This window comes from Rhodopirellula bahusiensis, assembly GCF_002727185.1.
In the GTDB taxonomy this organism is placed as follows: domain Bacteria; phylum Planctomycetota; class Planctomycetia; order Pirellulales; family Pirellulaceae; genus Rhodopirellula; species Rhodopirellula bahusiensis.
In genome coordinates this window covers 1-57,671 of record NZ_NIZW01000015.1, presented here as the reverse complement: position 1 = coordinate 57,671, position 57,671 = coordinate 1, and the positions used below count along the sequence as shown (strand labels likewise).

The following is a 57,671-nucleotide window of genomic DNA, read 5'->3' as shown; positions in this document are numbered from 1 at the left end:
CGACCGGACCGGCATGGAACACCTGGATCGAACAGATCGTTCCCGTCGCGGGACGCGCTCGATTTTTTTCAAAGCGATCTCGGCTGCAACAGATTTGTACGTTCTCCGGATTGATGGTCGCCGGCTTGGTGTTGCAATGGACGTCCCACCAAGACATGGCGTTGACCGGGTTCGCCGGGGTGTTCTTGGTCGCCGCGATGTTGCGTTTGGTCTCCGCGAGTTTTCTGCACCGGACTCGAAACGGATCGCAGGTTGCAAACCACATCGAGCCTCCTCAGAAAGATGCGGCGGAGAAGCCAGCTGAAGAACGAGTGGACGATCGATCGGCCATTCGGTTGCTGGCTTATTTGGTCGCCATGCAAGTTTTTATTCAACTCAGCGGCCCGTACTTTGTGCCGTACATGCTGGGGCAGTTGGAGTTTGACTATGTCGTCTACGTCGGTCTGATCGCACTCGCCTTCCTCAGCAAAGTCATCTCATTCGCGTTTTGGGGGCGCATCGCGGAAGAGTCTGGTGCGGCCAAGGTGCTGTGGTTCGGCGGCATTGGATTGGTGCCGCTGGCATCGCTGTGGATCGTTTCGACCAACCTGATTTGGTTGGCGATCATTCAGATCCTCAGTGGCATCGCTTGGGCCGCGTACGAGCTGGGGTTCTTCCTGATGTTCTTCGAGACCTTGCCCGCGAAACATCGGACCCGGTTGCTGACCTATCACAACTTTGCCAACACGCTCGCTATTTGTGCAGGGGCCTTGGCCGGAGCCGCGATCTTGGCGTACTGGGGAACGACGTCACAGACTTACTATTACTTGTTCGGTCTCTCGTCGGCCGGCCGGTTGCTTTGCTTGGGATTGTTGGTGGGAGCCGTTCTTCCCAAGCATTCGTTGAAATCGATCGGCATGCGAGTGCTCTCGATTCGTCCCGGGGCGGGCAGTGTGACCGCCCCGATCATTGCCAGTGCCGAAGAGTGAGTTCCGGTGTCCGCCAGTCATGGGCCTCACACTCGGCTGCGAAATGTTTGCTATTCGCGTTCTGATAGCGGATGCAACGTTCCTTCTGGCTTCTGTCTTTCTTCATCCCGGTAGGGATTTTAGATGGTAGCCGCGGGTTGCTGCGTCGCAGCGTACCCCCGGAAAACGAGCGCCCATAAAACTCTCCATCCCGCCGTGGCCAAAGGCCACGGCGGGATGGAGAGTGGCGGCGTCGGGGGCGTGTCCATCGGTGGCGCTATCGCTTACCGAAGGCTACCATCTGATATCCCTACCGGGATGAAAACTTGCGCCAACGGATCGCCACCACAACCCCAACGATTCAGCAGTCCGGCCCAGCGCATTCAAACAGTTACCGGAATGATTGGGTTTCATCCCGTGAGCCAATTCGTTGCTTGGTGGGAGCCGGGTGGATTCGCTCAATGAGCGACTGGCGCGAACGTGCCCTTGGGAGTGAAGACGGTGGCTGAAGAACCGAGTTCGAACTCTTCCACACGAAGGTCACGATCGAGATAGAGTTCCCCGGTTTCGAATCCGTAGAACGAGGGGACGAATGGATCGACGAACGAAACATCGGCCGATTTTGGGACGTCCATTCCGGTGAGGAAGTAGCTGGCGTTGACGATCAAGCGACGAAGGTCTTCGCTGCGGAAATCAACAGCGGCACCGGCGGTGGTGGCCACGCACTGTCCGGTTTCGCCTGACGGGGCCTCGTAAGATTTCAACCAAGCCAGTGGCATCATTGGATCATTCTTTTCATCCACCGGAGGAGCGGCGGCGTCGAGGTGTTTGACAACCATTCCTCGCAGCAAAACCGTAGCGGCGGATTGATCGAGATTGGCAATGCCATAGATGTCCGATGGCGTGTAGATGTCGGCGACGTCGTTGAGTATTGGATGGTTGGCGTTGTCTTCCACGATGACCGCCCGGCCGCCTTCGACTTTGTGTTTGCCGTGGTGCGAATGCCAGTTCTCGCCAACCACGTTGATTCCAAAGTTCGCCCAGTCGTAGTCGCCGTAGTGACCGCTCTTGAAAGCGTGAGTCGCGGTGCGATAGGCGATGATTGGTTTGCCCGCGTTGATGAATTTCAGAATGGGATCGAGTTGATCATCGGGCAGAACTCGCCAACGAGTTGCCAGGATCATCAGGTCGGCATCGTTGAGGGCTTCCGTGCCGGGGATGTTGTCGATTTGGTAAGGGTTGATGCTACCGGATTCTTTGTCGATGGCGAACAAGACCGTGCACTTGAAGCCGTGTGTTTGGCTGAGGATTTTCCCGAGCATCGGGCACGATTCTTCCGAGCGATATTCCTCGTCGCCTGAGATCAGCACAATGTGTTTGCCATTCGCGGTGCCCTCGGCGGGCTCGAACACCAGGTGATCAGCCGCGTGAAGGGACGTCAGAGCTGGAAGAAGGCAAACGGCGAATACGAATGCGGTCGCGGCAAAACAACGCTTTTTCATGGCGGCTCAAGCTTGATTCAGAGAACAGGATGTGGAGGCAATCGGAGCCACATCATATCTCAAGCAAGCCAGTCCCGGGCGGTGAACGCCGCGGCGAATTTTGATCGATCAGTGATCGTCGCGTCCGCGAATGATCGTCTAACGCAACGCGTGTCGCGGGTCGCTGCGTCGTGCTTGATGGCGGAATTCTTCCGCGGCGGCTTCGGGGAAGACCGTATTGATCATTCCACCCGAGCTCAGTTCATAACCGGCCAACCGCCCAATTCGCGGTGCCAATTCAAGACTCCAGTGATGCGTTTCGCCGTCGTTCTGCTCACCAACTGGCGCCGTGTGCAACATCATATTGTAGGCGACACCCGGAATGATCGCTTCTAACCAACGAACGCACCGTAGAACCAACCGAGCAACTTCTTCGTTCATCGAAACCGAAAGGTCTTCGAAGCATCCCAGGTGTGATTTCGTTGTGATTCGAATCAGGAACGGGAATCGGCTGGCGTGAGGGCAATATGCGACCAGCGAATCCGACTGGTGAATGATTCTTTCTTTGCGTTCCAGCTCAGCTTGCAAAACGTCGCACTGCAAACAACGCCCGTGCCGCGCGAAGTGCAATCGCATGCGTCGGTTCACCTCGCGAACGGAATGCGGCAGGTGATTGGACGCGATCAGTTGACTGTGGCTGTGTTGCAAAGACGCACCCGCGTCGCGGCCAACGTTTTTGAACAAGCTGATGAACTGGATGCCAGGTTGTTTTCGCCAGTGACGCATCCGGGACGCGTAGGCGGAGAATGCGAGGGCGATTTCAGCCAGGTTCAATTCGCTGAGTGATCGAGTGTGGCGAGCGGCTTCGATGATGACCTCGTGCCCACCCGATGCGACCTCTTCGACGAACAAAGATTGAGCCAGCCGTGACAGGCGAGATTCTTTTTCGCCTTCTTCGTTGGCGGGTTCTTGTTTGACTTTGCTCTCGGGTTTGATGGCCGGGAACAGATTCGGGACCACGCGAACGGTCCAATCGGCTGATTGCGGAACGACTTCTTCGTCCTCAGACAATTTGGCGGACCAAACCGATGCGGGGGTCAAATGTTCGTTGCCGTGACAAAATGGGCAATCCATCGAAACGTCAGGCTTCGGTCGATGGGATTTGAATTGATCGGGGCGGCGAGCGCGACCGGGAGCAAAGATCGTCCAACTGCCCGAAATCGGATCTTGCCGCGAGCGGCCCGTTTGAACGTGTGACTCATCGGGAAAGTCGACGTGACTGCCTTCCCGATGCGGTTGTTCCAGGATCTCAGCGTCGACCAAGCGATCGACTAAAACCTCGGCGCGTTGGTAGGTCGATTCAGAACTTTGTTTGGTTTTTGCCGCGGGCGAGTTGCTGCGAGAGGGGGCGGCTTTGTCACGTTCGGTTTGCAGATCCGTAACGCTTTGCGTGTCCAATCCACTTTGCTCGGCCGGACGCGAATGCTCAGCAGTCCGGGAGGTTTCGTTCAAAGACGTCTGCCGCGAATCGATGTGGACTCCTGACTGTTGTGTCTTCATCGATTCGACTCGGGATTGTGGGGCCGACGGCAGAGTGGTTACACCTCCCCGCTCAGTATTCGTCCCTGCAATGTAGCAGTCTAGAATCGAGATGCATCCCCATTCTAGCGCATCCGCCACGAAAACGGCGGTCTCTGATTAGTTTCCCGATCGCCTTCGACGATTTAGGGAAATTGTGCGGGCATAAAGCTGAATGTATTGGTCTGCACTTTTCCTCCACGTCCAATCCTGCGACATCCCAAATTCGACAAGATTTTTCCATTTTTCGGGAGAGTGATATCGAAGCTGCAGAGCCCGGTTGATCGCGTGGTCAAGTGCGCCCGTGCTGCTGTCATTCAAGTGAAAGCCAGTGGCGAGATTTGCCGCAACGTTCTCCGGAGTTGCATCCACGATTGTGTCCGCTAAGCCTCCGGTCTTGGTCACAACGCATGGCGTTCCATAGCGAAGGCTATAGAGTTGGTTCAGCCCGCAGGGTTCGTAGTGGCTGGGCATGATGAACATGTCGCTGGACGCTTCGATGCGATGAGCCAGTGCATCGCTGAAGCCGATGTACGCTGCCAATTGATCCGGGTGCAGCTCGGTCAGTTCACGCAATTGTTCTTCGATCTTGGGATCACCGCTGCCGAGCACCACCCACTGCGTCGGACGCGATTCAGCAAGGTGTTGACGCAGCACCGGAAGAATCAGGTCCCAGCCCTTTTGATCAGCCAAGCGACCGATCAAACCCAGCAATGGAACGTCAGGGTCTTGGGGCAATCCCACTTCGGCCTGCAGGGAGAGTTTGTTGTCGATTTTGGCGTCGGCCCAATCGGTGACGCTGTAGTTCCGTTTGAGGTGCGGATCGGTTTCGGGATTCCAAATGCTGGTGTCGATCCCGTTGATGATCCCTGCGACTGGTTGCGAAATGCCTTGCAGGATCGAGTCCAGACCGCATCCATATTGTGGCGTTTGAATCTCGAGAGCGTACGTGGGGCTGACCGTCGAAACGACATCGGTGGTCACCACGCCGGTTTTGAGAAAGTTCAGCTGGTTGTAGTACTCGAACGATTCTGGTCGGAAGTGATCCCAGCTCAGGCCTGTCCATGGAAACGCATCGAATCCGAAGTTGCCTTGGTACGCCATGTTGTGGATCGACAGCATCGTCGCGACGGGCTGAGTCTTGGACGCCTTGTCCGACTCCGCTTTCATCAATGCTGGTACCAGTGCGGATTGCCAGTCGTTGCAGTGCACCAAATCGACTGGATAACCGAGTCGCGTCATCGCGATGATCGCGGCGCGGCAGTAAAAGATGAATCGTTCGGCGTTATCGTGGTAGTCGCCGTTTGCGTCGCCATACAACGACGGTCGCCGGAAGTATTGCGGTTGGTCGATGAAGTAAACCGGGACGTCGGCCGAATCCTCTGGATCGTTGGGATCTTTCGGTAGCTGGCTTTTTAGCAGGCGACATCCAATCAGCTTTTGATCGGACATTGGGACCGCGAAGCTGATGTCGGTCGTTTCGATCGGTTGCAACGAACGTTCGATCGACGAAAAAGCGGGCATGATGACCGCACAGCGGTGGCCTTGGGCGGCAACCACTTTGGGCAGCGTGCCGCAGACGTCGGCTAATCCACCGGTTTTCGCGAATGGGACAGCTTCGGTCGTCAGGTAGACGATATTCAAGGCAACGGTGGGGTTCTACAAGGTTGCGAATCTGGAAAAACATCGGGACGAAGAACATTCGTCGAAAAGGCATCCGGTGTCGACGTGACAGACAGAATAAACTAGGTCAAAGTTCTATGTGATGCCGGTTGAACCGGTCTGCCGTACCTTCTTCTCGTCGCCATGCCGCTGCAACTTGTTGATTTTTGGAAACGGATGGTCCAAAGCGGACTCGCCGACGCCTCCGTCCCACCAATCTGGGCCGCCGATTTCGCGAACGATCACGGGGGACAACCGCCTTCGGATCCCGCGTCACTGGCGTCTTGGCTGGTCAAAACCGGGCGTGTCGCGAAATATCCGGTCTCACGGTTGTTGCGTCATACCACGTGGGAATCTGATTTCCCTGACACGCCGATCCTGCGGATTCCGCCGCTGACGCTGGTCGCAGCCGATAAAACGGCTCCTTTTCCGTTCTCTGATTGGCAAACGGTGGTTTGCGACTCTCCGCAACCTGGTGGAAAGCCGAATTCCGGTTGGTTGCGACAAATCGATCCGGCTGGGTTGCCGGCCGAAGCCGCTGAGAATTTGCGTTCGCATGCCGAGCTGACGCATCCGTCGTTGCAACCCATCGAGATTTTGCCGTTGCGAAACGGTCCGCTGGGAGAACCCATCGGCGGCCGTCGCGATTTCGCAGGTGTGTTCAGTTCGTTGCCGGCTGGGAAATGCTTGGATCCGCCGAAGCAACCCAAATCGGTCCAACAGATAGTTGCCGGGATGAACCCGCTTTGCGACGCGCTGACCGCGATGCACTCGGGCAAAATGGTGCATGGGGAAGTTCATCGCGATCGCGTCTGGATCAGTGAAACGGGTCAATGGAGTTTGCTCCGAGATCCGTTCGCGTCGCTGGCAAATGCGGCTGGCCAAGGTGGCAAACTCAATCGAGATGCTTGGCTCGAGTCATCGCCAGATTACCAATCGAATTGGTCTCCAGAACGGCTCGCTGATTCCGCCGGTCACACGCTGACGGTTTCCGATGATGTCTTTTCGCTGGGGTGCTTGGGATATGAATTGCGATTCGGTCGACCGGCATTTGAAGGTCCGTCACGAACGGCGCTGCCTTCCGAGTTGACTACCGCGGTTGGGCAAGGTGCGACGGGCGATCCATTGTGCCGAGTCTTGGCGGCAGCTTTGGCGAAGGATCCAAACGCCAGGTTCGCAAGTGTCGACCAGTTCGCTCAAGCGTTGAAGGTGGCCGCGTCGGCGACTCCAGAAGAGGCAACCGTCCAGCAGCCAGTTTCAGAGAAACAACCACCAGCCAAAAAGCAGGCACCGGTAGAGAAGCAGGTACCAGTTGAGAAACAGGTAGCAATCAAGAAGCAGACACCAGTTAAAAGCTCGACCGACGCGGACAAGCCTGTGGTAGTTGAGGCAGCGGTTGCTAAGGCAGTGAATGTTGAGGCAGGCAAGCAAGCGACTGCGCCGACCAAGCCCAAAGCGGATCTCAAAAACGAGTCCAAGCAAACCACTCAAACGGCAGACGCATCCAAGCCAGTGCCTGCACAAAAACCGCCCACTGAACCAAAGCGTTCAGTGGAACCAACGCCGAGCACTCCATCCGAGAACGAGGAGCAACCGGCGTCCGTGAAGACTGGAGTCGCGGAACCAGAAGTAGCAAAGACGGAAGTGGTGGAGGCAGCTGCCGCTGCGACGTCAACGACTGATGCTAGCGAACCGGCCACAACGCCAATCAAACCTGAAGCTGAAGAGACAGTTGCTGGCTCAGTTGCTCCCACACGCCGCCGACGAAAGCGACGCAATCAAAAAGCTTGGTACGGGATCTATGCGTTGTGCATTCCTGTGTTGGTGCTGGTCGTCGTGTTGGCAACGCGAGACAAGACTCCGCGAGAGATTGCCAAACGAGTCCGTCCGCCGGTCCCCAAGTTCATTCCTCGCGTTTCGAGCGACACCGACCGACCAACGACGCCTGTTCGCTCGCCCGCTCGTCGGCCTGAGCCATCCACCACCGGCATTCAAGTCGTCGACAACGAACAAATGCTGTGGGCGCCGCCGGACTTGCAAGCCGATGGCGAGCAGGTCAGTCGAGCCACCGGCTTGTTGCCTCCCGGTCCAGCGGCGGTGGTGACGATGGATTGGCAGCGACTTCATCAGCTCCAACTCTTGGAGTTGTTCGGTCCCGAAACGCAGGGATGGTTGGAGACGTTGAACCAATGGACTGGCGTGTCGTCCGACACAATCTCTCATGTCGCATTGGCTTGGTTCCCCGGACAAGAAGGCGTGCCCGAAGTCGCCGCCGCGATTCGATTGAGCGAGCCGAAGTCGTTGGAAACGTTGCTCGACGCCTGGGACGCTTCCGCCGCGCGTGGTCCCGGCGGCGAGACGATTTACGCCGGCGACACTCGCGACGCCTTGGCGTACTATCCAATGTCCAAAGGGCGTCCCGCCGAAGCCGCTGAAGATCTGGTCGACGCATTCGCCGTCGGTTCCATTGCTCGCATCGGTGAAGTCGCCGAGATGGGCGGTGCGCCGGTTGTGTTGCCTCGACTACTGGAAGAGCTGTGGCAGTCCGCGCGACCCGATGATGCGATTGCATTTCTGACCCAGCCCAATTTTCTGGTGAGTGATGCGAGGCGTTGGATGGACGCGACATCGCCGGCTTTGATTCCCTGGATTCGACAAAACCTGCTGGCTGATTGCGGAGGTATGTTGGTTCGGGTGGCATCGACGTCTGAGAATTCTTCCGATGATGCGTCGGCTGATCCAGCGGGATCGTACGTTGAGGTTCGCTTGGCATCGGCACCCGGCGTCAACCCAACCGATTTGGCAACGCCGCTTCGCGAACAACTCGACAACGCACCGCGATGGGCAGAAGACTTCCTGGTGACGCGGGACATCGATCCGTCGTGGCGTTTGCTTGCCGCGAGACTTCCATCGATGTGGGCGTTCGCAGAAGAAAACGTGCGTGCCGGTCGCGTGGACCGAAATGTGGTTTGGAACGCGTACCTCCCGCCACTCGCGTTGCCGCAATTGACGTTGGCAACGTTGCTGGCAACCAACACGACGACCCAACCAGTGTCCGTGTCGATGGCGAACAACCAAACCAAACTGTCGATCGATGAGATGCTTGACCGGAAGATGTCGGTCAGCTTCGACCAAGAGTCGTTGCAGTTCGCGGTCGACACGATCGCCGAAGAGTTCAATCGCGATTTGTCGTCGGACAATCAACTGCCACCGATCGAGATCATCGGCGGCGACTTGCAGAAGATGGGCATCACCCAGAACCAACAGATTCGCGACTTTGCAAAGAGCGACGTTCCATTGCGAACCGTGCTGACGGATTTGGTTCTGGGAGCCAACCCGGACCGAACCGCAACCGGACCGGACGATCCCAAGCAGGCTTTGGTGTGGGTGGTGAAACCGGACAAATCGGCGATCTTGATCACGACACGTTTGGCGTCCGACGGCCAGTACGAATTGCCATCCGAGTTTGTCCGCCAAGCGAGTCCATGACCGCTTTCGTTGCATCCACTCGCGCTGGGTGAAGCTCACGTCACTCAAGGCCGGCAGGTGTTTTTCGCCGGGGCACGCAGGTTTTTCAACTTTATCCGTGAACTTCAAACTTTTTGTGTAATGGGATCGCTGCCAGCGGTACCAACACAAATAGAGAGACTTCTTACGGATCCCCTGAGCGAGAGCTACTGGTGCAAGAAGAGGATGCCAAATCGCTATTCATTGATTGGCTGGAGAGGCACAAAGCTTCGGTCGTTCAGGTAGCGCGTGCTTACACGCTTGGCAGTGAAGAAAGCCAGGATCTCGCTCAAGAAATCTTGCTTCAGGCATGGCATTCGTTGCCTCGTTTTCAGGGGCAAGCCAGTCCGGCAACATGGTTTTATCGCGTCGCACTGCATACTGCGATGAATTGGCGACGCAAGGATCAACGTCGAAGGACGTGTCAGCAACCATTGCTCGAAGTGCAAACCATTCCATCCGAATCAATCGATTCCAGCCAACACGCTGAGCAGCGTGAAACGCTGGAGCAACTGTACAAGGCCATTCATCAGTTGCCGAAATCCGATGTCGCGTTGGTGCTGCTGTACTTGGACGAATTGTCCTACCGCGAAATGGCCGGCGTGCTGGGGATATCTGAGAGCAATGTCGGAGTGAGACTCGGTCGTGCAAAGAAAGCACTCGCCGAATTGCTGAACGTCGAAGTCGCGGAGGCCCAGCACCATGAATCTTGATAAGTTTCAAAGAGCTTGGAAGGCCGATGCATCGGAGTTGAAAGTGACATTCGATGCCGAGTTGCTGTCGCAACAGGTCCAGCAGTCGCATGACCAATTTCGCAACATCATCTTCTGGCGAGATGTGCGTGAAGTCGGCGTGTCACTGCTGATGATTCCGATCTGGTTGGCCATGGGCATCGGCATGTCGTTGCCTTGGTCGTGGTGGTTGACTGTTCCGGTGTTGCTTTGGATCGCTGGCTTCATGCTGATTGATCGCAAGCTGCATCCCAAGGCGCCAAGCGATCCTGGTCAGCCACTTTTGTTTTACGCAAAAGAATCGCTGACGCAGGTCGAACATCAAATTTGGTTGTTACGGAACATCTTCTGGTGGTACCTGCTTCCGTTCACCATTTCGCTGATGGCGTTCTTCATCCATGTCGCATGGAACACCACGGGGACTTGGTGGGGATGCATCCTTGTGACGACACCGTTCGGGGTGTTTCTTTTTTATCTCTACCGCAAGATTTATCGACTCAATCAAAAAGCGGTCGATGAGCAGCTTCAGCCGCGGCAAGAACACTTGCAGAGGATCGTGGCAAACCTGGAAAGTGATGATGCAAGCGACGGCGGCGAGGTCGATGACCTGGTCGAGCTGGTCTCGTCGCTTGTTGTGGACGAACAAACGTCAGGGGACATTCCTGGCGGGCAAGATTGGGGCTCATGGTCTGAGAATTGGAACCGGATCGTGCCCTCGTGGTGGATGGCAGCGATGATTTTGGTGCCAACTTTGGTGGGAGGGTACTGCGGATATCGGTTTAGTTTTTCGCAAGCCGGTCCGGTGTTCTTTCAGTCGGTCGTCGCCGCTGTCATTCCGTTTGAAATCATGTTCTTCGGACGTTGGTACCTCATCTCCAAACGCTCCAAGGAGAAACCACCGACGGATTCGGTTGCAAAGCAGATTGGTGCTCCGGCGATCTTGGTGCTGATCCTGATCTTCGTGATTTCCACCCTGGCTGTCGCAGCTGTCTTCTCTTTTGTCGGGCACGCGCGATCGGGAGGATCGTCTGATACGGAAGCCGTCGTTGTGGCTGATTCTCCCGTGAACGCAGGCACGTACGCCAAGGTGGCTCCGTTCTCAGACGTGCGTTGGGAAGGCGATCTGCCAACGATTCGTCTGACGGACGGTTGGGCTCAGCTCAATTCAATCGATGGGATCCCAATCCAAGACATCATGTCATTTGCTAACGAGCAATATGGATCGACGGCACGCAAACGCTTCACCGAAGACTTCGTGGAGGTGGTTTCAAAGATGGGGCACGATCTGGATTGGGAAGTGGAGCTGGAACTTCAATTCCCAGACGGCGAGGTCAAAACGGTGCGAGAACAAATGACCTTGGTCTATCAACGATTGGCCGCCTTCAATCTTCAAATCCGGACTCAATACAACCTTTCACAAGAAGAGCCCGACGCCACGGAATAGCGTCATGACAGTCGGGCTCCAGCGATGAGTCTGCTAGATGGGCATTCGAATCGGATGGAGCTGAATTCCAACCATTCGCATAACGATTTAGAAACCGTCGGAGTCGATGACTTCGCCACCATTGCGGCTGCCGAGGGCGTTGTAGATTTCCGCATCGATTTCTTGCGTGATCGCACGCACGCTGCCGTCGCACAACGCGAATTGAGCGAGTCCGACGTGGGGAGCAGAGAGCCCTTTGTCATCGCCATCGAGTTGGTTTGGACGAAACTGAGTTTCGAACAGCACCATGTGACCATACTCACCACGCTTTCGAACGCCAATTGGGAGACGCCGAACGAACCGTTTTTCGTGCGTTTCAAACTCGATGATCATCAAACGCTCACACCGGATGGAATCACTCCGGTTGCCATGCTTCATCGAAGAAGCCCGCCGCGATGACCTTGCCTGGGTCGCGGAAGGTCGAGCCTTCGCTGACATTCAAGATCGCCCAGTCGGGTAGCTTGGGGGTCTGGCGTGCGTTGTTCAAATAGTCGTATTCGCGAAACGTGAATCCGCTGTTGATCACGACGTAGTGATTCGGGCTTTCTGGGTTGGGGTAGATCATCACTGGCACGTGCCCTGCCCCGTCGACCTCATTGTTTCCAATGCGGATTTGTTCCTGGGTCCAGTTCAGTGGCAGTTTGGATAGCAGCTTTGCAATCACTTGATTGCTGGTGGCATCGCCAAACAAAATCACGTTTTGATTCGCCATCATGGCCGCATCGACTTCCGTGTCTTGGATCACACGAATGTCACCTCGGAAGTGCAATCGCCAATGATCCATGGCGTGTTTCGATTCCTCTTGAATCCACTTTTCGACGATCGGATCGGTGGAGGTTCCCGATGGCATCACGAAGACAAATCGGTCCATGAAGGCATCGTCGATCGGCCCTTGAAGCCCAGGCCGCTTGCGAAGCGAAGTGGAGTCTTCGGTGGCGATTTTCCATTCTCCGTCGTACATGAATTCGGCGGCGAAAGAACGATCGGATCCCACCATGGGGTCGTTGCTAGCGTCGGTGACGTGGTTGCCGTTGATCATCACGCCCACGCGTCCGTTGGGTTTTCCAGGCCACTGGCCTGCGTCGAAGTTCAGTCGCAGTCGAGTCGCGTTTTCGCACTCGATCTCAATCTGTTCGCTTGAGTCAGCGGGATGTCGTATCACCGCTGCATCAACGGTGGCCGGTGACCAGTGTTGTTGCATGCCAGTGACTTCGATCCAGTGCATCTTCGAATACCGCAACGTCATGGTTGTCAGGTGGACGTTGCGGGGAACGCCGGGCTGAATCTGTTGTTCGATCAAATTCAACCGACGTGCGATTTCTTGCTTAGCATCGGGATGGATCTTGTGAGCGGTTTGAGGACCGATCAAGTGCACCAAGTCGATGCCGTGTTTCTCCAGTTCTGATTCCATGACATCAGCGGCCTGCTTTTGTCGATCGATTTCGCCGCTGTAGGCGATCGTCGGCAGGTTTCGCAGATTGGCCGCCCACGGTGGGCAATCGTAAAGTTGCCACAATGTTTTTTGGTGGGAGGGAGCGGTCCCGGCGGCGTCTTCGCCTTGGAACACTTTCAAGAACAGCTGCGTTTCGGAGAATCCTGCGCCGGGCGTGGCAGCAAAGAATCGATCGGCATAGTGCGTCGCGAATTGCCAGCATCCCGCGCCACCCATCGAAAACCCGCGAATGGCAATGCGTTGATCATCGATGGCAACGCGGCGCTGAAGGTAGTCGATCAATTCCAGAACATCGACTTCTCCGGCGAACTTAAACGCGTTGCTATAGCGGCCGTATGGATGGGCGACGATGGCGGATTGGGGCATCGGTTCGTTGCCCGTTCGGTATCGGTCTGGCCGGTTGCTGTGTTTGTTCAGAAACGCCAACTCAGAAACCTTTTCGCCTCGGCCGTGCAGCCAGACATCCATTCGGATCGGCAACGTGTTCACGACGTTCACGTTTGCTGGAACGACCACACCGTAGGGTTGAAACGAATCGTCGATCTTGGATCGATAGCCACCTGCAATCAGTTGCTTTTCGTTGCTCGTTTCCAGTCCCACCACCTCGGCCCAGGAGGCACCGGCGGCGATCCGGTCGATTCGTTCGTTGGCAATTTCCAACAATCGATCGGCGTCCGACAATGCTTTGGGCGAGTAAAAAATGGATTGCTCGATCGTCATCTCCACCGCACGAGGGAACACCAGGACTTCGGGTTCGAGATCGATCAATCGAGCCAGTGCCGTTGATCCTTGTTTGTCCGTTTTCGCGGCGTCGACCAATTGCTGCCAGCGTTTCCGAACCACGGCGGCTTTAGCTTGCAGAGCATCCACGGCTTCCGCGTCGACTTCGATTCCTGCCGGCGGAATCGGACGAACGTTTTCGGCTTGGTTGTCAGCCGGTCCATCAGCCAGCACCGGGGCCGCCGATGCGATTGCGAGACATCCGAAGGCAACCAGTCCACGAGTCAACACCAGAGCCATTTCAGTCAAATCCGCCAAGAGTCAAAATTCAAAAGGGACCATCGGTCTACGAAGGCCACAGCATACATGGGAGGCCAATGCGAAACCTGACGATCGCGAGAGTGCATTCGTGGCGTCGGCTGAGTCAGGTTTGGGGTGTTGTGATCGCGTTTCCGCTCTCAGTCCGAACCGTACTGATCGAGCCACTTCTGGATTTCGTCGGTGTCCAGCATCGCGTCCAGGGTTGGACCGCTCGAGGCCGCTTCGTCGGATGATTCACCAGATGGGCTGTCGGACTGCTTGGGACGTTTTCGTTTGGAATTCGCTTTCGGAAGCTTGGCCATTTGGATTTGCCCATCCAATAACGCGTCCAACCAAACATCGGAATCAATTGGCAACGCTTTCTTGCGTTTGGCGGCGGCATGCAGACGATGATCGGAGGACACCACCGTCAATGACTTTGGATTTGGATGTTGGAAGATCAGTTCTTCGATCAAGTCGTCCGCTTCTGGGTAGCCGACCGCGAAACGAACATCCATGTCGGCGAACGACATTCGATCGCTCACGCCATGTGGCGGATTGCGAGCGTCAAAGACCACGCACGTGCGAGTGCGAATGATGTCGGTCAGATGTTCCGACAATCGGTTGAGTAGCAACTGACGTTCGTCGTGCAACCAATTCGTGGATGCACCACGCGAAGGTGGAGCCACCGGCCCGATCACGTTGTATCCATCGATGAGCAGCAGTGGGAACATGTGACATCGATGCCGGGAGTTGAGTCAGTACGCTTCGGGTTGTTTCCAAACGACGAGCAGTGTTCGGAACAAAATTCGAATGTCGAGCGAGAGGGACCAAGAACGAATGTATTGGTGATCGAAATGGATTCGCTGTTCCATTTTGTCGACCGTTTCCGTCTCGCCGCGACAGCCGTTGACCTGGGCCAGTCCGGTGATTCCCGGTTTGACCTTGTGCCGCATCATATATCCACGGATCAAACCGCGATATTGTTCGTTGTGGGCGGAGGCGTGAGGTCGCGGTCCGACTAACGACATCGACCCCTCAATCACGTTGAAAAGTTGTGGCAGTTCGTCCAGGCTGGTTTTCCGAAGGATCGCTCCCAGAGGGGTGATTCGAGCGTCGTTGGCGGTGGCTTGTTTGACAACGGCACCATCGTCGCAAGTCGTCATGGACCGAAACTTCCAAACCCGAATCTCTTGTCCGTCCAACCCGTAACGACGTTGTCGGAAGAAGACTGGACCGGGTGAGGTCAGCTTGACTGCCGAGGCGATGGCCAGCATCGGAACAGAGATCGCGAGCAATCCTGCGGTCGCGATGATCAGATCCGCCGCTCGTTTCGCGACGCCATCGATGCCAAACATGGGTGATTCAGTGACACTGACGGCAGGCAATCCGCCGACTTGTGTCCAGCGAGCGTGAAGCAACTCAAACACAAAGAAATCGGGGACGATGTACACCGACGCCGTCGAGTCGCTCAGTTCGTCCAGCAAATATCGGATTCGTTTTTCGGCTCGCATCGGAAGCGTCACCAGCACCGTTTCGACTTCGCCCGAACGTGCCGCCGCGATCAGGTCATTCAAGTCGCCTTGAAGATTAGTCGCGGGCTCTGTTGTGGTTGAATTCAGTTCGCCCGAGTCACCTTCGTCGGATGCATCATCGTTTGCCTGTGCATCGCGGGTCAGATTGCGATCGTCGTAGAAACCCGCGAATTGCAAACCGAGTGATGAGTCTGACTCGATGTTGGAATGCGTTTGGTGACCCAGCGTGTTGCAGCCCGCGATCGCGACGCGGCGAACACCGACGCCGCGACGAAGCAATCCGAATTGCACGATTCGCAAACACATTCGTGAAAGTCCGATCATGGCGGGACAAAGCACGCACCAAGAAAGAATCACGGATCGGGCAAAGTATTGGCCGTAGCGAGTGGCGAACGCGATGACTCCTAGAACCAGGATCGTCATCGTCCATGTTGCCAGCACTCGAATGATTTCGCTGTCGGTGCAGGCGCGGCGGTCGCCCCGCTGCAGTCCCGTCAGTTGGCTGCTGAGAAAGAACACGATGACCGCGATCAAACCCATTGCGAACGATGCATCATCGACATGACCTCTCGCAGCGAATTTGACCATCACCAAAGATGCCAAAATCGATGCCGAATCCAGGCACGGTTGGACAAAGTCATACCAGTGCCGGCTGCCCAGGATGGACACCGATTGAGGTGAATCGGCGGACTTCGACGATGCAGGCGGAGCGTCCGAGTGAGTTGACGGCATGGTCGGTGTACAAAGAGGAAGTGAATGACCGCTACCAACGGCCTGATTTCCCCAACACTAGGTTGCGAACCCGTCGAGCCAGTCCATCCCCAGGTCCAACCACGTCGCTTGATGCGTCAAAGCTCCACTGCTGATTCGGTCCACGCCAGTCGCAGCGACATTGCCGATCGTATCAATCGTGACGTTGCCGGATGCTTCCAAGTCCAGCGTCACACCCAGCTCATCTCGTCGAGCGACCGCGGTGCGAAGGTCGTCCAGTGTGAAGTTATCCAGCAGGACGATGTCGATGCCAGTCATCGCGACTTGTTCAAACTGTTCCAGCGTGTCGACTTCGATTTCTACCATTGGTGGAGCGACCAAATGATTGACGCTGGCTCCCCGCATCGCCACGGCTCGCGTTGCTGCTTCGCCGGCGGTCAGTTTGGACGACGGATCATTCTCACTGCGACCAAGGGCGAGGTGGTTGTCTTTGATCAGAAACCCATCGTACAGACCGGTTCGATGGTTGTGCCCGCCACCACACCGGACCGCGTACTTTTCAAGACGGCGCCAACCAGGTGTCGTTTTGCGAGTGTCATAAAGTCTGGCGGAGTGTTCTCCGATTGCTTCGACGTAACGTCCCGTGAGCGTCGCGACCCCGCACAAACGCGAAAGGATGTTGAGCAACACGCGTTCGCTGGTCAGCAGGTCTCTGGCGGAACCCGTCAGACGCACGATCGGTTCACCGGGAACCAACGGAGCACCTTCTTCGATCAAGACCTCCACCTCCAGATCCGCGTCAAACTCATCGACGATCCACGGTGCCAACGCGATTCCCGCGGCGATGCCAGTGCAGCGTGGAACGATTTGGCATGCGCCTCGACGCTCGGGGACGATCATCGCGACGGTGGTCCAGTCGACTGCGATATCCAAATCCTCGGCGATCGAAAGGCGAACCAATTGACGCAAGTCATTTTCGAGGGCGTCGTCGAGTTGGACGGGGCGATAATCCATGGCGTTGATTCGATCGAAGTGGAGCAGTTTCACGGTCAATGTTTCCCGCATTGTTTCGGTTGTCGACGATGCCAGCAATGCACCACAACGCGGAAAGCAGGTGAAAACGGTGTTCATCCATTGATTGTCACCAAATCGCGGTTGCCAATGGGTGGCAGGATTTTCTACAAGCCGAACTTGTCCTTTTTTTTCCGTCGCGAATTGGGGTCACCATGCCTTCGCTCTGCCATCACATCGTCCCTCGTTGTTCCGTTTGGATTGCGTTGGCGATTGGAGTGATCTCCATGGCATCGCCGACGGTGCATGCGCAGGTACCGACGCGAGCCGAAGTGGACGCTGCGAAAGCGGTGCCTTTGCCATCGGATCCGGCAACGGTGATGGCGGTTGTCGGCCAAGGCCGCATCCTGCTCGGGGAACTCAGTCCCAAGGTCGATTCGCGAATTTCGCAAGTCCTCGCTCAAACCAACGAAAAAGTCCCGGACGACCAATTGCACTTTGTGCGTTTGAAGATGACTCGTGGACTGTTGGCTCAAACCATTCAAACACGCATGCTTCGCGAAGCATTTTTGCTGGATCAAGTTGGCACCGCAGCCGCCGACAAACGTCGCGAAGCCGAAGCGACGATGTCCGCCAAAGCACGCCAGATGTTTTACGAAACAGAACTTCCCAGCCTGAAGAAGAAGGCGGGGGTGGACTCCAACGGCGAACTCGATGACATGCTTCGAAAAGAAGGTTCGTCGCTTGCACTTCGCCAACGCGAATTCATGGATCAAATGCTGGGCCACTTGTACATTCGTGGCAAAGTCAACAAAGACCCTTCCGTACCGCTCGCGGAGATTGTCGAGTACTACCAAACGCATCGCTCGGATTACGAGCACAAAGCGCGTGCTCGTTGGGAACAATTGACGGTCATGTTCAGCAATCATCCTGATCGACAAGCCGCGATGAAGGTGATTTCAGACATGGGCCGCGAAGCGTTGTACGGCGGTAGCATGCAAGCCGTCGCAAAAGCAAAAAGCGAGGAACCATTTGCCAGCTCAGGTGGTTTGCACAATTGGACAAACCAAGGTTCTCTGGCCTCGACGGTGCTCGATCAAAAGATCTTCACCTTGCCCACCGGCAAGATGAGCGAAATCATCGAAGACAAGGACGCGTTTCACATCATTCGCGTTTTAGAACGAGAAGACGCAGGAGTTTCGCCAGTGGGTGAACTTCAGGACGATATCTCTGAGGTCCTTCGCCAGAAGAAGATCCTGGCGGACCAAGAAAACGTGATGAAAGAAGTTCGGAGCCGAGTGCCAGTTTGGTCGCTCTATCCCGAAGACTTCCCCGGTGCAAAACCGCTGATGCAGGTGTCCGCTCGGCCGGCACTGCAAAGGTAGGCGGAATGACCGATTGCTCAGAACGCACTCGCGCGGCATCGCGACGATCCGGCAACCGATTCCGCCCTTCGCATCGTCGTTGTGGCGGTGGTTTGCAGTGGATGATGATTTGCTTGTTGGCGACTCTGTCGGCTGGTTGTGGTCAGCTCGCGTATCGACTTGGAACTGATTTTCCACCTCAGTACGTTCCCAATCCGTTGGACCTGCCGCCGGTACCCGCCGACTTCCTGTGGTTGCAGGTGGTGGATGCCGTCGACGACGTGTTCAAGATCTCTCGGGAGCAACCGGTGGTCAATCAGCCCGGTGCTGTTCTCGAAGGTCGATTGGAAACAAGCTACAAAGTTGGCGGTTCAATTCTCGAGCCTTGGCGGAAAGACAGTTCGCCTGGATTTGAACGGCTGCAAAGCACGTTGCAGTCCATCCGCCGTCGCGCGATCGTCCATGTTCGGCCGCACTCGAACGGCTACTCGGTTGAGATCATCGTTCAGAAGGATTTGGAAGACACAGACCGGACTCAGTACGCGACGGAAACCACCGCCGGACAACGCCACGACGGTTCACGAACCAGTCGCGTTGATGACTTCGATGACAATCCGCAAACGCTCGGATGGATTCCGCTGGGGCGCGACACGACGCTGGAACAGATCCTGTTGCAGGATATCTTCCGCCGTGTCACGCAAAAGGATTCCCCAGGGTTGCTGAATCACTGAGATCAGCAGAGGTACCAGGACTTGCCCGATCACCCCGAGCGAAGAGGGCGTGCAGCTTGTTGACACAGGTATTAACGCTGCTTTCGCACACCGTACCTCTCCCAAAACGAAGTTTGGGGAGAGGGCGAGCGACGCCGTTCAGGCGTACGCGAGGGTGAGGGCCGAGCACGGGATATGGCGCGCACTACCCTCCCCGGAATTCTCACTGAACGCTCGCATTCCGACCCTCCCCAACTGCGTTCAGGAGGGTGATTTCAACCTTGTGAGCACGGCACTTCAAAACCGCACGACCTCTGCGCGGGCGGGGTTCGCAAGACGTCACGAACACAACACTTAAAAACTGCACGAACTCTGAAAACATGGTGGATGAAACGTCGAATCCATCAGTTGAGGATTCGTTGTCTCATTCACCACGTTCGCAGTGGATTGCATCTTCGCAGGTTTAGGCCTTGGCCGCAGTGACGAGTGCTTTGTCGCTGATGTCTTTGCGGCACCAGGCACCCTGCCAGCGAATTTTTCGAACGGCTTTGTAGGCCTGCAGTTTCGCGGCGCTGATGGAATCGCCCATCGCCGTCACACCGAGGACGCGGCCGCCGGTGTTGACGACTTCGCCATCGACTCGTTGCGTCCCCGCGTGGAAAACTTTGACGTCTTCCATTTGGTCGGCGGTTTCGATCCCCGTGATCGCGTGGCCTTTTTCGTAGTCGGCTGGGTAGCCTTCGCTGGCCATGACAACGCAGATCGCAGGTCGCGGGTCGAATTCGAGTGGACCGGTTTCTTCGAGCTTGCCATCGACAACGGCCTGCATGACTTCCACGAGGTCGGTCTTCAAACGCATCAGCAGCGGTTGGCATTCAGGGTCGCCGAAGCGAACGTTGAATTCCAAAACCTTGGGGCCGGCGGGGGTCAGCATCAAACCCGCGTACAGCACACCTTTGAATGGACGGCGCGACCGTTTCATCGCATGAACGACGGGGACCAGGATGCTTGATTCCACTTTGGCGAGCGTTTCTTCATCCAGCACAGGGGCGGGGCAGTAGGCTCCCATGCCGCCGGTGTTTGGACCGGTGTCGCCATCGTTGGCGGGTTTGTGATCTTGTGCGGGCGGCAATGTCACGATGGTTTCGCCATCGGTAATCGCCAGAACGCTGACTTCGGGGCCGGTCAAGCGTTCTTCAATGATCAACTCTTTGCCAGCGGCACCGAACTCTTTGCGAGCCGCAATGCGATCGATCGCTTCCAAGGCTTCGCTGCGAGTGTCGCAAACGACGACGCCTTTGCCAGCGGCCAAACCATCGGCTTTGACAACGACATTGACCGGATCGGTTGGTTCACTGAATCGATCTTTGATGTAGCGTGATGCATCATCGGCGTTTCGGAACGTTCGATAGTCTGCCGTCGGAATGTCCGCGGATCGAAGCAGGTTCTTGCAAAAGACCTTGCTGCCTTCCAGTTCCGACGCGGCTTTGCTGGGGCCGAACGCTCGCAGGCCGGCATCGGTCAACGCATCGACCAATCCAGCGACCAAGGGAGCCTCGGGGCCAACGATGACCAATCCGACGTTGTTCTCTTTCGCGAATTGGATCACGGCATCGTGATCGGCCGGATCGATGTCGACATTCGTCGCATCGACGCCGGTCCCAGCGTTGCCGGGGGCAACGAAAACATTTTGTACGTGTTGGCTCTGTTTGACTTTCCATGCCAAGGCATGTTCACGTCCACCGGTGCCGACAATCAGCACGTTGTATTTACTCATCGAGTGGTTTGACTCGCAGGTTCTTGAAGTAGGCTTTGCTATCTGGGTCGTGGGCTTGCAAGGCAAACGTGCCTTCGCCCAACCGGCGTTCGAAGCTTTCTGAAAAAGCGTTCTGGTCGCTCGGTTCGGTGAAATTCACCAGTGTTTTTCCGTTGACTTTCAGTTCGATGTGTTTTCCGCGAACGATGATCTCTTGCGTGTACCATTCGTTGTCGCGAATTCCGTTGGCCGCCAATGTTGCGGCGTCGACGTTCTCAACCCCGTAAAGCGAACTGGTCTTCTTGGGGTCTTTGTGGCTGACGTTGACTTGGCATTCGTAGCCGTACTTTGGCCAGCCTGATTCTTGATACTTCGTATGAAAGTAGATCCCAGCGTTGCTGCCGGGCATCAATTTCACGTCGGCTTTGAAATGGAAGTTCTTCAGCGGAGCCAATTCTCCGGTGTAGAACAAGTGGCATCGCTTGCCTTCGCAAACGAGCATCCCGTCGACAACTTTCCAGCTGTCCGGGTTTTCGGTGGATTTTTTCCAGCCTTCGAGTGATTCGCCGTCAAACAGAGAAACGAAGCCCGTTTCGTCTGCCGTCGTGCTCTTTGGAGCATCTTCCGCCGTTGCAATCGACTGGATAGCGAGGGCGGAAACGAGAGTGAGGACGGCAGATCGAAGCAACAGGTGGGGACGTAACATGTGTTGGCTCAGCGGGTAGGAAGGCGGGCTAGACGCTGGCCAACCGGTCCAGCATCACAGGGTCATTTGGGGACGGCGACATCGGATCGACGCCCAAAGTTCCCTGCAACGAAGCAATATAGTCTCCCGACTCGGCCAGTTGGCGTTGTTGGGTCGCATATTCGTACTGAGCTTTCATGTCCAACCGTTCCGTCGCATCGACGTTGGAAGGATCGTCCATGAACGTCTGCAACCGTTGCTGCATCGATTTCCAGTGTGCGATGTCGCGTTGCTGCTTGGCGTCCAGGCGACGGCGATACCAGTCGCTGCTGAGCAACGTTTCTCGCGAAAAGAGCTCTCGCACTTCGGGATCATCAATCGTTTTGCCGTTGTGCTCGCCGTGCACCATGATGTCCAGTGCCGCGCGGAGCGGTGGGCAGGCCAGTTCGTAACCGGAGTCACCGAAGTAGTTCTGGGCGACGCGAGCCTGGGCTTCTGAAATTTGCAGAACGCCATCGGCGAACGATTCGGGATCCTGTTTTTCAGGTCGCAAGATTGGTTCCGGGAAGACTTTCGATGGGTTGTCGAAAACGCGAGCCAAGTAGGTGCGGACGAACTTGTCGGTGATTCGATAACCGAGTCGGCTGGCGGGGATCTTTTTGCCGCCCTCTTCGAAGTCTTCCACCTTTTCCAGCATGCCGTCTTCGATCATGCGGCGCGGATCGCGTTCTTCCGCGGTCATGCGGCACCAGACTTCGGGAATCAACAAGGAGATATCGTGACCGACTTCCAAGTTGGGTCCGACGTGACCGGCAGGAGTGCTGAAGCCGCCCAAGTCGGTCAGGATCATCGACACGATAACAGCGTTCAGGTCGATCGCGGGATGCAATGCGTTGAAGGGGCCCTTGGTCAGTGCACCTTCGCTGCCCGCACCCGTGGTACTGGGGCTTTTGCCGGTCAGCGAGCAAACGTAATCCATCACCAACTCAGGAAGTTCCTGGTAGTGAAGTGGCGAGTAAACCGCCAGCGATCGAATGCCGGCTTCGGCGTCTGGTGGATTGTTGCGACGACCGGACAGCACCGCACCAACCGGAGTCAGGACCGCGTCGTCCGTCGCTAGTTTGCGGTGCAACTGAATGCCTCGCATCGCCACGTAGGTTTCGCGCGGCGACGCCATGTCCGGACGATCTTGCAAGTAGCGAGGGTTCTTGGTCGGTTTGCCATCCACCAATCGTGGATTGGCGGTGCTGACGACATAACCATCCACCGAGTTGGCAGCGGTTTCCAGCACGTCTTCCATCGGACCAGTGAATTTGTCGAACTCGATCGCGTCTCGCATGATGTCGCGAGCTTGTTCGCTGGTCAGCGGTTCAAAGTTACTGATGAAGTTGCCCGGCGCGGCCAAGTCGGATTCAGTTTGTTTGTCCAATCCGCGATGAACGGCATCGTCAGGACGTTGGAACAATCGGTATTCGCAGTTTTCAACGAACTTGTAACTCGAGGCTTCTGCGACGGCCGATCCGACGTCGCCGATGCTGCCCGCAGGCACAACGATGCTGGCGGAGATATCGTCTTCGCGTTGAACCTTGGACGACGCGATGAAGTCTTGCCGCAGCTTGAAGGTTCGCCACTGCGAATTCTCAAGACCCACTCGCAAATAGGTTCCCACCAAAGGTCGGCTGCCGATTTTCAGCTCGTGTCCAGGCGATCCATTGACGATGTCGACGCCGAAGGACTCACGCCAATCGTCGTCCATGCCTGGTGCGGCGAAGCGTTTGATGATCAACGCGAGAGCGTAAACGTGCTCCGGAATGCTCTTCAGCCAAGCATTGTAATCGTCGTTGTACTCGGGGCTGGGAGTCAGCAACTTGATCACGCTACCAAGCGAACGATTGGAATCGAGCACTTTGCGGCTGGGGCGTTCGGTGTAGTCGGTCCGTCCGGTGTACGAATCCGACCAACGAGTGCCGTAGTCTTTAGAAAAGATGTCGTCGACCAATTGGAAATCGACGTCATGGTCTTTGACAAAGATCGGACCATACAGCATGTAATCGCGAAGGCTCTTGCTGATCTCGCTTTTGCCGCCACCACTGACCGTGCAAGGTTTGTGGCAGAAGACACCTTCGCCAACAGTGCCGACCAAACGCCAGCTGGGTGCCGACGGGTGTTTTTGAAGTTGGATCTTGTAACCGCTCGGGGCGATGTAAATTTCGTCTGGCGACAGCGGAATCGATTGTTCTTTGCCGGCCGAATCGGTCCAGCGAATGCAGCGTTCGTGAAGTGTCGCCAGGGCGTCTTCTGGGATGTAGATCACACTCGGGTGAATGCGATCGATGCCGTAACCTTCCGGCTGGACGTCGATGAAATCGCTGTAAAGTTTCGCGACGTCGGCAAACGTTTGTCCGTTGTACAAACGGCTGTTGACTTGGAACTCGTCACCCAACGAGTAAGAAGCAAATGCGATCGCTCCGCCCGAGTGTTCTTCCTCCGCGTTGCCCATCAAGTTGGCAGCGTAGCTGAGTTGGGTTTTGACTTCTTTTTTGCAGTAACCGTAGTAGTTGTCTGCGATCAGAGTCACGATCACACCGTCGCTGTTGCGGCACGTGATCTTGAACGCGCCACCATCGTTGTAGCGTTCCGTTTCGTCTTGCCAGCACATGCGGTCGTGACGTTGACGCTCGGTTGCATCGTCGTAGTGAGGCAGGCCGAGTTCTTTCTTCGTCAGCTGAGTCAGGTGCGTTGCGAGGATCACGCATCCGGTGTGACCACTCCAGTGCTTGGCGTCCAAACCAGCGTCGCAAGCGGCGATCAGCGGATCACCCGCGTTGCCAAAGATCGATTCGACAAAGTCCAGGTTGCTGACGTAGTTGCCGGGAACGAAGAAGCGAGTTTCCATCGACTTCGACTCGCAGTAACCGGCGACACCGGGAGCGACCAAGGGACGCAACATCAGCGACACCCACGATTCAGCCGGGTGTGGCGAGTTGTGCGTGTAGGGCAATTCCATGTCCGCGGCGGGGGGCTGCATCGCGGCGCGGAACAGGTTGACGAACACATTCTTGGGAACGACTCGTTTGTCGCCGGGGATCGACAGTCCACCTTCGACGACGTGGAACGTTCCCGCTGTGGTGCGACGGTCGGCTCGCGGGTTGTTCAACACACCGTTGAAGCAGCGATACGAATGGACTTGGTCGTTCTCGAACTTGTTGCCGCCGAGTGGCAAACTCAATTCGCGAGCCATTCCGTGACGGTCGAGGTTCAACGAACGGGTTGGAAGCGTCAACGGTTCGTCGCCGACTTCGTCAGCAAAGTAGGTCGCCAAGAACGATTCGATGCGTTGATCGATTGGTGGTTGGTGTTGGCGAAGAATCGCGTTGCGTTCGCGAAAGCTGTCCAGCATTTCGCGAGGGAACGCGGCGTCGGGACGCTCTTGGTCCTCTTCGCCGGGGGGCATCAAACCGGCGAGTGCCAATTGAAACGAGAGATAGTTTTGCAGGCGTTGCCGTTGTTCCGGAGTAGCCGCAACCATGCGGTCCCAGCTCAAAGCACGTTGAAGTTCTGTGGGTTCTCGCAGCAGGGCCATGAGGAGTTCTCCGGTTCGAACATGGATGTGGTCGGCAAGTCCAAGCCTCGCGACCAAACAGTGCTACTGCTTTTGATCGCGGAATGTCTCGATCTCAAACGAACCACGATTGACGACAGTCGCACGCAAAACGCCAGAACCAGAGCCGGGCTTGGATTTGAGAAGCTTAGCAAATAACCGCCGAATTTGAATCGGACGCGATTGGTGTGGATCGCTCAGAAACGCCCGCGAATCGCGCCCTGAATCTATTGAGCCAGCCGGCTTGAAGCTGCTTAATGTTGGTGGCGTCGTCGCTGTGGTTGAATAACGGTGCGAGGCAGTTCGTTGTGGTCTGAGAAGCAAGTCGCGACTCGCCATTTTGACAGTTGGCAAATCGTGGGGGGGCGAAAGTTGAATCGCTCCGATTATGAAATCCGTGGGAGAGATTTCGAGTGGGCGGATTGGGCAAGCCCTTCTTGCCGGATTCGCTCACTCGGATCGCAGCACGGAGTCCAGTTGTGATTCGACGAATCGATGCAGGTCATCCTCGGTCCCGTTGTTCGGAATCACGCGAGTGCTGGCGGAACGCTTGCGTTCCCAGGACCACTGCCGAGAGCTCCGTCGTTCGAGTTCGTCCGTGTCCCAACCGCGGGAGCGAAGCAATTCTTCGTGTCGGGCCGGATCGACCTGCAGGCACCACACTTCGTCACAGGTGTCGCGGTAGCCGCTTTCCAGAAGGAGCGGAACATCCAAAATCACAAAGGGTTGCTGATCCGATTTCGCGTCCGCGATGCGAGCTTCCAGAATCTTTCTTGTTCGCGGATGAAGCACGCTTTCCAGTTGTCGAAGTCGTGCGAGCGAGTTTTCATCCTCGCCGAAAACCAAATCCGCCAATCGCGAGCGTGACAGGGAACCGTCTGACAATTGAATTGAATCACCAAGCAGCGACTTCAGTTCGGCGATGACGTCCGGTTCATCAAGTTGGCTTTTCGCGATCTCGTCCGCGTTCAGCCAGACGCCGCCCAGCGATTCCAGGTGACGAGCGACGGTGGATTTGCCGCTGCAAGGCGGACCGATGATGCCGATGATGGGCGTGGAGGACGCCGGTTGCGAGTCGTTGATTGACCCTTCGGACATCAGGCCTGGTACAGGAATGCGTTGCAATTGGGGCAATGTGTCAGCGTTGACAGCATCACTTGGTTGAGGACCTGTGTGGTCAGTGTTTGGTAGCAACCGCCGCAGGAATCCTGTTCGATGGCGGCCATGGCTTCGTCCCCGCGGGCGTCGACCAGTCGGCGGTAGTCAGCCTTCACGGCGGCGGGGATGTCGGCTTCGTGAGTCGCCAACTGCTCGTTGATGCGAGCAAGATCCTGGCGAACTTGATCGAGCCGAGCTTCGATCTCATTCACTCGTTTGGTTTGGTCATCCTGGGCTTGCTCGAGTTTCTTTTGGGCTCGGCCGAGCTCCACTTCGCAAGTGTCGATTCGTTCCAGCACTTCCAGGATTTCGTCGCTTTGAACACTGTTGGCTTGTTCGTCCGCGGCGATTTGGTCCTTCAGCAGCGAGAACTCTTTGTTTGAGGCGGCTGTGTTCAGCTTGCCCTGCAGGTTCTTCACATGAGCTTCGCGGGTCTGCAATTGCAGTTGCTTTTCGTCCGCTGTCATGCGGGTCTTCTTCAGCGTTTCCGCCGCCGCATCCACATTCGCTTGAGCCTCGTCGACCATCGACTGAACGGCTTTGATTTGAAGCGGGCCGCGACGCAGTTGGCCTTCCAAATCGGTGCGTTGTTGCAGCGTGTTGTGCAACGTTCGCAAAAGAACGCCAGAAAATTTAGTCGTGGAGGGCGAAGCCATCAGGCAGAATGCGGGAGCTGGAGAATGGAACTGAAAAGAGGGGGCGAGATTGTGGGGCGGATGCGAGTGCCGATCAATCGCCCTTCTCTGGAACCTTCTCTAGAATCTCCAGCAAAACGTGGTCGGTGTCGATGCCCTCGGCTTGGGCTTCGAAGTTCAGCAGCACGCGGTGACGCATCGCCGGCAAGAACATACGGCGGATGTCTTCGAAGGAAACATTGAAGCGACCGTCCAACAAAGCCTGCACTTTCGCGGTCAAAGCAAGGGTTTGGGCACCACGCGGGCTGCTGCCCCAGCGAACGTATTCGTTGGTGATCGGCACGCTGTATGGGCCGTCGGGGTGAGTCGCCATGGTCAGACGCACCAGGTAATCCTGGACGTGCGGGGCCAAAATGACTTCGCGAACCAATTTCTGCCAACGCTGGATTTCTTCGCCGTCCATGACCTTTTCGATCTCTGGACGCTCGCCTCGCGTGGTTCGGTCGACGATCGTCGCCAGTTCGTCTCGGTTGCTGTAGCCAACCACCAGCTTGAACAGGAACCGGTCCATCTGAGCTTCCGGCAACGGGTAGGTGCCTTCTTGCTCAATCGGGTTTTGTGTGGCCAAGACAAAAAACGGTTGGTCGAGCGTGTAGCGATGGCCGCCCGCGGTCACGGTGCCTTCTTGCATCGTTTCCAACATCGCCGACTGTGTCTTCGGGGTTGCTCGGTTGATTTCGTCGGCGAGCAGAATTTGGGTGAAGACCGGGCCCTTTTGAAACTCAAATTTGCGCCGGCCGGATTCGTCTTCCACGACCATGTTGGTGCCCAGGATGTCGGCGGGCATGAGGTCGGGCGTGAACTGAATTCGATTGAACTGCAGGTCCAGCACCTCAGCCAAGGTCCGGACCAGCATGGTTTTGCCGAGTCCCGGAACGCCTTCGAGCAAGCAGTGACCGCCGCAAAGCATCGACGTCAAAACTCCGCTGACGATGTCATCGTGACCCACGATCACGCGTCCGATCATTTCACGGATCGCGACGTATCGCTGGCGAAATTGTTCCGCGTCGGCTCGCATCGCATCGACGGTGGTGCTCATAAGCTTTTGTGTCAGTTCGAAGAGTGGAAGTTCGGATTGGGAACCGGCATTTTGGCTCCCATGTCAGTTTGCCATTTGCGAAGTGCGTCACGCAGTTCAGCGAAACGTTCGGGCTCGGTTTTCGACAGGTCGTTGGTTTCGCCGATGTCGACCGATAGATCATACAGTTCTGCGGTGTCAGTTTCGTAGAACTCGATCAATTTGTAGTCGCCACGCCGAATCGCGGCACCAGGACGCCAAAGCGAACCATGGTAGTGTGGGTAGTGCCAGTGCAAGTCACGAGGTGAGGCGTCAGCAGCGGCTGCTTCGCCATCGATCGTGGGTAGCAAGCTTGTTCCGTCCGCATGCAACTCAGCTTGAAGTGGCAACCCGACCACATCGAGGATGGTTGGAAACAAATCGGTGCTGCACGCGATCGTGTCGACGACCTTTGGTTGAAGCGAACTTGCCTTGGCGGTTGCGGTCGCTGACATCGATTTCGGCAGACGGACCAGCAATGGTTCGCGAATTCCGCCTTCGTACAACCAACCCTTGCCAGCTCGCAGGGGCGAATTGCAGGTTGGCCCAAACTTGCGAAGCGTCGACAGACCGCCGTTGTCGGAGAAGAACACGACCAGTGTGTTGTCATCGACACCATGCTCCTTCAACGCTTTTAAGATACGACCGACACTGGTGTCGACGGCTTTCACCATTGACGCGTAAGCCGGGTTATCCTGCCGGCCTCGCGTGACAGCATCTCGTTCGTTAATCGTTGGCGTGTCGCCTTGGAGTTTCGGCGTGTTCGATTGTTTCTCTTGGAAGTGATCGATCGTTCGTTTGTCGGGAGTGATGGGCGAATGAACGTTGTAGTAGCTCATCATCATGAAGAATGGTTTGTCTTCACGGGATGCAGAGTCGACCAATGAAACGGCTTCGTCCGTCAGACGCGTCGTCAAGTATTCGCCGTCTTGTTTGGCTTTCAAATACGGGTTCTTCCATGGCGAGTAATAACCGCCCGGTGGCGAACCTTTGTGACCGCCTCCGATGTTGATTTGGAACCCTTGGTCAGTGGGCAGGTGCCCGATATCGCCAAGGTGCCATTTGCCAAGGAAGAATGTTTGGTAGTCGGCGGCGTCTCGCAGGTGTTCAGCGAGCGTGACTTCGTCCAAAGCCAGGTTGTCTCGGTCGTCGACGTGTTGGAAACGAGGGTTCTGGGCTCGGTCGGTCGACATGCCCGGGATCCAGTCGGTGACATCCACACGAACTGGGTGACGTCCGGTCAGGATGCTCGCTCGCGTGGGTGAGCACACGGGGCAGGCGGCGTAAGCGTTGGTGAATCGAGTTCCCGATTCGGCCAACGCATCGATCTGCGGGGTCTCGTGGTAGGTGCTGCCGTAGCACCCTAGGTCCGCCCAACCCAAGTCATCGACCAAGAACAATAGAACGTTGGGACGAGACGGTGATGCTTCTTCTCCCGCCTGCGCCGACAGGTTCGCTGAAGAGGCGATCGTTGCGAGCAGCAACAGAGCTGATGCCACAAGTTTGAAGGGAGCACGCGAGTGCGGTGAAAAAGTCAGGGGAGATCGCAGCATTCGACGACACATGAAGTCAAGCAAAGAAGTGATTGTCGGAGCCGACTGTGGAGCGGGCTCGGCGTCATTGTAGACCAAATTAGGGGCACTCGGTGGGGATCGCTCCAAGTGGTATGAGCTTCCAGCTTGTGTTCCCCCTGCTTCAAGTATGTGCTCTCTTGCAGGCTGGAAGTCGATGCCACTTTGGATGGGGATTTGTGACGGTTCTATCGGTCGTTGAGGTGTCGTGACTGGGGTGCGGCGTTGTTGATTGCGTGCCGATATTGAGACTCGTGGGAGTCAGGTCATCACTTCTCGGTTTCTTGTTTGAGCGGTCGAGTGGAATTTGGGAGTTGCTTGGGACTTTGGAGCGTTGGCCCCCTCACCCGAACTTCGCTGAACGCTCCGATCGAGCTCTCCCCCAACAAAGAGGTCGTGCAGTTTTGAAGTGCCGTGCTCGCAAGGTTGAAATCACCCTCCTGAACGCAGTTGGGGAGGGTCGGAATGCGAGCGTTCAGCGAGAATTCCGGGGAGGGTAGTGCGCGCCCTTTCCCATGTTCGGCCCTCACCCTCGCGTACGCCTGAACGGCGTCACTCGACCTCTCCCCAAACTTCGTTTCGGGAGAGGTGCGCCGTGTAAAAATCTGCCGAAAAGCGGTATCAGAAAACTGCTCGACCTCCAAAGTTGGGGGAGAGGTGACCATGAAATTTGCAAATGAATCTGAACGCAACACTCTTCAACCTATACCAAAGTCGACGATGGCGGATCGATCCACTGAAACATTGACTGGTTCTCCGGGGCCGCAAGAACGTACGGTTCGTTTGGCATCCGGTGAGGTCTGCGAAGTGCCGAGCGGATGGGAGTTGTTGCCTCCCGGCGACGCCGGTGTGACTCGTCGTGTAAAGGCCGCTGGGCCGACTTGGACGATCAAAGAAAAGAAGGGGCGACGAGAATTTTCGCAGGGGCTTTGGGCGGACGCGAAGCAGATCGCGGATGCAAAAGCATCGATGGAGGCGACTCGTTCCACCGCGGGCTACGCTAAGAAACAGGCCGCAGCGAAAAAGCGACGCGACGAAAAACAGGGCGAATACGTCCAGGACTTCTTTCAAGCGGTTTGCGGTTTTTTGAAGTTCGCACCGGAGTATTCCGCCGTGGCCAGGAACCTTGCCAAGGCCGTGACGGAACATGCGACTCCGGTTGGCAGCGGCACGGTCGCTCGGACCGAACGCATTCCCATCCAGCGTCGAGCCGAATCCGCCGTCATCGCTTGGATGCGTCACCAAACAACGGCCTACGACGACATGAAGATCGAACGAGTCAAAGGCCGCCGCCGAGAAGTCCGACGCGAGCTGGCGGCAAAGTCACGCGAGTTGCTGCAGAAATACCGCTCCGGCGAAGCGGACGCGATGGTTGGTTGCCCGTTGGCCAAGGCGTTGCGGGGATAGCGACGAGCCAGAATTTCAGCAGCCGGTTTCACGGGGAGGTTTCACGCAGATCGCGCGCGGTTGTGAAGCGGATACAAAAAATTGGCGTTGTTGTCGAAGCGATTGCCGATCTAAAAGCGTAGGTGGTCGATGGATGGTTTCCGTCGCAACCAAGGCGAGCAACCTTTTCCGTTCGCGTTCCCTTCGTTTGCCCCGTTTGAGGTGGCATTGAACATGAAAATTCAATTCAATTTTGGCGTCCGTTTGATTCTCGCTGGTGCCGCAGTTTTGGCATTGGGAGTCTTCTCCCCCAACAGTGCGATGGCTCAGGCCAACACCCAACGCGGTGCGACATGGGGCGGCATCACGGGTGCGATCGCCGGTGCGATCATTGGTGACAACAACGGTGAAGCGGGGGCAGGAGCTGCCATTGGTGGCGCTGTTGGAGCCGTTGCCGGCGGAGTGCTGGGCAACGCGAAAGACAAGGAGTTGCAGGCTCAGCAGTATTACTCGCAGCCGAGCCATTACACACGAACTGTTGCCCCCCAACCTTCCGCATCACCGCTGGTGCCCACCGGAGCCGTCTCGTTCAACGACGTCGTCGCGATGAGCCGCAGTGGCGTGAGCGAAGGTGTGGTGCTGAACCAAATTGCATCGCGAGGTGTTCAGCGACGCCCCGTCGTTTCAGACATCATCACATTGCACCAACAAGGTGTCAGTGAAGTGGTGATCTCGGCGATGCAGAACGCTCCCGTTGGTGACCAAGTCATTGCACGTGCACCCGCCGTGGTCGAAACGCCGGTCTATGTTCCCGCTCCTCGCGTGTACGTTCAGCCGGCACCTGTGTATCGGGCTCGTCCTGTGTACCACGGGCCGCCACGTCACGGACGTAGCAGCGGATTTCATATCCACTACGGTCGCTGATCAGAGGCTGTTTCGGCATTGATCGCAAGCTAGCTCATAGCCGATCAAGTATTCCTCTTGCACGTATTCCTGTAGCACGGCGGTCCCCGCCGTGAATGCTTAGCAGCTGAGCTCTCATCTCGCTCTGGAGTCGCGAAATTTTACTTCACCTTCCCTTTGGGAGGGTCGGACCGCTTTGGGCCGGGGAGGGTTACGCGCTGGATCCAATGCTGAGCCCTCCCCTCGCTTCGCTCGACCCTCCCAAGGGGAGGGTGATGAGAAACGCTTTGCAAAACAATAACTTAAAAACTGCACGACCTCCTCTCCGGAGGGCTTGTGCTCAATCGTTTGGCGAGATGAGATCTGGAATTCGGACGATATCTATTCAGGGGAGTCTGAATTCTGGTGAATCCAGCTACCAGAAGAATCGAAAGAAGGATGTCAATCGAGTTGGCGTGGTGCCTTAAAACAACGCGGTGGCGTCTCCGGTGGAGTCGACTTGCCATGGTGTCCAAAGGATGACCGGGGCTCCGATCTTGAGGTCGCTCTTTCGAGGCGGGATGGTCACTGTTTCGAGCTCCAGGTTTTCGATTTCGAATTCCTGCCCGAGCTGATCGATTTCGTGACGCAGTTCGTCTTCCAACTCTTGCATATCGATGTGCAGTTGCTCGAGAGCCGCTTCGGCGCGTTTGACATCGCCGCGTTGTTGAGCCGCTCGTGACGCGCCGCGTGCCGCCGTCGACATCTTGGAGACGTTGGTTCGGCTGGCTATTTTGCGGCCCATGAAGGCACCGATCAGTGAGGTGCCGAAGGATAGGATTGAAGACATCTTGGCGGATTCGTACTGCCCTTCTTCACGCGCGATTCGTTCCTCTGCCGTTCGCATCTTGCCCTCCAGCGACTTCATCTTCGAACCGTATTTGTCACGCAGCTTTTCCGTCTGCAAATCGCGTTCTTCGCGAGCGGCTTGTTGGAAGTGCAGTCGAGCCTCAACCTCGCCGACACCGGCCGGGGCGTAGGCACCCAGGGCGGGACTTTTGAAAAGCTCCATTGGATGGTGCCGGTACAGGTAGTCTTTTAATTGCTTTTGGATCGACTTCAGTTTGCTGGCTCCGCGAAGGTCGTCGGGCAGATCGGTGAAGTCAAAACCTTCTTCGGGATCGGACACCCATTCGGCATCGACGTCCAATGCTTCGCTGGATTCCCACACGTCCTCGGGGACTCCCTTGCCGCATCGCAAGACTCGGCGTGCGTCGACCCATTCGTCCACGCCGGCACTGCTGCGAACGAAGTGCATGGAGCCTTCGCCGAGTAGCGCCGCTCGATAAACGCGGCGCCCTTCGCCGCTGGCATAACGCGTCGGGACCAGAAACGCTTCGCCGATTCCCGTCGGCAACACCGGGCGACTGGGCGAGGAGACTTCGTTGGAAACCGATTCGTGTTCAGTGGCTTGTTCGGCCGCGAGTTCCGCTTTTCGATCCGCCATCAACGCAGAGATTTGGTCGCGAGCCAAAGGCCCGGCCAAAAAAGACATCGCCCAACGAGTTTGGAACACCGTGGGACCGTCGTCATGAACGTTGTTCATCAAGAACACACGGCTGCCTAGGGAAGCGAGCAGTTGTTCCATCTCGGCTTTGTTGAATGGTTTGCCAGTTTGAGCCGCGGCTCCTTCGAGCCCATCCAGCACCCGAGCCTTGTCACGCTCGGTTTGCAATCGGCCAAGGAACCATGTGCCGATGTTGGACAAGCCTTTGTAGTCGAGGTCGACTGGGTTCTGAGTCGCGAGCGTGACTCCCAAGCCAAACGCTCGGGCTTGCTTGAGTAGCGTCAGCATCGGCGGTTTGGAAGGCGGATTCGCAACCGGTGGGAAGTAACCGGCGACCTCATCCATGTACAGCATCGCTCGCAGCGAACTCGTGCCGCTCTGCGTTCGCATCCACGAAACGATTTCGTTGAGCAGGATCGTGACGAAGAACATCCGTTCTTGATCCCCCAGGTGCGCGATCGAAAGGATCGATAGTTTGGGTTTGCCTTCTTTGGTGTACAGCAAATCGGGGATCGAGAGCGATTCGCCTTCCAACCACGATGAGAAAGCGGGCGAGGCCAACAAATTGTTGAGCGTCATCGCCAGTTTGGATCGTTCGCTCGGTGGCATGAATGTGTCGAGGTCAAGCACGCCGACGCGGGTGATCGGTGGTGCTGAGATCAAGCCGATCAAGTCGCCGATCGTGACGCTGCGTCCGTCTCGCCAGCAATGATCCAAGATCGAACTGATCAAAATGTGTTCGCGAGATAGCAGCGGGTCGGCTTCCATCCCCAGCAGCGTCAGCAATCCCGATGCGGCGCCAGTGACGCGTTCTCGCATCGCGTCGGTGTTGGAAAGGACCTCTGGTGGCGGGGCGTCAAAACTCTTCAGCACAGTCAGCGGGATCCCGGTGTTGCTGCCCGGGGTGTAAATCGCAACGTCGGCGGCGGCTTTGAACTTGGCAACTCGCTCCGGCGATTGCCCCCACGAGGCCAAACCGTTCTTCCAGGTCTTGGCTGTTTTGGCGGCGTACTCTTCCAGCGTCATGCCCTTGCGGGACGCTTCGCCCTGTTCCAACCAAGGCAGGAAGTCGTCGGGCTTCATGTCAGGAAAGGCCAGCATCAAGTTCGCCAAATCGCCCTTGGGGTCGATGCAGATCGCAGGGATTCCATCGATCGCGGCTTCTTCGAGCAACGACAGGCACAGTCCGGTTTTCCCGCTGCCGGTCATGCCAACACACATCGCATGGGTGCACAAATCTTTCGCGTCGTAGAGCAGCAAATCGTCGAGAGCTTTGCCGCCCGCGATGTCGTACTGGCGTCCCAAGTAGAACGTGGCCAGCTTCTCGAACACGTCGGGAGAAGGCGTGGCAGATGTCTGAGAAGGAGAAGATGAGGACATGCGACGAATCGTGTTGCGAGCAGACGAGTGGATTCCAAGCGGTTGGTAACATACAACGTTCGGCAGTTTCAATCATCGGTGCCACTCCAACACGACCTGATCCATGCTCGATCTGTACGACAAAATTGATGAAGCCTGCACAGAAATCCGTCGTCACACTCGCGACACGCCGCGAGTCGGCATCATCCTGGGGACCGGGCTGGGCGGGTTGGTGGAGGACATCGAAGTCGAAGCAACGCTGGACTATTCCGAGGTGCCACACTTTTTGAAGTCGACCGCGACCAGCCACGCCGGACGATTGATCATCGGCCGGATGGGCGGCGTGCCGGTGTTGGCGATGGAAGGTCGTTTCCACTTTTATGAAGGTTACGACTTGAAAGACATCACGCTGCCCGTGCGTGTCTTCAAAGCGATGGGGGCCGAGTTGTTGGTCGTCAGCAACGCTTGCGGGGGACTGAACCCGTATTTCAACAATGGCGACATCATGGTCATCGAAGACCAAATCAACTTGATGGGCGGCAATCCTTTGATTGGAATCAACGACGATCGATTGGGACCACGCTTTCCCGACATGTGCGAACCGTACGATCAAACTTGGATTGATCGGACGTTGGCGATTGCTCGTCGTAACGACATTTACCCACACAAAGGTGTATTTGTCGCAGTCGCGGGACCGTGTTTGGAAACGCGTGCGGAATATCGATACCTGCGTCAGATCGGTGCCGATGTCGTAGGAATGAGTACAGTTCCGGAAACGATCGTCGCCGTGCACGCTGGAATGAAGGTGATTGGATTGAGCGTGATCACCGACATGTGTTTGCCAGATGCTTTGAAACCGGCCGATGTCTCTGAGATCATTGCGACGGCAAATGCGGCCGAACCAAAACTGCGAACCATCGTTCGTGGCATCGTTCAAGAGTGCGGCGAAGTTCGCATTGCTTGAACGATCGAGTTCTTAGCAGGACGGTCGCGACGGGTGCCAAGTTGGTTTGGCGAAAGATACAATCGTTCACACACGAACCATTCTTTTCTGTAAGCCTGTCTCTAGGATTCATCCATGTCTGAGTTGTTGGAACAAGTCGGTCGTCAAATGACGCCCGAACGTATCTCAAGCCTGAGTCGATCGCTTGGTGCGGATGAAGACACGGTTCGGAACGCCGTCAGCGCTGCGTTGCCAACCTTGCTCGGCGCGGTGACTCGCCAAGCCGAAGATCCATCGCAAACGGCTCAGTTGCATCACGCGTTGGAGCGTGATCACGATGGTTCGGTGTTGGATCACTTGAGCAACTTTTTTGGACCGGATGACACGACCGAGCAACCCGGTGTGACATCGAAGACCACCGCCGGTGGTGCGATCTTAGATCACATTCTGGGCAACAAAAAAGAACGCGTCGAACATGGTGTTAGCGCAGCGAGCGGACTGTCGATGGGCCAGTCCACCAAGTTGATGATGATGTTGGCGCCGGTCTTGATGGGGGTGCTCGGTCAACAACGCAAGTCCAAAGGATTGTCGCCCGACGGCTTGGGTGAGATGCTTCGTCAAGAAAAGGCTTCGGTCCAGCAATCAGCCGATGGCGGCAGCATGTTGGGCCGCATGTTCGACCAAGATGGTGACGGCGACTTTGACATGATGGACATGGTCAAATTCGGCATGGGCCGGTTGTTCGGTCGCAAGTAGGCAACGACACGGTCAACTTCTGTCGCAGTGGATGAGAAACTACTGGTCTTGCTTCATCGACTCGAATCGGTCGATTTGAAGGTGCAAGTGCCACTGCCCGGGGTCATCTAAGATTCCAGTTCGTTCTAGCTGCAACGCTTGATCGATCTCGCCTTTTTGAGCCAAAATCTCAGCGAGTGTGTCTCGGTACACCGCGCTGTCTGGTTCGATCGCGACGGACTGGCGTGACATTTCGAGAGCGTCGTCCAACCGCGAGTGATTGCGGACTGCACACCATGCGACATTGTTCGCGGCGGTCGCGTCGAGCGGGAACTCACGCAAATGTTTCTGGCCTGCATCCACAATTCGATTGAGCCAATCGTCGGCAAGTTCTGTCATGCCAAGTTGTTTGATTCTTGGCAGCATCAATTCCGCGGAGTGGATGTCGATCGGTTCAAAGCGAAGTAGCAACTCAAAGATGCGTTCGACTTCACGTTGCTCGTCCAGGGTCAGTTGTGGCTGATCAGCTTGGAGGATCAGTTCCAGTTTGTTGCGAAGGATCAATTGAGGCAGGAGAACGTAATTGACCTCTTGGTAGTCTGACGCCGCCAGCGTTCCCGCGAAACCAAGGTCGTACCAGCGGATCGCTTGAAGCCGTTTTTCAATGGCGTCTGTTGGCAGTCGTTCCAATTCCGCTTCGGCCGCGTTGCCTTCGTCGGCTGATGTTGCCGTGGTGCGTCGGATGACAAATCGGTTGTAGGCGCGAGCGATGTCCATCAACGCGAGCGTTTCGTCGGATTCGAATGCCGTGACCAAGAGGAGCGACTGATACAGATCCTCTGCCAAATCCCACATGCCCGCACCGGCCAGGGAATCAGCCATTTGTTGCCGCATGTCGGTTGATGGTGATGCGGCCATGACTTTCAGTTGCGATCGAAGTTGGTCCGCTCGTCGTTGATCGCCATCCCGCTCGGCAAACAGGAATTGCTGGAGCACCACTTCGAAGCCGATCATCGCGTCATCACGCAGGCCTGAATTCAACACGGCTTGCGGTTCGCTGGTCAGTTCTTGCCAGATGCTTTCAAAGTCCTCCGGCGTGGGATTGTTGCCATCTTTGCGATGATGATCGGTTAGCAATTTGAGTCGTGCTGGCAAGTCGCCTTTGTCGGCTTGGCCGCGAACGATGGCGCGGACGATGTCGGGGCGACCGTGTGCCTCGAAGAGTGATTCCCATTGCTGTGAGGACGGGACATCCGAATCAGACAGCGTGTATTCGTCAACTTTAGTGCGGCGATCCAAATCGCTTTCTGACTCGCCCGAACGCAAGTGCTCGCCCAATTGGTCAATCCATTCGCGATGATTGCGAACGTCCTTTGGTTCGGCTCGAGCGATTTCACACGCCGTGATGAAGCATTGCTCGGTGGTCCATTCGGGTCGGTGGTGATAGACGAACCAGTTCAGGTAATACAGCAATTCTTCGTTGGTTGGTTCGACGACACGTGAAACGAGCCGAAGCGACAACCGAGAAAGGAGGCTGGGTTTTTCGGGAGCAGCCAACTTGAAAATCCAATCCGTTTTGGACGTGGCCGCCAACGTTGCCAAAACGAAATGCTGAGTCAGGACCGATTCGCGGCCCGGTGATGCTTTGACATACATCCGCGAATCGGAGAGTTGCGTCGCGATTCGGTAAGCAACGTCTTGGCGTCCCACATCGATTGCAGTTCGCATCAAAGTGAGGCAATCCAAGACTTTGTCGGTTGGGGTGACTCCTGAACCCGATGTTAGGTCCTTTTCCGGAACGCTGCGTTGCTGATCGATGGCTTCGTCGATCCATTGTTCCAAGTGCGTGTCGAGCTGCTCCGCATCGAAACCGAGCAGTTGCAAACCGCGAACGTGACGCGATGTCTTCACTGCGATCGCGGATGCTTCGCGGGGTGATTCCTTTTCCAAAATGTCGATGGCGGAGTCGACTTCGCCGTGGATCAACAGCGTTCGCCAGAGAAGCGTTTCATAAGATGGCGACAAGCTTGCATCGCTGGTTTGTTTCAAGGCATCGATGGCTTGTTGGCGAAGCGACGAGTTGCCTGAACGGGTCGCGGCGATCAGCGTGTCGGACCAATGCCGAATGGCTTCGTCACGAGCGTGCAGCTTGTCGGCTGGCGTTCCTTCCTCAGCGGATTGCTGGAGTCGTTTGGCTTCCTCGGCGGATTCATCCGCGATCGCATCCCACTCTGATGTCACCATTCGAACGACTCGATTGAGCGAGTGCCGTGTGGAGCTTTCTTCTTCGGTTTCGGTGGCTCGTTGTTGTGCGAGTTGGTCGTGCAGCTTTGCAATTTCCGTTGCTGCGTCCTGGTTCCCTCGCAACAAATGCATCACGCACAACGCTTCGGCTCGCTGGTCCTCTCGCCACGTTTGGGACGCGGTCGGAAGCGAAGGAGAATCGCCCGGGCGTCGCAGCAAGTCGTCGCGGCACAATGCCATTTTCTTGTTCGCGGCCGCCAGATCCAGGAACCCGACAAAATCGGGCAACGAATTTTGAAGGACGGCGAGTCTCGCGTAGATTGGATACCGCGATTCCACGACCAAGGAGACTCGCGCCAGGATCGCTTCGTATTCGATGGTCCCGTTTGCTTCTTCCATCGCCACCGTGGCGGCGCGAAAACGTCCCGCTTCGAGCAACACTTCGATTGCCTCCGCGGGACTGGCCTTTTCAAGTGTCTCAGCCAACTCAGCGGGAGTGTCGGCGAGAATCCCACGTTGCCACCGCGATTGAACCCAGCGGGCACGGTCCGAGATTTCGGGATCTTGATGCCGGATGGCTTGGATGACATCCGATCGCCAACGATCGCGATCACTCCACCATTGCAAAGTCGTTTGAACGCGGTCGTCAAACTCCGATGCCGCCAATAGTTCGATTTGATTCGTTGACGTATCCGGGGCGGTCGGCTCTTGATCAACGCTCCATGCCAATCGAGCGGGAAGCATGCTGCTGAACAGACACGCGGCAACGATCGCGAACGAAAGGTTGTTTCTCAAGGTGGTGGTCACTGCGAAGTGGTTGGGGTGTATCGAGTTTCAAGCCAATCGGCCATTCGAATTGCGTCGGCACCTTCGACGTTTTGCAAGGATCGCAAAATTCCCACCGCGTCTTCGCGGACATCCGGCGTCGACTTGGTGGCGATCGATTCGTAAACGGCTTGTGCGGCTTGGCCCGTTTCAGATTCCATCGGCAACTGGAATTCAGCCAACGCTTTGGAAACCACAAACGGAACTTCGTCGAGAGGGTACGTGTAGTTACGTGCGCCACGTCGGGCAATCAATTGTTCGGCACTCGCTTCAACAACCAGCAGCGAGATCGCGTCGGTGACGCGGAACTCGTTGCCAGCGCCCAAGTCTGCCATCGCACGGGAAACGCCGCCTCGATAATACGTTCCCAGGTCAGCGATTTGGTAAATCGTTTCAGCCCGCGTGGCTTGTTCGTTGTTGGCCGCTGCCTTTTCGGCGGCTTCGGCCAACGGTTTCATCTTGGCCCAGTCCGCTTGCCGGATTGCGTTCTCCGCAGCGGCGATGGCAGTTTCGCCGGCCTCGATGTTTTCCGGTGTCGCCTCGGGACGGGCCGCGGGTTTGGTTTCCATCGCGGGGGACGGATCCGACTGCGATGGACCAGTCTGCGGTGTACCGGCTGCGGGCTGCATTCCGTTTGGCTGCATGCCGCTGGGTTGCATGTTGTTGCCGGTTGCAGTCGGAGTTTCCATTCCTGGACCCGGTCGAGTTTCGGGCATCGAACTCATACCCGGAGTGGCAACTGGCATGGCTGAGGTGTCAGGCATGGAACCGGGGTTGGACAAGAAATTGCCCAGTGAGTCTCGCGAATCAGGTTGACCGGCGGGCGGTCGCTTCATGATGCCATCGCTGGTTGGTTTTTTGGGTGGAATCGAATCGCCTCGGTCGATCGCTGGTGGTGCCGATTGTTCGGGACGATTTGCGTTGTCGGTTTTGGTGCGAATGGTGATCCCATCGTTGCTGCGAACGACTTGAACTTCGCCGGGACCCCAAAAGAAAAACGCGGCCAGGAATCCGACAATCACAAATCCCAGCAACAGGAATCCACCCATCAACCAACCACCTGATTTCTGGCGGCGACGTGCTCGGTCGGCAGAGGGCGATCGAGGTTGCACGACCAATGGCGCGGCGGAAGCCGACACCGCTGGGTTGGGTGTCGGCGCGACGTTGCCAATTCCTTGAACCGGAGATGCCGACGGAGTGACGCTCACATGATCGACCACGGGACCACCCGCTACGGAAGCTTCCACGACTTCCGCCGTTACCGGTTCAACGACTGGCGTCGGTGCAGACGCAACCGGTGTGGGTGCGGGCTGATTCGTTGCAGGTTGGGCAGTTGTGGGTTTGCTCGTCGGCAGCAATGCGGCCAACGGGTCCGTCACGGGAGCGGCTGCGGTGGCTTGGTTGCTAGACGCAGTCTCGCCGGAAGCAGAGTCATCCATCGCAACGATTCCGAATCGTGCGTCGAGTTTGGCTTTCTTCTTCGGGTCGGTCAAAGTCCGCTGGGCAGTTTGCACAACCTGAGCCGCGAGGGCCCACGTTTCGGGAGCTGTATTGGGTTTTGCGGCCTTCAACTGGTTGATTCGTTGGGCGATGGCTTCGTGGATGGCAGCCGCGTTGGGTTCGCCGGGCTTCAGTCCAAAAACTTGGTAGGCGTGCGGCGACGTGACGTGCTCGGGCAAGTCAAGCAGCTCGTGAATGGTCTTCCCCGTCATGCCATCATCCAAATGTCCAACGTATTGCATCTCATCGTGCGAATCCGATTCCGAGCTCCACCTCGATACCGTCGGATCATTCTAGCTGATGAGGGGGGAAACTCCCAAACGGACTTTTACGAGCCAGATTCCGTCGAAATGACCAAGCCAATCCGCTTGGTAGACGTGGTTCCTGGCGATTTTAGGGACATCAAGATGATTCGCACTTGGGCGGCATGAGGTGAGGAAACGTTTGTTTTCTGTGAGAACGTTTGTTCTGTAACAACCGTCGGTCGCTCGGGCGCCGCGACGCCTGATTGGGATAGACTGTTTCTCGATCGACAGTCGTTTTGCCTCCAACGGGAATTCCGATATGTGGAAGTTGTTCCATGCCAGTTCAATCGTTTTGGTGCTGGCATTCTGTGCACAGTCCTCCAAAGCCCAATCAGAGGATTCCGAGTCAGAAGACCGGGAGGCTGAGTCGTCGGCGGCGACAGAAATGGGTGCGAACCTTCCTGAGCAAATCGTCGACCGATTGTTTGAGATGTCGGTTGATGATCCTGCAACCGCGATTCGGATGAACGCTTTAAAAGCGTGTGCGAATATTCCGAATGAGGGAACACGTTTGAACGACGCGGTGGATCGTAGTCTCAACGCTTCCGATCTCAAGGTGCGACTGAATGCGATCCAGATGCTGGAACTAGTGGAGTTGAAACCGCAGCGAAAGGTTGATGCCGCGATTGAGTATTTGGAGTTGCGTTTTCAAAACCCCGATCGGCGTATCCCATTTAACCACCCAACGATCTCTCCCGCCGTCGAAGTTTTGAAGCGTCATTCGGAGGTCGCCAATGCGACTCTTTCGGACAAGCTGCGTGAGAGCAGTCCCTCGACGCTGCTCCATTTACAGCTCGCTGGGCTATTGAAATTCAATGTTGCCGAGAATGCAGATCGTCTGCATCAACATTCGAAATCGGACAATCAAGAGGTTCGCGGCGAAGTCGTTGCGTTGTGGTCGAAGCATCTAGCAAACGCGGCAGCGAAACGGTCGCAGCCTGAGAAACAACCGCAGCCTGAACTCACCGAGAAGCTCAATGGCATCAATCCGAAATTCTTGAAATACGCCGAGACGATCATCCGCCGATACGACAAAGACGAATCGAGGTCGCTTCATGAGCAAGAGTGGCAATCAATGCTGATGAATCCGGCATCCGCGGATCTCAATCACGATGGGCACGTCACCATCGAAGAGTACGCCCTGCACATTTACAACCGATCAAAGAAGTAAGGAAAGCTGCCTCGATCCAGAAAGAACGAGGCAGCATCAATGTTGTCATGAGACGACCATCGTTCGCATCAGGGCTGGATGAACATCACTGGGAACTTACGAACCGGTGTTGGCCGTGAGCTGGGAGGATTTTGTGACGGACGTTCTCGTACAACAGGACGCGTCGGTGGCTGAGGTCCCGATGTCAGGTGGCTCGGCATCCGAGGTTGCACGCGACTCCAGTTCTGGATGATTTGTTGCAGTAGCGTTGTGATCTGTTGTTTCAGTTGGTTTGCTTCGCGTCGCAACGAGGCTTCGATCGAAGGCAGTTGGTTCAGCTCGCTGTTGAGGTTGGCGATTCCACTGGGGGCTTTGATTTCCAGTTTCAGTTCCTTCAACACTGGTTGAAGGAGTTTATCGGCCACTTTCTCAAGCGGTTTCAAAACCACACCGAGGACCTTGCCTGGCTTTTCCAAAATGTCCCGAATGCTGAACGACACTGTTTTCTTGCTGAACGGAATTTTGATCGAGAGTTTCTTGCCGAGTGTTTTCTGGAGTTTGGCAGCGGTCTTTTCAGCGGGAGCTAATTTTCGTTCAAAGCTGTCCAGCGATTGATCCATCGTCATGAATGCTCGGATGGGATCGTTCCACTGCGTCAGGTTTTTGCCAACTCGATCAACTGATTGACGTGTGTCGGTGAGAACGTTGGAAATCGACCGGACTGTTGGTCGAGCCAGTCGTGAAGTGGCGTCAAAGGCAGCCGCTCCGCCTGGAATCGAATTGGCACGTGACGCGGTGGTTTGTAGGTCACGTCGCCAGGACGAAATCGTTTTCCGGTAGCCCGCCAGCTTCACTTCGCCGCCCAGAATGGATTGCTCCAGTTCACGCAATCGATCTTTTGCTGGACGGAGGACGTCCTTTTCCGCCTTGTCTGTTTTCTTACGCAACGTGTGGATTTGTTCTTGGACGCGTTGCAAGTTTTTGCGAAGCGTTCGGGCGATGGTGCGAACTTTTGGAATCGATGTGTAGGGAGCCAGGTTGTCGATCAAAGTCTTCAACCGTTCGTCAGTCGCCTTGATGGCTTTGGTCGCGTCGATCGCATGTGTCACTCCTTCGCGAGCGGTTTTGACTTGTTGGCGGAGTTGGTTGAGGCGGGTTTGCAACGTTTGACACTCTTTTTCGATGCGTGCCAAATCGCTGTCGATCGCCCGTGTTTCCGGCATGTTGGTTGGGATGGAAGCGGCTTTCAGGGTGGTCGCGGCAAAAGCGAGCAGGAACGGAAGCGTCAGGACGATCGCGGGTTTCATCGGACTTCTCGCGTTGGGAGGGCGGTTTGGTTTGAGCGGCGTTTGGATGCCGGAGTTGGTTGTCGGGAGTTCCTGCGTGGTGAGATCGAAAATGCCCTCAACGAATTTCTGAAAACGTCGGTGAGGGGCTCTGGTACACTGTTGGTCCCTCCCCTCCCACTTTCGTTCCTGCCTTGTGGAAGACCCAGTTCCATGCGGAATTCTCCGCTGCGATGCGCCCCATTCGTGATGTTCTGCGCGTGGACGGTTCTTCAGTCCGTTCATCCGGTGTTGGCATCCGAACCCGATCGAACCGCATCGGACGCTGTGGCGAAGACGCCGGCGTCGTTGAAATCTGTCTTGCAAGATCGCTGCGTGAAATGTCACTCGGAGGGCGAGGATCCGGCCGGCGATGTCGCTTTGACCGAAGTGGATAGCGGTAACGTTGCCGGTGACTTGGATCGGTTGCAAAGCCTGATCGATGTGTTGGACCTGGAGGAAATGCCGCCGGAGGATGAGCCGGAGCTATCAGCCGAAACACGCCAGGAATTGCTCGCGGAGTTACGAGCGACTTTGCACGCGGCGGTTGCCGTGAATAAGCAATACCCTCGCACGCCGATTCGGCGGATGAATCGGTTTCAGTACAACAACGCGGTGATGGATCTACTCGAGTTAGAGAGCATCGTTTTCACGTTGCCCGAACGCATGCTGCGAGAGCATCGTGGTTACTTTCAACCGGCTTCCGGGAAGATGCCCGACGAAGTGTTCGTGGGCAGCCGACCGCTCGGCAAGTCACAAATGATCGAGCCTCGTTTGGCTGGCGTCGCTGCTTTCCCGCAGGACTTGCGAGCGGAACATGGTTACGACAATCAAGCGGATCACTTGTCGCTGTCGCCGTTGTTGATGGAGTCGTTTTTGAAGCTCGGACAATCGATCACCGAGAGTCCCGACTTCAAGCCAAAGAATGTCGGGATTTGGAAGTCGTTCTTTGCGGCTCCCGCTCTCGAAACGAATCTTGAGATGGAGGTGCGAACACGGTTGAAGCAATTCCTGACACGTGCGTTTCGTCGCCCAGTCGAAGACGCACAACTGGATCGCTACTGCCAATTTGTGCAGCAAAGTCTTGAGGATGGATTCGCCTTTCCGGTTGCGATGAAGTCCGTCGCGGCAGCGACTATTTCTTCGCCTCGATTTTTGTATCTGTACGATACGTCCGGCCAACCCGAAACAGCCACGCCGGTCGACGACTATGAACTCGCGTCGCGGTTGTCGTTCTTTCTATGGGGCAGCATTCCGGATCAGACCTTGTTGGATCTCGCTGCCGACGGTCGTTTGCGTCAACCAGAAGTGTTGACCCAGCAATTCGAACGCATGATTCGCGATCGAAAGCTGAAGCGGTTTTGCGATAGCTTTCCTTCGCAATGGCTGCAGCTCGAACGAATCATTTCATCGGTGCCCAACCCAGACGAGTTCCCGCAGTTTTACTTTTTGAAGTACCGCGACAGCATGCACATGATGCTGGAACCTTTGTTGTTGTTTGAAACGGTGTTGATTGAAAACCAACCAATCACTCAATTGATCGATTCCGATTTCACCTATCGGTCGGATCTGCTGGAGAACGCGTACGGCGAACTGGCGACTGATCCCAAACGCAATGGTGGGGCGGTGCAGGCGATCCGCTTTCGTCGATTGCCGATCGCAGATCGCCGTACTGGCGGAGTGATCACGAACGCGGCGGTGATGACGATGACGTCGGGGCCGGAGCGAACGCAACCGATCACTCGAGGAGCGTGGTTGGCGGGCGTGGTCTTCAACAAACCGCCCGAGCCTCCTCCCGCGGATGTGCCCGCGTTGGGCGAGAAACCCGCGGAAGGCGAGGAGCATCTGACGCTACGTGAGCGGCTTTCGATGCACCGGAAAAGGTCGGACTGCAAAGGGTGCCACGAACAAATCGACCCGTTGGGATTTGCGTTGGAAAATTTCAATCCGGTCGGAGCCTGGCGAGATACCTACGAAAACGGCCGCGACGTCGACATGGCCGGAACGCTGCTCCGCAAGCATCGTTTCGAGAACGTGATTGAATTCAAGGACGCGTTGCTGTCGGAGAAGGATCGATTCGCCCAAGCCTTGGCAGGGCATCTGCTGAGCTTTGCGTTGGCTCGTCCATTGAGTGCGGCGGATCGAGTTTCCCTGGAAGAGATCACGGCAGCCGTTTCCGCGGACGAATACAAAATGCACACGTTGCTTCGTCAAATCGTTTTGAGCGAGCCGTTTCAAACCAAGTCGTTCCCACAAGTCGCGAGCAATCCACGGCTATGATTCGATCCACTCGACGTCGTTTTCTTCGCGGTCTTGGTGGTGCCTCATTGGCATTGCCTTGGATGCCGAGCATTGCCATGGCGGGGCAGTCGGACAATGTGCCAATGCGGATGGCTCATTTCTATGTGCCGATCGGAGTTGTCCGGCGCGGGTTCTTCCCGGGCGAAGCCAATGATGTGATCCCGGAAGGCAACCTTGGCAACGTGATGAAATCGTTGGGCAAGCAGAGTCCGTTCGCCAGCGACGAACCGCTCGATCAATTGACGCCGACGCTGGAACCATTGGCGGCATTCAAGCACAAAATCAATCTGATCACCGGAATGGATCGCACGTTCCAGCAAGGTACCGATGTGCACGCGCAATGTGCCTCGTGTTACTTGAGCAGTGCGGTGCCGTACACGGTCGAGGGAACCGCTTGGCCGCTCGACCGAACGCTGGATCACTTGGTGGCGGATGGCATCGGCACGGAAACCCCTTTCGCGACGTTGGAGTTCAGTTGCAACAGTCATCGAGACAACAAAGAGTCGATCTACTTCGACAATATTTCGTGGTACGGAACCGGCCACTTGGCGCCGTCGATTCGTGACCCGCGAAAGATGTATCATCGGTTGTTCTCGACCCAAGAAATTGACCGCTACCGAGACGTTACGAATCTGGTTCTCGAAGACGCTCGCGATTTGAAAATGCACTTGGGGTACGAAGACCGTCACAAGTTTGCCGAGTACTTCGATTCGATTCGCGCCATCGAGACGCAAATGGATCGACTGGAAAAGATGAAGTCGCAGCTTTCTCGAGTGCAACTGGACGAACCGCCCGAAGCCTATTTGCCTCGCGGAGAATACATCCGCTTGATGGGCGATCTGATGGTGGTGTCGCTGCAGACCGGATTGACCAACGTTGCGACGTTCATGGTTGGGCCTGAACGATGGGACACGCCGTTCAAGTTTGAAAGCTTGTTCGACAAACCTCGCAGTCATCATCAGATGTCACACAACCAAACCAAGATGATCGATGACCTATTGAAGGTCGATCGTTTTCACATGGAGCAGTATGTCTATCTGATGGAAAAGATGGATTCGATCGAGCAGGCCGATGGTTCCACGTTGTTGGACAACACGTTGTTCACATACGGATCCGGTTTGGGCGATGGATCGACGCACCAATACAACGACTTGCCGATTGTTGTCGCGGGAGGCGGAAAACGTGTCGCGTCCGGACGTCACATCAACATGCCCGAAGGAACACCGCTCGCGAATTTATGGTTGACGCAAGCTCGTTTGCTGGGGATCCAGATGCCGCGTTTTGCCGACAGCACCGGAACGGTAGACGGCTTGATGGCCGAGCGTTCTTAGAAAGCCGTGGCGTTGGTTACAGAGATGCGGTGATGAGGTTGCTGCTCATCGGGACGGATTGACTGGGAAGGCAAAGCCAGTCGGTGATCACGACTCGTTGCACCAAGGGTTCGTCGAGGTGTTGCAGCACAACATCCATCAGCCGCTCGCGAATTTCTTTTTGCGACGGGTCGCTCAGCCAAGATGCGTCGACTTGTCGCAGCATTTGTTCCGCGGCTTCGGTGATGGGAAGTTGATTTAGCTTCAAGCGTTCTTCGCCGCGGAAACGGCGGGACGGATCGACGATCGCGTGCAATTGAAATTGATAAGTGCTGTCAGGCACGTTGGGGTTTTGGAACCTCAACAGGCCAATTTCGATCGCGGAGCTCTGCATATTGCTGAGTCGAGCCACACGACTGCGAACGTAACCAATCACGGCAGCATGGATCGCCACCATGAGAAGGATGATCGCAGGGGCCCAAAAACGTCGCAGCAGTTGCACGGGATTGCTCGGGAGAGTGAAGTCAAAGCGAATTTGGAACCAAGAAGAGATGTTGAATGGTTCCGCCGAAGCCTAGGTTGCTAATACTGAGCGGGCAAATGAATGCACCGAAATTCCGCTGTTCCCCGTCTAGTTCGCGATTTCGCCGAGCCAGATCGCAAGCGAATGTCCGAAAAAATCTTGCTTGGACCGAGTTCCCGGCTTCGCAAAAGGCTCTGGTGAAACGGAATCGCGGCGTTGCTGACCCCCGTTTTCGTCTATCACCCACGCTCGAATTGATCGACACTGCGGCTTCCGCAACCTTCGCCCTCATCACCCGCCACCCGAGAATTGATTGACCGTGCCCGCTGTGGAATCGAAACGGACCATTCGTGAAGTCTGGATTTTCACCAGCCCCAAGGCGGGTACCGGCGCGGGACGTGGCGAGATCTTGCGGCTGATCGAACTGTGCCGCGCCGAAGGGATGGTCTGCCGCAGGATCGACAATCTGGCTGAACTCGCCGAACGCGTTGGCCAGGCCGATCACTTGCCCGACGACGTGGCCGTGGTTGGCGCCGGGGGAGACGGGACGCTGGCACTGCTCGCCGGGCAATTGCCTCAGGGGACCGCGTTGATTCCGATGCCGATGGGCACCGAAAATTTGCTGGCCCGTTACTACAAGTATTCGCGGGAGGCCGAGGATGTGTTGGCGACCATCCGGCGAGGCGAGGCGATGAAGATTGACGCGGGCCGAGCCAACGGACGATTGTTTCTGGTGATGGTGACGGCGGGATTTGACGCGGAAGTCGTCCGAGCGATGCACCTGACGCGTCGCGGTCACATCAATCGATTCAGCTACGCTGGTCCTCTCTGGCGAGCGATCCGGCGTTATGCATTTCCGGTGATCAATGCCGAGATGGAAAATGCTGCGCCGGTGTCTTCAGCGAAATTGGTTGGTGCGGACACCAATGGGACGGCCGCGAAACGTGGTGCCTCCTCGACAACGCAGTCCATTCGCACGAGCGGCTGTTGGATGATGGCGTTCAATTTGCCTTGCTATGCGGCGTCCTTGCCGATCGAGCCCGAGGCAAATGGCAACGATGGGCAACTGGATTTGATCAACCTGACGTATGGGTCGGTGATCGCTGGCCTGCGATATTTGATGGCGTTGCCAGGTGGTCGGCATTTGAAGCGGTCCGATGTCTTTCGTTTCCAAGCGACGAAGATTTCGTGGTCCAGCCTTTCGCGTGTGCCGTATCAGATTGACGGGGACTATGCCGGGCGATTGCCGGTCCAGATCGAAGTCTTGCCCGACCATGTGACGTTGCTGCGGCCGGCAAGCTAGTGGATTGTCAGTCCGATTGGCAACGAAACCGGCAACCGCCAAGATGAAACGTAGCGATTTAGTTGTTGGCTCGATTTGGCGGAATGGTTCGTCGCTCGGCCAGTGCTAGATCGATTGTTTCTGATCCGCCCGACCCGCATGGCCCGCGAACCGATGACCGAAACTGCTGAGATTCAACCCGTTCGAATTCGCGATTACGTTTGTGGTCCGGGGGAACCGTTGTTGGTGATCGCTGGGCCTTGTGTGTTGCAGTCACGAGAGTTGGCACTGGAGATTGGCGAAGAGTTGGCTCGGATCAACCAGCGTCCGGACGTGCAGGTGATTTTCAAGGCTTCGTTCGATAAAGCCAACCGGACCAGCTTGGCATCCAAACGCGGCCCGGGAATCGAGCAAGGGCTGGGGCTTCTCGAGGCGGTTCGGGCGAACACGGGATTGCCCGTGACGACCGACATTCACTTGCCCGAACAAGCCGCGCCTGTCGGGGAAGTCTGCGACCTGCTGCAGATCCCTGCTTTCTTGGCTCGTCAAACGGATCTGTTGGTTGCCGCGGCGGGCACCGGGCGTCCCGTGAACGTCAAAAAAGGTCAGTTCATGTCGCCGGGAGACATGCGGTATGTCGTCGACAAATTGCGAGGTTCGGGTGACGGTGGCGTGATGGCGTGCGAACGCGGAACGTTTTTCGGTTACGGCCGTTTGGTCAACGACATGCAGTCGATCCCGATCATGCGATCCTTGGGCGTTCCCGTCGTTTTTGACGCCACTCACAGTGTGCAACAGCCGGGGGGACTGGGCGGAGCGACGGGCGGAAATCGAGAAATGGTCGAACCATTGGCTCGCGCCGCCGTAGCCATCGGTTGTGACGCTCTCTTTTTCGAGACGCACCCCGACCCGAAAACGTCACCGAGCGACGGGCCGAATATGATTCCGCTGGACCAATTCGCGGGAACGTTGGACCGCTTGCTGCGTTTGCGAGAGACGGTCGACGGCCTGGATGGCTGATTGGCCCGCGATGCAACGTTTTCGAAACGCCTTCTTTTCTTCGCTGCTCTGTTTGTTCCCGCCGTGCTCCACTTTGCCAAACAAGCCATGACGTTTGCTCTCTCGCCCGCATCGGTATTGGCATGCATGGCATCCGCCACGGTATTGCTGGCTGGATGCACCGACGACTCGGAAACCGTGCGTCGGATTCAAACTCAACGACAAGTCGCTCTGCAGAAGCAGTCTCAGCAGGATCACCTTGGCGAAACCGTTTCGCTGCTCAGCCAGTTCGTGGGACTGAATGAGGAGAAGGCCAGCCGCCAAATTTCTTACCACTTGAATCAGTGGTCGCAAAATCAATCCGGGGGCGAGGGCTCGGTCAATGTTCCCGAACTGGCGTCCACGTTGACCGACGTTGTTCCTGAAGAAAACCTGCGAGCGGAAATCTTGCGGTCCGAGTTTCAGCCGACCGATGTTGGAGTGCTGCGAGACGCCTATTTGTTCCGTCATGCGGTTCAGTGGATCGATGATCCGGTTCGCGAAGATCCGTTGTTGGTGGATTGGTTGAATGGATTGTCGGAGGAGATCGGCGAGGACGCGGCGGCTCAGCTTCGGACCGCTTGTCGCCTGTTCGATTGGACGATTCGCAACGTCGCGGCCGAGCCTTTAGACAGTTCTGGTAGCGTTCCTCCGCAAGTCCCGCGACCACAGCTTCCATTTGGGATGATGCTGGAAGGTCCCGGATATCGGCAAACGCTGTATCAAACGATCTGGCGCGGCCGGGGTGATCCGATCCAGCGTGCCAGTGTTTTCACGGCACTGTGCGAGCAAGCAGGTGTTCGCTCGGCGGTTTTGGCTCGGCAATCCGATGACGACGGATCGTTGACCCCGTGGGCGGTCGGCGTTTTGGCGGGCGATCAGATCTACCTTTTCGAAACTGAATTGGGATTGCCAATCCCCGGTCCCGATCAAGTTGGCGTCGCGACGTTAGAACAGGCTCGGAAAGAGCCGACCGTGATGCGACGTTTGGATGTTGCCGGCTACTTCGACTACCCACTTTCGCGAACCGATATTCAGCAGAGCGTCGCGCTGCTTAATACTCGGATGGAAGCCGTCTCACCGCGAATGAAAAAGCTGGAAGATGGGCTGACGGGTGATCGCCGAATGACCTTGTACGTCGACGTTGACAAGGTAGCGAAACAGCTCGACGCGGTTCCCGGGATTGCTGGCGTGCGAATGTGGACGTTGCCGTTGCTGGCAGAGATCTATCAAGCGGAAGCGAGGCGAATGGTCGACCGAGATCCGATGTTCTCGTTCTATTTCATGTCGCGATGGGCAGTGTTGGACGGCCAGGATGAGATGGCCCGGAATCTTTCCAGTGGTCGCTGGCAACACCTGACCGGACAGTTCGCCGATGACGACATCGAGGGCGTGAAGGGAGCTCGAACACGGTATCTGGAGCAACGTGCTCCTGAATTTGAAATTTCCGATTTGCGAATCAACGTGGATCTGCAAAAGCGATACGGTTTGCGGCGTGGATTGGGGATCGACAGTTCGCAGTACGATCAACAGTTGCAGCAAATTCAAATGTTCATGCGATTGGGCAAACGCACCGCGACGCATTGGCTGGCATTGGTGCAGTACGACGACGGGCGATTCGACACGGCGGCCAATTGGTTCGAAAAACGCGTGTTGGATGAGGAGCAATTGTCGATGTGGGAAGATTCCGCTCGGTACAACCTCGCTCGTGCAAAAGAACACGCCGAAGCGTGGGATGAAGTGGAAGAATTGCTGAAATCGGAGCGAACTTACAGCGAGCATGGCAACCGTCTGCGGGCTAGATTGGTCGACAAGTCATTTCAAGAGTGACTCCATAGATCCGGGGTGATACACTGGCACTCGCCGGCTTTGGGGCAGATGAACGATCTGTCCTCCCACCTTGAGCCGTTCCCCCCCACCATTCTCACCTTCCGCCAGTAAGCGAAACGACGATGTTCGTCCGCCGATCAAATCGAGACCATCGGTCTACTCATGCGCGCCAGAGGTTCATCCTCGACACGAAGTGGATTCGATGTCTGAGTGTCGGGCTGGCCGCAACGCTGGTTTCATCGACGTGGGCGAGTGCCGATGACACAGACTTCTTCGAGGCCAAGGTCCGGCCACTGCTGATCGAACGTTGTTACGAATGCCATTCAACTGAATCTGGCGAGTCGATGGGAGATTATCGGCTGGACTCCGCGCCGGCGATGCTCGCCGGTGGGTCACGCGGTGCGTCGATCGTTCCTGGCAAGGCGGATGCCAGCGTACTGATCCGTGCGATCGGCTACGACGAACCCGGGCTGGAGATGCCGCCGGACGAGAAGCTCAGTGATGACGAAATCTTGATTCTTAAACATTGGATTGATTCAGGAGCGACCGATCCGCGGACCGACGAGCATTCGTCGGAAAAGCCTGTGTCGCCGCTCAGTCGTGACGTCCGTTCGCACTGGGCGTTTGTTCCGCCGGAACGCGTGAGCGGAGACGATTTGCGAGAACACAATGTTGGCGTCGCCGTTAACTCTCGCGATTTGATAGATGACTTGTCAGCGAAGTACGCCAATGAACTTGGGGTCCCCGTCAGCGAGATGGCCGACCGAGATACGCTGCTTCGTCGGTTGCACTTCGATTTGTCCGGACTCCCGCCGACCTTCGACGAACTCAAGTCGTTCCGAGAAGATCGTCGTCCGGACGCGTTTCAGCGGCGTGTGAATCGGATGTTGGCGGACCCTCGCATGAGCGAGCGAATGGGGCGGCATTGGTTGGACGTCGCTCGCTATGCGGACACGATCGGGTACACCACGGCTGGCAAAGAGAGGACGATCAAAGGATCCCATCGCTACCGTGATTGGGTCTTGAAGGCGTTCGCGGAAGACATGCCGTTTGATGCAATGGTGCGTCATCAATTGGCGGGAGATCGAACAGATCCCAAAAATGAAAGCGGCAACGCCGATGCGATGGGATTCATCACCATCGGGCGGAAGTTCTTGTCGAACGATGACACGCTGGATGACCGCATTGATGTGATCACCCGAGGATTGTTGGGGCTGACGGTTTCGTGTGCTCGATGTCACGATCACAAATTCGATCCGATTCCCACGTTGGACTATTACTCGCTCTACAACGTGCTTAACAACAGTGTGCCGCCGGAGGACTTGGACGCCGCCGCGAGCCCGCTGATGTTGGTCGATCGCGACAAACTTCGTCGGCAACAGGTTTACGTTCGAGGCCAGCGGGGCAATCGCGGAGATGACGCCCCACGTCAATACCTAACCGCGTTCCGTAAGTCAGAGGAGATCCCTTTTGAGACGGGCAGCGGTCGTTTGGATCTCGCGGAAAAGATCATCTCGAACGAGAACCCGCTGACCGCTCGTGTGTACGTCAACCGTGTGTGGGGACATCTGACCGGGCGACCGCTTGTCGATTCACCCAGTGATTTTGGTTTTCGAACCGCCGCTCCGTCGATCCCAGAAACGCTTGATGATTTGGCGGCGGACTTTCAATCGCACTGGAGCACGCAGCGTTTGATGCGTCGCATCCTGTCGACTCGGATTTACCAGCAGTCATCCATCACAGACTCAGTGATGCTCTCTTTGGATCCGAGCAACACTTCGTTGGCAAGAGCGGAAAGACGTCGACGTGATTTTGAATCGTTGCGTGATTGCATTTTAGTCGGTGCGGGCCAAATTGATCGCCAATACGGAGGCGAGTCGGTTGAGATCACATCGCCGACCATCACGCCTCGCCGAACGTTGTATGCGATGATCAATCGTCAGAATTTGCCAGGGCTGTTTCGAACGTTTGATTTCGCCAGTCCCGATATGCATTCGCCCGAACGCTATCAAACGACGGTGCCGCAGCAAGCGTTGTTCTTGTTGAATCATTCGCAGCTATCGTCGGCCGCGTTGGAAGCAGCCCGTGAAGTGAAGCAAAGTCACAACGATGTCGGCCAACAAGTGACAACCTTGTTTCAGCGATTGCTTCAACGGCAGCCGACCGCTTCGGAGTTGGAAGAAGCCGTCGCGTTCGTTCGATCAGAAAGTTTGCCTCCTTTGGTGGAAGCTGATCCACGAGAGTTGTGGACGTATGGAACAGCAAACTGGAAAGACAATCAACTCAGTGAATTCACCGAGTTTCCCGTCTTTGACAAAAATGGCTGGCAGATCGAAGGCAAGTATCCGAGTCCGGGACCATTCAGTTACGCTCGGTTGACCAACGAAGGCGGTCACCCGGGGCACGGTGACAACGCGGCCGTCGTTCGGCGTTGGAAGAGTCCGATGGATGGTGTCGTGAAAGTCACCGGGATGGTCGGCCATCGTGCCAAGCAAGGAGATGGCATCCAAGCAGTGATTCGCATCGGCGGCGAGGTTGTATTCAGCGAAAAACAATTCAGCAGCAATCGACCTCTGCCAACGAAGAAGCGGAAGATTCGCAAAGGCGAGTTTGTTGAGTTCATCGCTCACAGCGGTTCGACATTGAGCCACGATAGCTTCTTCTGGCGATCCAAGATTTCGGCTGCTTCAAAAGACGGCACGGTGGTCGAAGCCAACTCGGTGGACGACTTCAGTGGACCATTTCAAAAGACCGAAACGCCTCAGTTGGACCGCCTCGCGCAGCTGGCCCAGGTATTGTTCCTCACCAACGAATTCGCATTCGTGGATTGAATCATGAATCTCAATTTCTCTCGACGCGAAGCGTTGAAGGCATGCGGAATGGGCTTGGGCTCACTCGCGTTGACCGATGCACTCTGCCGCGAAAGCGTTGCATCCGGGTTGCCAAATCCAGCGGATTTCGGTGGGGAAGTGATGCCACACTTTCCCGCGAAAGCCAAACGTGTCATTCACCTGTTCATGAACGGTGGCCCCAGCCAAGTGGACTCGTTTGATCGCAAGCCGGCGCTCGAAGAGTTCGATGGTAAGACTGCTCCAATGGCAAACCTGAAGACCGAACGCCCGACCGGCAACGTGATGCGTTCGCCTTACAAATGGGACAAGTACGGTGAGTGCGGGTTGGAAGTCAGTGAGCTGTTCGAACACACCGCCAAGCACGCGGATGATTTGTGTGTGATCAACAGCATGTACGCGGACGTTCCAAATCACGAGCCGTCATTGTTGCTGATGAATTGCGGCGAAGCCCGATTGATTCGTCCAGCAATGGGATCATGGCTCACCTATGGATTGGGCAGTGACAACGAGAATCTGCCTTCGTTCATCGCGATGTGCCCGGGTGGTTACCCGATCAAGGAATCGCAGAATTGGCAGAACGGGTTCTTACCTGGCAAATACCAAGGCACCTACATCGACAGCAGTTTCGCGACGGTCGAACGGTTGCTGGAAAACATCCGTGGCCGTTCGGTTCACCCGACGAACCAGCGTGAGCAGTTGGATCTGCTTGCAAAGTTGAATCAGCAACACGCGTCCGAGCGAGGCAATGATCCGCGTTTGGAATCACGCATCGAATCGTTCGAGCTTGCCTACCGAATGCAGAGCGAAGCGTCGGAAGCGTTCGACATCAGTCGCGAAACGGAAGAAACTCGCACGATGTATGGCGACGGCGACTTTGCGCGGCAAGCCTTGATCGCTCGGCGGCTGGTCGAACGAGGCGTCCGATTTGTACAGCTCTACACCGGTGCCGGCCAGCCTTGGGACAGCCACGACGACTTGGACAAGGCTCACCGGCGAGTTGCCAAGGGTGTCGACCAAGGGATCGGGGCTTTGTTGAGCGATCTGAAGCGAACCGGATTGTTGGACGAGACGCTGGTGATTTGGGGCGGAGAATTCGGACGGACTCCCGTCGTGGAAATGCCAAAAGAAGGATCCAACCAAGGCAAGATGAACGGCCGCGACCATAACCACTATGGGTTCACGATGTGGATGGCCGGCGGCGGTGTGAACGCGGGAACGCGAGTGGGTGCAACCGACGAGCTCGGCTTCAAAGCGGTGGAGAACCGCGTTCACGTACACGACATGCACGCGACGGTCTTGCGACTGATGGGTTACGACCACAAGCGGCTGACGTACCGCTACGCCGGTCGCGATTTCAGGTTGACCGACGTCCACGGACGAATCGTCGACGAAATCATTGGTTGATCAGAGTGCTCAACTAAGGTCATTCGATTCCGACTCTTCTGCGTGCTCGTGCTCAGCGAAGCGGTGCTCGTACTCGTCATCGATGTCAGGATGGTGTCCCGCGGCACCATCGGATTTGATCGCCATTCAGGGCAGCATCACAATGGTCCGATCGAGGATGGCATTCATCGCGTCATCGTCTTGGAATTTGATTCTGTTGGTTCTCAGCAGCAGGTCTTGGACGGCGGCACGCAGCCATTGGTCGCGAGCCTGACGTCGCAAACCGCTCAGCGACGGTGATGTCTCGAAAGACCGAGCAACGTCGTTGATCGAAAGTAGGTCAACGTCGAGTCGTTCGCTGTCAAACGTTTGAGAGGACCATATGGACGGGTTTCGATCACGAGTACGAGCACCGTCGCTGACGCGTCTGAGCACGAGCACGAAACTGGAAAGCTAGCTGGCACCTTCTGCTCTTGAGCTTTGTGCCCAATTGCCCCGGATGGGCTGCCGTCCTTAGCTCGGGGCGGAAGCCTCGAAACCGATAGCGGAACCTAGCAGGTTGCCCCGGACGGGGCCGTCGTTGGCACTTCAGAAGACGCGAGAACGGCGGCTCGGCGTGCAACGCTTTGCTCTGCTGTTTTCCCGACGAAACACAGCGGAAAACGAATTCAATTTGTGCCTGTCAAATGGTCCGCAATTGACTGGGCAAACATGTCAATCGGAGGCTGCATGTTTTGTTGCTTGGCAGTTTCAATATTTCGTTGCCACATCGCTTGAAGCTCGGTTTTCACCGGTGGTTGCTTCCACGTCGTTGTTTTGTTTTCGCCGATGGGCTCCGACGTGCAAGACGAAGGAAGGTGGCTGGTGCTTTGTGGATGGGTGCGCGCGGGCCGACAGAGGGCCTCTGTCGGCGACAGGTGCGTTGGGTTTTTTGGAGGTGCCGGCATTCTGCGGCGCACATCACACGCAAATTGAGAGGGCCTTGACTTGCAAGTGCTGAAACGATGGCTGGCGCTTTGTGGATTGGATCGCTTGTTGCGACGGGTGTGCTCAGGCCGACGGAGGGCCTCCGTCGGCTAGTGCGCCTGCAAAGGCGATTGAATTGTCAGGTGAAAGTCCTGATTGGGGAATTCGTTACCGCCCCGTAGCTGATGGTAACTGCGTTTTCAACAGAAAGGGTGGAGAGCAACCAAAAGCGAATGAGCAGTCCGTAAC

39 protein-coding genes (1 of these 39 running past the window's edge) are annotated in these 57,671 nt (G+C 56.4%); 18 read left to right on the top strand and 21 right to left on the bottom strand.

Translation table 11 applies throughout. The features are described 5' to 3' along the window. Positions 1–968, top strand: partial view of an MFS transporter gene (locus tag CEE69_RS19115; protein ID WP_099262222.1) — the 3' portion only. The gene continues 418 nt to the left of window position 1, outside the view; the window shows 968 of its 1,386 coding nt (coding positions 419–1,386); its start codon lies beyond the left edge, outside the window; it ends in the stop codon at positions 966–968. A 437-nt stretch (positions 969–1,405) separates the two neighbouring features. Here CEE69_RS19115 and CEE69_RS19105 read toward each other — a convergent pair whose 3' ends face one another. The 3 genes from CEE69_RS19105 to glgA all read right to left on the bottom strand — a co-directional run bounded on the left by CEE69_RS19105 (position 1,406) and on the right by glgA (position 5,650). Then, a complete protein-coding gene (locus CEE69_RS19105) occupies positions 1,406–2,449 on the bottom strand; it encodes a ThuA domain-containing protein (protein ID WP_099262220.1) in 1,044 nt (347 codons plus the stop codon). A 138-nt stretch (positions 2,450–2,587) separates the two neighbouring features. Then, positions 2,588–3,988 carry a galactose-1-phosphate uridylyltransferase gene (locus CEE69_RS19100; protein ID WP_099262219.1) on the bottom strand — a complete coding sequence of 467 codons (1,401 nt, stop codon included), beginning with the start codon at positions 3,986–3,988 and terminating at the stop codon, positions 2,588–2,590. A 138-nt stretch (positions 3,989–4,126) separates the two neighbouring features. Continuing rightward, a complete protein-coding gene (glgA, locus tag CEE69_RS19095; RefSeq protein ID WP_099262218.1) occupies positions 4,127–5,650 on the bottom strand; it encodes a glycogen synthase GlgA in 1,524 nt (507 codons plus the stop codon). A gap of 162 nt (positions 5,651–5,812) precedes the next feature. Here glgA and CEE69_RS19090 point away from each other — a divergent pair, with 162 nt between their 5' ends. The 3 genes from CEE69_RS19090 (at position 5,813) to CEE69_RS19080 (ending at position 11,350) form a co-directional block, all read left to right on the top strand. After that, positions 5,813–9,157 carry a serine/threonine protein kinase gene (locus tag CEE69_RS19090; protein WP_233215400.1) on the top strand — a complete coding sequence of 1,115 codons (3,345 nt, stop codon included), beginning with the start codon at positions 5,813–5,815 and terminating at the stop codon, positions 9,155–9,157. Between the two features lie 191 nt (positions 9,158–9,348). Then, positions 9,349–9,888 carry an RNA polymerase sigma factor gene (locus CEE69_RS19085; RefSeq protein ID WP_099262217.1) on the top strand — a complete coding sequence of 180 codons (540 nt, stop codon included), beginning with the start codon at positions 9,349–9,351 and terminating at the stop codon, positions 9,886–9,888. After that, positions 9,878–11,350 (top strand): hypothetical protein, encoded by a 1,473-nt coding sequence (locus CEE69_RS19080; RefSeq protein ID WP_099262216.1) that lies wholly within the window; start codon positions 9,878–9,880, stop codon positions 11,348–11,350. The genes CEE69_RS19085 and CEE69_RS19080 overlap by 11 nt, the downstream gene beginning before the upstream one ends. An 87-nt stretch (positions 11,351–11,437) precedes the next feature. Here CEE69_RS19080 and CEE69_RS19075 read toward each other — a convergent pair whose 3' ends face one another. From CEE69_RS19075 to nadC, 5 genes are all read right to left on the bottom strand, one after another. Beyond that, a complete protein-coding gene (locus CEE69_RS19075; protein WP_233215399.1) occupies positions 11,438–11,722 on the bottom strand; it encodes a DUF1559 family PulG-like putative transporter in 285 nt (94 codons plus the stop codon). A 22-nt stretch (positions 11,723–11,744) separates the two neighbouring features. Then, positions 11,745–13,880 (bottom strand): prolyl oligopeptidase family serine peptidase, encoded by a 2,136-nt coding sequence (locus CEE69_RS19070; RefSeq protein ID WP_233215398.1) that lies wholly within the window; start codon positions 13,878–13,880, stop codon positions 11,745–11,747. Positions 13,881–14,020: 140 nt separating this feature from the next. After that, positions 14,021–14,596 (bottom strand): NYN domain-containing protein, encoded by a 576-nt coding sequence (locus CEE69_RS19065; protein WP_099262214.1) that lies wholly within the window; start codon positions 14,594–14,596, stop codon positions 14,021–14,023. A gap of 24 nt (positions 14,597–14,620) precedes the next feature. After that, positions 14,621–16,129 (bottom strand): undecaprenyl-phosphate glucose phosphotransferase, encoded by a 1,509-nt coding sequence (locus CEE69_RS19060; protein ID WP_099262213.1) that lies wholly within the window; start codon positions 16,127–16,129, stop codon positions 14,621–14,623. Positions 16,130–16,186: 57 nt separating this feature from the next. Then, on the bottom strand, positions 16,187–17,122 hold the full coding sequence (gene nadC / locus CEE69_RS19055; RefSeq protein ID WP_099262317.1) for a carboxylating nicotinate-nucleotide diphosphorylase: 936 nt from the start codon (positions 17,120–17,122) through the stop codon (positions 16,187–16,189). A 284-nt stretch (positions 17,123–17,406) separates the two neighbouring features. On the opposite strand from nadC, the gene CEE69_RS19050 reads away from it, so the two are divergent. After that, positions 17,407–18,504, top strand: a complete 1,098-nt coding sequence (locus CEE69_RS19050) for a peptidylprolyl isomerase (protein ID WP_233215397.1) — start codon at positions 17,407–17,409, stop codon at positions 18,502–18,504. A 5-nt stretch (positions 18,505–18,509) separates the two neighbouring features. Continuing rightward, entirely contained in the window at positions 18,510–19,214 is a 705-nt protein-coding gene (locus CEE69_RS19045) for a hypothetical protein (RefSeq protein WP_233215396.1), read from the top strand. A 442-nt stretch (positions 19,215–19,656) separates the two neighbouring features. On the opposite strand, the gene purD is transcribed toward CEE69_RS19045, so the two are convergent. The 7 genes from purD to CEE69_RS19005 all read right to left on the bottom strand — a co-directional run bounded on the left by purD (position 19,657) and on the right by CEE69_RS19005 (position 29,698). Further along, on the bottom strand, positions 19,657–20,970 hold the full coding sequence (gene purD / locus CEE69_RS19035) for a phosphoribosylamine--glycine ligase (protein WP_099262212.1): 1,314 nt from the start codon (positions 20,968–20,970) through the stop codon (positions 19,657–19,659). After that, the gene (locus CEE69_RS19030; protein ID WP_099262211.1) at positions 20,963–21,655 is read right to left on the bottom strand and encodes a 3-keto-disaccharide hydrolase; all 693 of its coding nucleotides are present in this window, start codon (positions 21,653–21,655) and stop codon (positions 20,963–20,965) included. The genes purD and CEE69_RS19030 overlap by 8 nt, the downstream gene beginning before the upstream one ends. A 28-nt stretch (positions 21,656–21,683) precedes the next feature. Further along, on the bottom strand, positions 21,684–25,217 hold the full coding sequence (locus tag CEE69_RS19025) for a hypothetical protein (RefSeq protein WP_099262210.1): 3,534 nt from the start codon (positions 25,215–25,217) through the stop codon (positions 21,684–21,686). Positions 25,218–25,685: 468 nt separating this feature from the next. Further along, positions 25,686–26,333: a dephospho-CoA kinase gene (coaE, locus tag CEE69_RS19020; RefSeq protein WP_099262209.1), complete on the bottom strand. Its 648-nt coding sequence runs from the start codon at positions 26,331–26,333 to the stop codon at positions 25,686–25,688. Then, on the bottom strand, positions 26,333–27,049 hold the full coding sequence (locus CEE69_RS19015) for a zinc ribbon domain-containing protein (protein WP_099262208.1): 717 nt from the start codon (positions 27,047–27,049) through the stop codon (positions 26,333–26,335). Before CEE69_RS19015 ends, coaE begins: the two co-directional genes overlap by 1 nt. A gap of 73 nt (positions 27,050–27,122) precedes the next feature. Then, positions 27,123–28,127 carry an AAA family ATPase gene (locus CEE69_RS19010; RefSeq protein ID WP_007326093.1) on the bottom strand — a complete coding sequence of 335 codons (1,005 nt, stop codon included), beginning with the start codon at positions 28,125–28,127 and terminating at the stop codon, positions 27,123–27,125. Positions 28,128–28,138: 11 nt separating this feature from the next. Then, complete coding sequence (locus tag CEE69_RS19005; protein WP_233215395.1) at positions 28,139–29,698, bottom strand: sulfatase; 1,560 nt, start codon at positions 29,696–29,698, stop codon at positions 28,139–28,141. A gap of 738 nt (positions 29,699–30,436) precedes the next feature. Here CEE69_RS19005 and CEE69_RS18995 point away from each other — a divergent pair. Beyond that, entirely contained in the window at positions 30,437–31,123 is a 687-nt protein-coding gene (locus CEE69_RS18995) for a DUF2293 domain-containing protein (protein ID WP_099262207.1), read from the top strand. A 213-nt stretch (positions 31,124–31,336) separates the two neighbouring features. Next, positions 31,337–32,026, top strand: a complete 690-nt coding sequence (locus CEE69_RS18990; protein ID WP_233215394.1) for a glycine zipper domain-containing protein — start codon at positions 31,337–31,339, stop codon at positions 32,024–32,026. A gap of 442 nt (positions 32,027–32,468) precedes the next feature. Here CEE69_RS18990 and CEE69_RS18985 read toward each other — a convergent pair whose 3' ends face one another. Continuing rightward, positions 32,469–34,931 (bottom strand): ATP-binding protein, encoded by a 2,463-nt coding sequence (locus CEE69_RS18985; protein WP_099262313.1) that lies wholly within the window; start codon positions 34,929–34,931, stop codon positions 32,469–32,471. Positions 34,932–35,034: 103 nt separating this feature from the next. Here CEE69_RS18985 and CEE69_RS18980 point away from each other — a divergent pair, with 103 nt between their 5' ends. Both CEE69_RS18980 and CEE69_RS18975 read left to right on the top strand, forming a co-directional pair. Beyond that, complete coding sequence (locus tag CEE69_RS18980) at positions 35,035–35,874, top strand: purine-nucleoside phosphorylase (RefSeq protein ID WP_099262205.1); 840 nt, start codon at positions 35,035–35,037, stop codon at positions 35,872–35,874. Between the two features lie 114 nt (positions 35,875–35,988). Next, positions 35,989–36,609, top strand: coding sequence for a DUF937 domain-containing protein (locus CEE69_RS18975; RefSeq protein ID WP_099262204.1), 621 nt, complete (start codon positions 35,989–35,991; stop codon positions 36,607–36,609). A gap of 39 nt (positions 36,610–36,648) precedes the next feature. On the opposite strand, the gene CEE69_RS18970 is transcribed toward CEE69_RS18975, so the two are convergent. Together CEE69_RS18970 and CEE69_RS18965 are read right to left on the bottom strand one after the other, a co-directional pair. Continuing rightward, the gene (locus CEE69_RS18970; RefSeq protein ID WP_233215393.1) at positions 36,649–39,627 is read right to left on the bottom strand and encodes a GlcNAc transferase; all 2,979 of its coding nucleotides are present in this window, start codon (positions 39,625–39,627) and stop codon (positions 36,649–36,651) included. An 8-nt stretch (positions 39,628–39,635) separates the two neighbouring features. Continuing rightward, positions 39,636–41,369 carry a hypothetical protein gene (locus CEE69_RS18965; protein ID WP_233215392.1) on the bottom strand — a complete coding sequence of 578 codons (1,734 nt, stop codon included), beginning with the start codon at positions 41,367–41,369 and terminating at the stop codon, positions 39,636–39,638. Positions 41,370–41,721: 352 nt separating this feature from the next. On the opposite strand from CEE69_RS18965, the gene CEE69_RS18955 reads away from it, so the two are divergent. Then, the gene (locus tag CEE69_RS18955) at positions 41,722–42,633 is read left to right on the top strand and encodes a HEAT repeat domain-containing protein (RefSeq protein WP_099262200.1); all 912 of its coding nucleotides are present in this window, start codon (positions 41,722–41,724) and stop codon (positions 42,631–42,633) included. 68 nt (positions 42,634–42,701) lie between these two features. Here the strand turns inward: CEE69_RS18955 and CEE69_RS18950 are convergent, their stop codons facing one another. Further along, positions 42,702–43,919, bottom strand: a complete 1,218-nt coding sequence (locus CEE69_RS18950) for a hypothetical protein (protein WP_099262199.1) — start codon at positions 43,917–43,919, stop codon at positions 42,702–42,704. A gap of 228 nt (positions 43,920–44,147) precedes the next feature. On the opposite strand from CEE69_RS18950, the gene CEE69_RS18945 reads away from it, so the two are divergent. Together CEE69_RS18945 and CEE69_RS18940 are read left to right on the top strand one after the other, a co-directional pair. Then, a complete protein-coding gene (locus tag CEE69_RS18945; protein WP_099262198.1) occupies positions 44,148–46,217 on the top strand; it encodes a DUF1592 domain-containing protein in 2,070 nt (689 codons plus the stop codon). Then, complete coding sequence (locus CEE69_RS18940) at positions 46,214–47,569, top strand: DUF1552 domain-containing protein (protein WP_099262197.1); 1,356 nt, start codon at positions 46,214–46,216, stop codon at positions 47,567–47,569. The genes CEE69_RS18945 and CEE69_RS18940 overlap by 4 nt, the downstream gene beginning before the upstream one ends. Before the next feature lie 16 nt (positions 47,570–47,585). On the opposite strand, the gene CEE69_RS18935 is transcribed toward CEE69_RS18940, so the two are convergent. Beyond that, positions 47,586–48,005 (bottom strand): hypothetical protein, encoded by a 420-nt coding sequence (locus CEE69_RS18935; RefSeq protein WP_099262196.1) that lies wholly within the window; start codon positions 48,003–48,005, stop codon positions 47,586–47,588. Between the two features lie 385 nt (positions 48,006–48,390). Here CEE69_RS18935 and CEE69_RS18930 point away from each other — a divergent pair, with 385 nt between their 5' ends. From CEE69_RS18930 to CEE69_RS18910, 5 genes are all read left to right on the top strand, one after another. Next, complete coding sequence (locus CEE69_RS18930) at positions 48,391–49,374, top strand: diacylglycerol/lipid kinase family protein (RefSeq protein ID WP_099262312.1); 984 nt, start codon at positions 48,391–48,393, stop codon at positions 49,372–49,374. A gap of 138 nt (positions 49,375–49,512) precedes the next feature. Next, positions 49,513–50,373 carry a 3-deoxy-8-phosphooctulonate synthase gene (gene kdsA / locus CEE69_RS18925; RefSeq protein ID WP_099262195.1) on the top strand — a complete coding sequence of 287 codons (861 nt, stop codon included), beginning with the start codon at positions 49,513–49,515 and terminating at the stop codon, positions 50,371–50,373. 63 nt (positions 50,374–50,436) lie between these two features. Then, positions 50,437–52,221 (top strand): hypothetical protein, encoded by a 1,785-nt coding sequence (locus CEE69_RS18920; protein WP_099262311.1) that lies wholly within the window; start codon positions 50,437–50,439, stop codon positions 52,219–52,221. A gap of 122 nt (positions 52,222–52,343) precedes the next feature. Continuing rightward, positions 52,344–55,052, top strand: coding sequence for a PSD1 and planctomycete cytochrome C domain-containing protein (locus tag CEE69_RS18915; protein WP_099262194.1), 2,709 nt, complete (start codon positions 52,344–52,346; stop codon positions 55,050–55,052). 3 nt (positions 55,053–55,055) lie between these two features. Further along, the gene (locus CEE69_RS18910) at positions 55,056–56,477 is read left to right on the top strand and encodes a DUF1501 domain-containing protein (RefSeq protein ID WP_099262193.1); all 1,422 of its coding nucleotides are present in this window, start codon (positions 55,056–55,058) and stop codon (positions 56,475–56,477) included. Between the two features lie 126 nt (positions 56,478–56,603). On the opposite strand, the gene CEE69_RS32550 is transcribed toward CEE69_RS18910, so the two are convergent. Next, the gene (locus CEE69_RS32550; RefSeq protein WP_158231048.1) at positions 56,604–56,891 is read right to left on the bottom strand and encodes a hypothetical protein; all 288 of its coding nucleotides are present in this window, start codon (positions 56,889–56,891) and stop codon (positions 56,604–56,606) included. Positions 56,892–57,671: the final 780 nt, after the last annotated feature.

What these genes read in the sequence shown, in the direction of transcription:
- CEE69_RS18955 (WP_099262200.1), top strand. Translation starts at nt 41,722, where the DNA reads ATGTGGAAGTTGTTCCATGCCAGTTCAATCGTTTTGGTGCTGGCATTC.
- CEE69_RS19015 (WP_099262208.1), bottom strand. Translation starts at nt 27,049, where the DNA reads ATGGCTTCGCCCTCCACGACTAAATTTTCTGGCGTTCTTTTGCGAACG.
- kdsA (WP_099262195.1), top strand. Translation starts at nt 49,513, where the DNA reads ATGGCCCGCGAACCGATGACCGAAACTGCTGAGATTCAACCCGTTCGA.
- CEE69_RS18935 (WP_099262196.1), bottom strand. Translation starts at nt 48,005, where the DNA reads ATGGTGGCGATCCATGCTGCCGTGATTGGTTACGTTCGCAGTCGTGTG.
- CEE69_RS18990 (WP_233215394.1), top strand. Translation starts at nt 31,337, where the DNA reads ATGAAAATTCAATTCAATTTTGGCGTCCGTTTGATTCTCGCTGGTGCC.
- purD (WP_099262212.1), bottom strand. Translation starts at nt 20,970, where the DNA reads ATGAGTAAATACAACGTGCTGATTGTCGGCACCGGTGGACGTGAACAT.
- CEE69_RS18940 (WP_099262197.1), top strand. Translation starts at nt 46,214, where the DNA reads ATGATTCGATCCACTCGACGTCGTTTTCTTCGCGGTCTTGGTGGTGCC.
- CEE69_RS19090 (WP_233215400.1), top strand. Translation starts at nt 5,813, where the DNA reads ATGCCGCTGCAACTTGTTGATTTTTGGAAACGGATGGTCCAAAGCGGA.
- CEE69_RS19030 (WP_099262211.1), bottom strand. Translation starts at nt 21,655, where the DNA reads ATGTTACGTCCCCACCTGTTGCTTCGATCTGCCGTCCTCACTCTCGTT.
- CEE69_RS19075 (WP_233215399.1), bottom strand. Translation starts at nt 11,722, where the DNA reads ATGATCATCGAGTTTGAAACGCACGAAAAACGGTTCGTTCGGCGTCTC.
- CEE69_RS19005 (WP_233215395.1), bottom strand. Translation starts at nt 29,698, where the DNA reads ATGCTGCGATCTCCCCTGACTTTTTCACCGCACTCGCGTGCTCCCTTC.
- CEE69_RS18945 (WP_099262198.1), top strand. Translation starts at nt 44,148, where the DNA reads ATGTTCTGCGCGTGGACGGTTCTTCAGTCCGTTCATCCGGTGTTGGCA.
- CEE69_RS18910 (WP_099262193.1), top strand. Translation starts at nt 55,056, where the DNA reads ATGAATCTCAATTTCTCTCGACGCGAAGCGTTGAAGGCATGCGGAATG.
- CEE69_RS19010 (WP_007326093.1), bottom strand. Translation starts at nt 28,127, where the DNA reads ATGAGCACCACCGTCGATGCGATGCGAGCCGACGCGGAACAATTTCGC.
- CEE69_RS18950 (WP_099262199.1), bottom strand. Translation starts at nt 43,919, where the DNA reads ATGAAACCCGCGATCGTCCTGACGCTTCCGTTCCTGCTCGCTTTTGCC.
- CEE69_RS18915 (WP_099262194.1), top strand. Translation starts at nt 52,344, where the DNA reads ATGTTCGTCCGCCGATCAAATCGAGACCATCGGTCTACTCATGCGCGC.
- CEE69_RS19100 (WP_099262219.1), bottom strand. Translation starts at nt 3,988, where the DNA reads ATGAAGACACAACAGTCAGGAGTCCACATCGATTCGCGGCAGACGTCT.
- CEE69_RS19050 (WP_233215397.1), top strand. Translation starts at nt 17,407, where the DNA reads ATGGCATCGCCGACGGTGCATGCGCAGGTACCGACGCGAGCCGAAGTG.
- CEE69_RS18985 (WP_099262313.1), bottom strand. Translation starts at nt 34,931, where the DNA reads ATGTCCTCATCTTCTCCTTCTCAGACATCTGCCACGCCTTCTCCCGAC.
- CEE69_RS18980 (WP_099262205.1), top strand. Translation starts at nt 35,035, where the DNA reads ATGCTCGATCTGTACGACAAAATTGATGAAGCCTGCACAGAAATCCGT.
- CEE69_RS19105 (WP_099262220.1), bottom strand. Translation starts at nt 2,449, where the DNA reads ATGAAAAAGCGTTGTTTTGCCGCGACCGCATTCGTATTCGCCGTTTGC.
- CEE69_RS18975 (WP_099262204.1), top strand. Translation starts at nt 35,989, where the DNA reads ATGTCTGAGTTGTTGGAACAAGTCGGTCGTCAAATGACGCCCGAACGT.
- CEE69_RS19060 (WP_099262213.1), bottom strand. Translation starts at nt 16,129, where the DNA reads ATGCCGTCAACTCACTCGGACGCTCCGCCTGCATCGTCGAAGTCCGCC.
- coaE (WP_099262209.1), bottom strand. Translation starts at nt 26,333, where the DNA reads ATGTCCGAAGGGTCAATCAACGACTCGCAACCGGCGTCCTCCACGCCC.
- nadC (WP_099262317.1), bottom strand. Translation starts at nt 17,122, where the DNA reads ATGGATTATCGCCCCGTCCAACTCGACGACGCCCTCGAAAATGACTTG.
- CEE69_RS18995 (WP_099262207.1), top strand. Translation starts at nt 30,437, where the DNA reads ATGGCGGATCGATCCACTGAAACATTGACTGGTTCTCCGGGGCCGCAA.
- CEE69_RS19045 (WP_233215396.1), top strand. Translation starts at nt 18,510, where the DNA reads ATGACCGATTGCTCAGAACGCACTCGCGCGGCATCGCGACGATCCGGC.
- CEE69_RS19065 (WP_099262214.1), bottom strand. Translation starts at nt 14,596, where the DNA reads ATGTTCCCACTGCTGCTCATCGATGGATACAACGTGATCGGGCCGGTG.
- CEE69_RS19025 (WP_099262210.1), bottom strand. Translation starts at nt 25,217, where the DNA reads ATGGCCCTGCTGCGAGAACCCACAGAACTTCAACGTGCTTTGAGCTGG.
- CEE69_RS19080 (WP_099262216.1), top strand. Translation starts at nt 9,878, where the DNA reads ATGAATCTTGATAAGTTTCAAAGAGCTTGGAAGGCCGATGCATCGGAG.
- CEE69_RS18965 (WP_233215392.1), bottom strand. Translation starts at nt 41,369, where the DNA reads ATGACGGGGAAGACCATTCACGAGCTGCTTGACTTGCCCGAGCACGTC.